This window comes from Streptomyces sp. NPDC034037, from assembly GCF_055575715.1.
In genome coordinates this window covers 1-57,671 of the sequence record NZ_JBVISC010000002.1, presented here as the reverse complement: position 1 = coordinate 57,671, position 57,671 = coordinate 1, and the positions used below count along the sequence as shown (strand labels likewise).

General features: G+C 71.8%; 36 protein-coding genes (1 of these 36 running past the window's edge). 19 read left to right on the top strand and 17 right to left on the bottom strand.

The genetic code is table 11. From position 1 onward, the window contains the following. The 6 genes from ACZ516_RS06180 to ACZ516_RS06155 form a co-directional block, all read left to right on the top strand. Positions 1 to 360: the 3' portion of an amino acid adenylation domain-containing protein gene (locus ACZ516_RS06180; RefSeq protein ID WP_469008780.1), read on the top strand. It extends 5,640 nt beyond the left edge of the window; only the last 360 of its 6,000 coding nucleotides appear in the window; its start codon lies beyond the left edge, outside the window; its stop codon occupies positions 358 to 360. Next, entirely contained in the window at positions 357 to 3,671 is a 3,315-nt protein-coding gene (gene fabD, locus ACZ516_RS06175; RefSeq protein WP_469008779.1) for an ACP S-malonyltransferase, read from the top strand. Before ACZ516_RS06180 ends, fabD begins: the two co-directional genes overlap by 4 nt. A 125-nt stretch (positions 3,672 to 3,796) precedes the next feature. Next, on the top strand, positions 3,797 to 18,679 hold the full coding sequence (locus tag ACZ516_RS06170) for an SDR family NAD(P)-dependent oxidoreductase (protein ID WP_469008777.1): 14,883 nt from the start codon (positions 3,797 to 3,799) through the stop codon (positions 18,677 to 18,679). After that, positions 18,676 to 22,209: an amino acid adenylation domain-containing protein gene (locus ACZ516_RS06165; RefSeq protein WP_469008776.1), complete on the top strand. Its 3,534-nt coding sequence runs from the start codon at positions 18,676 to 18,678 to the stop codon at positions 22,207 to 22,209. The genes ACZ516_RS06170 and ACZ516_RS06165 overlap by 4 nt, the downstream gene beginning before the upstream one ends. 45 nt (positions 22,210 to 22,254) lie before the next feature. Next, entirely contained in the window at positions 22,255 to 23,403 is a 1,149-nt protein-coding gene (locus ACZ516_RS06160) for an adenine nucleotide alpha hydrolase family protein (RefSeq protein WP_230904478.1), read from the top strand. A gap of 9 nt (positions 23,404 to 23,412) precedes the next feature. Then, positions 23,413 to 25,941, top strand: coding sequence for a type I polyketide synthase (locus ACZ516_RS06155; protein ID WP_469008774.1), 2,529 nt, complete (start codon positions 23,413 to 23,415; stop codon positions 25,939 to 25,941). Positions 25,942 to 26,032: 91 nt separating this feature from the next. Here the strand turns inward: ACZ516_RS06155 and ptlI are convergent, their stop codons facing one another. The 10 genes from ptlI to gap form a co-directional block, all read right to left on the bottom strand. Next, a complete protein-coding gene (gene ptlI, locus ACZ516_RS06150) occupies positions 26,033 to 27,406 on the bottom strand; it encodes a pentalenene oxygenase (protein WP_361087907.1) in 1,374 nt (457 codons plus the stop codon). Positions 27,407 to 27,446: 40 nt separating this feature from the next. After that, positions 27,447 to 28,457 (bottom strand): pentalenene synthase, encoded by a 1,011-nt coding sequence (ptlA, locus tag ACZ516_RS06145; protein WP_469008773.1) that lies wholly within the window; start codon positions 28,455 to 28,457, stop codon positions 27,447 to 27,449. 145 nt (positions 28,458 to 28,602) lie between these two features. Beyond that, positions 28,603 to 29,616 (bottom strand): polyprenyl synthetase family protein, encoded by a 1,014-nt coding sequence (locus ACZ516_RS06140; RefSeq protein ID WP_469008772.1) that lies wholly within the window; start codon positions 29,614 to 29,616, stop codon positions 28,603 to 28,605. After that, the gene (ptlD, locus tag ACZ516_RS06135) at positions 29,613 to 30,512 is read right to left on the bottom strand and encodes a neopentalenolactone/pentalenolactone F synthase (protein ID WP_469008770.1); all 900 of its coding nucleotides are present in this window, start codon (positions 30,510 to 30,512) and stop codon (positions 29,613 to 29,615) included. The genes ACZ516_RS06140 and ptlD overlap by 4 nt, the downstream gene beginning before the upstream one ends. 34 nt (positions 30,513 to 30,546) lie before the next feature. Continuing rightward, complete coding sequence (gene ptlE / locus ACZ516_RS06130; RefSeq protein ID WP_469009602.1) at positions 30,547 to 32,301, bottom strand: neopentalenolactone/pentalenolactone D synthase; 1,755 nt, start codon at positions 32,299 to 32,301, stop codon at positions 30,547 to 30,549. Between the two features lie 17 nt (positions 32,302 to 32,318). Further along, complete coding sequence (gene ptlF / locus ACZ516_RS06125; RefSeq protein ID WP_469008769.1) at positions 32,319 to 33,146, bottom strand: 1-deoxy-11-beta-hydroxypentalenate dehydrogenase; 828 nt, start codon at positions 33,144 to 33,146, stop codon at positions 32,319 to 32,321. A gap of 99 nt (positions 33,147 to 33,245) precedes the next feature. Further along, on the bottom strand, positions 33,246 to 34,700 hold the full coding sequence (locus ACZ516_RS06120; protein WP_358588883.1) for an MFS transporter: 1,455 nt from the start codon (positions 34,698 to 34,700) through the stop codon (positions 33,246 to 33,248). Between the two features lie 58 nt (positions 34,701 to 34,758). Next, positions 34,759 to 35,610, bottom strand: a complete 852-nt coding sequence (gene ptlH, locus ACZ516_RS06115; protein WP_358697216.1) for a 1-deoxypentalenic acid 11-beta-hydroxylase — start codon at positions 35,608 to 35,610, stop codon at positions 34,759 to 34,761. A gap of 219 nt (positions 35,611 to 35,829) precedes the next feature. Then, positions 35,830 to 37,026, bottom strand: coding sequence for a pentalenolactone synthase (penM, locus tag ACZ516_RS06110; RefSeq protein ID WP_361087890.1), 1,197 nt, complete (start codon positions 37,024 to 37,026; stop codon positions 35,830 to 35,832). A gap of 360 nt (positions 37,027 to 37,386) precedes the next feature. Next, entirely contained in the window at positions 37,387 to 38,391 is a 1,005-nt protein-coding gene (gap, locus tag ACZ516_RS06105) for a type I glyceraldehyde-3-phosphate dehydrogenase (RefSeq protein ID WP_358588889.1), read from the bottom strand. A 152-nt stretch (positions 38,392 to 38,543) separates the two neighbouring features. Between gap and ACZ516_RS06100 the strand changes: the two genes are divergently transcribed. Then, positions 38,544 to 39,044 carry a MarR family winged helix-turn-helix transcriptional regulator gene (locus ACZ516_RS06100; protein ID WP_469008768.1) on the top strand — a complete coding sequence of 167 codons (501 nt, stop codon included), beginning with the start codon at positions 38,544 to 38,546 and terminating at the stop codon, positions 39,042 to 39,044. Between the two features lie 63 nt (positions 39,045 to 39,107). On the opposite strand, the gene ACZ516_RS06095 is transcribed toward ACZ516_RS06100, so the two are convergent. Beyond that, positions 39,108 to 39,611, bottom strand: coding sequence for a flavin reductase family protein (locus ACZ516_RS06095; protein ID WP_469009601.1), 504 nt, complete (start codon positions 39,609 to 39,611; stop codon positions 39,108 to 39,110). 55 nt (positions 39,612 to 39,666) lie between these two features. On the opposite strand from ACZ516_RS06095, the gene ACZ516_RS06090 reads away from it, so the two are divergent. The 4 genes from ACZ516_RS06090 (at position 39,667) to ACZ516_RS06075 (ending at position 42,834) form a co-directional block, all read left to right on the top strand. Continuing rightward, positions 39,667 to 40,719 carry a hypothetical protein gene (locus tag ACZ516_RS06090; protein ID WP_469008767.1) on the top strand — a complete coding sequence of 351 codons (1,053 nt, stop codon included), beginning with the start codon at positions 39,667 to 39,669 and terminating at the stop codon, positions 40,717 to 40,719. 135 nt (positions 40,720 to 40,854) lie between these two features. Beyond that, positions 40,855 to 41,358 carry a DinB family protein gene (locus ACZ516_RS06085; RefSeq protein ID WP_358586460.1) on the top strand — a complete coding sequence of 168 codons (504 nt, stop codon included), beginning with the start codon at positions 40,855 to 40,857 and terminating at the stop codon, positions 41,356 to 41,358. 92 nt (positions 41,359 to 41,450) lie between these two features. Then, entirely contained in the window at positions 41,451 to 41,747 is a 297-nt protein-coding gene (locus ACZ516_RS06080) for a hypothetical protein (protein WP_358586458.1), read from the top strand. 265 nt (positions 41,748 to 42,012) lie between these two features. Then, positions 42,013 to 42,834 carry a TIGR04222 domain-containing membrane protein gene (locus ACZ516_RS06075; RefSeq protein WP_469008765.1) on the top strand — a complete coding sequence of 274 codons (822 nt, stop codon included), beginning with the start codon at positions 42,013 to 42,015 and terminating at the stop codon, positions 42,832 to 42,834. Positions 42,835 to 42,939: 105 nt separating this feature from the next. Here ACZ516_RS06075 and ACZ516_RS06070 read toward each other — a convergent pair whose 3' ends face one another. Together ACZ516_RS06070 and ACZ516_RS06065 are read right to left on the bottom strand one after the other, a co-directional pair. Then, positions 42,940 to 44,730, bottom strand: a complete 1,791-nt coding sequence (locus tag ACZ516_RS06070) for an acyl-CoA dehydrogenase family protein (RefSeq protein WP_469008764.1) — start codon at positions 44,728 to 44,730, stop codon at positions 42,940 to 42,942. 152 nt (positions 44,731 to 44,882) lie between these two features. After that, entirely contained in the window at positions 44,883 to 47,786 is a 2,904-nt protein-coding gene (locus ACZ516_RS06065; protein ID WP_469008762.1) for a glycoside hydrolase family 48 protein, read from the bottom strand. A gap of 276 nt (positions 47,787 to 48,062) precedes the next feature. On the opposite strand from ACZ516_RS06065, the gene ACZ516_RS06060 reads away from it, so the two are divergent. From ACZ516_RS06060 to ACZ516_RS06035, 6 genes are all read left to right on the top strand, one after another. Beyond that, on the top strand, positions 48,063 to 49,526 hold the full coding sequence (locus ACZ516_RS06060) for a cellulose binding domain-containing protein (protein ID WP_469008761.1): 1,464 nt from the start codon (positions 48,063 to 48,065) through the stop codon (positions 49,524 to 49,526). A gap of 68 nt (positions 49,527 to 49,594) precedes the next feature. Beyond that, positions 49,595 to 51,310 (top strand): glycoside hydrolase family 6 protein, encoded by a 1,716-nt coding sequence (locus tag ACZ516_RS06055; protein WP_469008760.1) that lies wholly within the window; start codon positions 49,595 to 49,597, stop codon positions 51,308 to 51,310. Positions 51,311 to 51,480: 170 nt separating this feature from the next. Continuing rightward, positions 51,481 to 52,362 (top strand): LysR family transcriptional regulator, encoded by an 882-nt coding sequence (locus ACZ516_RS06050; RefSeq protein ID WP_469008759.1) that lies wholly within the window; start codon positions 51,481 to 51,483, stop codon positions 52,360 to 52,362. 95 nt (positions 52,363 to 52,457) lie between these two features. Continuing rightward, the gene (locus tag ACZ516_RS06045) at positions 52,458 to 54,017 is read left to right on the top strand and encodes an AMP-binding protein (RefSeq protein WP_469008757.1); all 1,560 of its coding nucleotides are present in this window, start codon (positions 52,458 to 52,460) and stop codon (positions 54,015 to 54,017) included. Positions 54,018 to 54,039: 22 nt separating this feature from the next. Then, the gene (locus ACZ516_RS06040) at positions 54,040 to 54,285 is read left to right on the top strand and encodes a hypothetical protein (RefSeq protein WP_469008756.1); all 246 of its coding nucleotides are present in this window, start codon (positions 54,040 to 54,042) and stop codon (positions 54,283 to 54,285) included. Between the two features lie 123 nt (positions 54,286 to 54,408). Further along, positions 54,409 to 54,567 carry a hypothetical protein gene (locus ACZ516_RS06035; RefSeq protein ID WP_361087862.1) on the top strand — a complete coding sequence of 53 codons (159 nt, stop codon included), beginning with the start codon at positions 54,409 to 54,411 and terminating at the stop codon, positions 54,565 to 54,567. A 433-nt stretch (positions 54,568 to 55,000) separates the two neighbouring features. Here the strand turns inward: ACZ516_RS06035 and ACZ516_RS06030 are convergent, their stop codons facing one another. Further along, on the bottom strand, positions 55,001 to 55,570 hold the full coding sequence (locus ACZ516_RS06030; protein WP_469008754.1) for a DUF4232 domain-containing protein: 570 nt from the start codon (positions 55,568 to 55,570) through the stop codon (positions 55,001 to 55,003). Between the two features lie 153 nt (positions 55,571 to 55,723). Here ACZ516_RS06030 and ACZ516_RS06025 point away from each other — a divergent pair, with 153 nt between their 5' ends. Continuing rightward, on the top strand, positions 55,724 to 55,849 hold the full coding sequence (locus ACZ516_RS06025) for a hypothetical protein (RefSeq protein ID WP_469008753.1): 126 nt from the start codon (positions 55,724 to 55,726) through the stop codon (positions 55,847 to 55,849). Positions 55,850 to 55,967: 118 nt separating this feature from the next. Here ACZ516_RS06025 and ACZ516_RS06020 read toward each other — a convergent pair whose 3' ends face one another. The 3 genes from ACZ516_RS06020 to ACZ516_RS06010 are packed head-to-tail and all read right to left on the bottom strand — an operon-like array spanning position 55,968 to position 57,439. After that, positions 55,968 to 56,588 carry a dihydrofolate reductase family protein gene (locus ACZ516_RS06020; RefSeq protein ID WP_469008752.1) on the bottom strand — a complete coding sequence of 207 codons (621 nt, stop codon included), beginning with the start codon at positions 56,586 to 56,588 and terminating at the stop codon, positions 55,968 to 55,970. Then, positions 56,588 to 57,094 carry an SRPBCC family protein gene (locus ACZ516_RS06015; RefSeq protein WP_469008749.1) on the bottom strand — a complete coding sequence of 169 codons (507 nt, stop codon included), beginning with the start codon at positions 57,092 to 57,094 and terminating at the stop codon, positions 56,588 to 56,590. Before ACZ516_RS06015 ends, ACZ516_RS06020 begins: the two co-directional genes overlap by 1 nt. 3 nt (positions 57,095 to 57,097) lie before the next feature. After that, a complete protein-coding gene (locus ACZ516_RS06010) occupies positions 57,098 to 57,439 on the bottom strand; it encodes an ArsR/SmtB family transcription factor (protein ID WP_358586430.1) in 342 nt (113 codons plus the stop codon). Between the two features lie 26 nt (positions 57,440 to 57,465). Here ACZ516_RS06010 and ACZ516_RS06005 point away from each other — a divergent pair, with 26 nt between their 5' ends. Then, on the top strand, positions 57,466 to 57,666 hold the full coding sequence (locus ACZ516_RS06005; protein WP_469008748.1) for a hypothetical protein: 201 nt from the start codon (positions 57,466 to 57,468) through the stop codon (positions 57,664 to 57,666). The last annotated feature ends 5 nt before the right edge of the window (positions 57,667 to 57,671 follow it).

The following is a 57,671-nucleotide window of genomic DNA, read 5'->3' as shown; positions in this document are numbered from 1 at the left end:
CCCTGCGAGAGCTACATCGTGTTCCAGAACGTCGGCGTGGACACCATGGAGCGCTCGGGCACCGCCTTCTTCGTCTCCAAGATGGGCTTCCCGCTGCGCCTCGACGTCTTCCCCACCAACGTCGTCACCGTGCACCTGTCCTACCACCGCGACCAGGTCACCGACGCCGCCGCCACCCGGCTCCTGCTCGGCCTGCAGAACGTGCTCGAAGCCATGCTCGACGGCCTCGCTGGGCCCGTGGGGGAACTCGCCGACGCCGCCCTTCGCGAGCGCGCCGCGCCGCCCGGCCTCGGCGTCTTCCACGAGGGCGAGTTCCGCGTCGCCGACATACGCGAACAGCAGGGCGGTGAACGCGTTTGAACCGCCCCGTCGTCTTCCAGTTCTCCGGACAGGGCTCGCAGTACAGCGGAATGGGAGCGGCCCTGTACGAGAGGGAACCGGTGTTCCGCCGCGTCATGGACCGCCTCGACGCGGCGGCGGCCGACGAGCTCGGCGAGTCCGTGCTCGCGGCCCTGTACGCGCCCGGCCGGGGCCGCGCCGAACCGTTCGACGACATCGCCTTCACCCACCCGGCGATCGTCATGGTCGAACTCGCCGCCGCCGAGACCCTCATCGCGGACGGCATCGAGCCCGACCTGCTGCTCGGCGCGAGCCTCGGCGAGTTCACCGCGTCCGTCCTCGCGGGCGTCCTGGACGCCGAGGAGTGCCTGCGGCTCCTCGTCCGCCAGGCCGCCGCGCTGCGCGCCGCGCCGGGCGGCGGCATGCTCGCCGTACTGGACGACGTGGCACTGCACGCACGCGTGCCGCTGCTGCGGGAGCGCACCGAGGTCGCCGCCCGCAACTACCCGGGGCACTTCGTCCTCTCCGGCGCGCACGAGGACCTGGTGGCCGCCGAGGAGGAGCTGCGGGCCCGCAAGGTGGTGTGCCACCGCGTCCCCGTCCCGTACGCCTTCCACTCGCGCCGGATGGACCCCGGTGAGCCGCTGTTCCGCTCCGTCATGGCGGGGGCCGAGCTGAAGGCGCCGCGGCTGCCCGTCGTCTCCTGCGCCACCGGCGGCGAGGTGGACCGCGTCACGGTGGACCACCTGTGGCGGGCGACCCGGCTGCCCATCGAGTACGCGGGAACGCTGGCCGCGCTGGAGCGGCGCGGCCCCTTCCAGTACGTGGACCTCGGCCCCTCGGGCACCCTGCACAACTTCACCCGCAACGGCCTGCCCGCGACCTCGCGCTCCCGGTCGCTGCCGCTGCTCAGCCCGCTGGGCGACGACATCCGCTCCCTCGCCGCCGTGCGCGCCGCCGTACCGGCCACCCGGCGCCGGGCGCTCCCCGCACCCCCCGCACTCCCCGTATCCAAGGACGGCGTCATGAAGGTGTACGGATTCCCGGGCCAGGGCAGCCAGGCCAAGGGCATGGGCAAGGACCTCTTCGACGAGTTCCCCGAGCAGACCGCGCTCGCCGACTCGGTGCTCGGCTACTCGATCCGCGAACTGTGCGTCGAGGACCCCCGCCGCGAGCTGAAGCTGACCCGGTTCACCCAGCCCGCCCTCTACGTCGTCAGCGCCCTCGCCTGGCTGCGCGAGCAGCGCGAGAACCCGGCGCCGCCCGACTACTTCGTCGGGCACAGCCTCGGCGAGTACGTGGCGCTGTTCGCCGCCGGAGCCTTCGACTTCGAGACCGGACTGCGCCTGGTCGCCCGCCGCGGCGAACTGATGAGCCGCGCCGACGGGGGACGGATGGCGGCCGTCCTCAAGTGCGACCTCGAAACCGTCGAGCGGGCCCTGGCCGAGCACGGCCTGACCGCGCTGGACATCGCCAATCACAACGCCCCCGGCCAGTTCGTGCTGGCCGGGCCCACCGAGCAGATCACCGCGGCCAAACCGGTGTTCGAGGGGCTCGGCGCGCACTACGTCCAGCTCAACGTCAGCGCCCCCTTCCACTCCCGCTACCTGCGGGAGACCGCCGGGGAGTTCGGCCGCTTCCTCGCGGGCTTCACCCTGCGCGATCCCGCCGTGCCCGTCGTCGCCAACGTGGACGCCCGGCCCTACCGCCCCGGCGAGGTGGCGCGGCAGCTCGCCCGCCAGATCGCCTCGCCCGTGCTCTGGACCGACACGATCCGCTACCTCATGGGCAAGGGCGACTTCACGTTCGTGGAACTGGGGCCGGGGCGGGTCCTCGACAAGCTCGTCACGAAGATCAGGGCGGAGGCGGAGCCCCTGGTGCTGGAGGCGGAGCCCGCGGTGGCGGAGGCGGAGCCTGTGCCTGTGGCGGCGGGGCATGCGGCTGTGGAGGCCGAGCCCGCCGTGGCGGAGGCGCAGCCCGCGGTGGCGGAGGCGGAGCCCCCGGTCGTGGCGGCCGAGCCCGGGAGGGTGGAGCCCCGGGTCGTGGCGGCCGAGCCCGTCGGGACCCGGGCCGGCGGCGGCCCCGCCGCCCTCGGCGCCGCCGCGTTCCGGGAGCGCTACGGCCTGCGCTACGCCTACCTCGCGGGAGCCATGTACGGCGGCGTGTCCGGCGCCGACCTCCTGGTGCGGCTCGGCAAGGCGGGCGGCATGGGCTTCTTCGGCACCGCCGGGCTCCCCCTCGACGAGGTCGGGACGGGCCTGGACGCGGTGCGCGCCGGGCTCGGCGCCGACGGGCCCTACGGCGCCAACCTGCTGCACCAGCACACCGACCCCGACCGGGAGTCGGTCCTGGTCGACCTCTTCCTGCGCAAAGGCGTGCGCACCGTCGAGGCCTCCGGCTTCCTGCGGATCACCCCGGCCCTGGTCAGGTACCGGCTCAGCGGCGGGCGGGTGCTCGCCAAGGTGTCGAGCACCGACATGGCCGCCGCCTTCCTCGCGCCCGCCCCACCCGCGCTCGTCCGCGAACTGGTCGACGCGGGCCAGGTCCGTGAGGACGACGCCGCGCGGTACGCGAACCTGCCGCTGGCCGATGACCTGTGCGTGGAGACCGGCTCCGGCTGGTACGACGCCGTCGGCAGCCTGACCACGCTGCTGCCCGCCGTGCTCCGGCTGCGCGACGCCGCCGCCGGACCGGGGCCGCGGGTGCACGTCGGCGCCGCCGGCGGCATCGGCAGCCCGGAGGCGGCCGCCGCCGCGTTCCTCCTCGGCGCGGACTTCGTGCTCACCGGGTCCATCAACCAGTGCACGCCCGAGGCGGACACCAGCACGGCGGTCAAGGACCTGCTCCAGTCCCTGGACGTCCACGACGTGGCCCTCGCGCCCGCCGCCGAGATGTTCGAACTCGGCGTACGCGCGCAGGTCGTCAAGCGCGGGGTGTTCCTGCCGGCGCGCGCCACGAAACTCCACGACCTGTGGCGCCGCCACGACTCGCTCGACGCCCTCGACGCGCCGACCCGCCGGCAGATCGAGGAGAAGTTCCTGCGCGCCCCGCTCACGTCCGCCTCCCGGGCCGGCGACCCCAAGCGGCGGATGGCCGACGCCTTCAGGAGCTACCTCGACCGCGGCTTCGAGCTGGCGCGCCGCGGCGAACCCGGCAGGACCGTCGACTACCTGATCTACTGCGGGCCCGCGATGGGCGCGTTCAACTCCTGGGCGCGCGGCACCGTCCTGGAGTCCTGGCAGTCGCGGCACGTGGATGCGATCGCCGAGCAGCTGATGACCGAGACGGCGGCACTGCTGCGCCGGCGCGCGGCCGCGTTCGCCGCGCTCTGAGCCGAACGGACCACCCGCCGAACGGACCGCACGCCGAACCGGCCACCCGCCGAACCGCCGCACACCGGGCCGCAGCCGCACTCCGAGCCGAACAGGGCCGAGCAGCAAGGGAAGAGGGAACGACCGTGAGTTCGCACGACGCCACCGAGGTGTCCGGGAACGACATCGCCATCGTCGGCATGGCCGGGCGCTTCCCCGGCGCCGACAGCGTGGGGGAATTCTGGGAGCTGCTGCGCGCGGGCCGCGAGGGCATCACCCGGTTCAGCGACGAGGAACTGGCCGACGCCGGCGTACCCGCCGCGCTGCGCGCCGACCCGGCGTACGTACGGGCCCACGGCGTCCTGCCCGACGTCGACCTCTTCGACACCGGCTTCTTCGAGTTCACCCCGGCGGAGGCCGAGGTCATCGACCCCCAGCAGCGCCTCTTCCTGCAGAGCTGCCACACCGCGCTGGAGGACGCCGGCTACGACCCGCGCCGCTACGACGGGCTGATCAGCGTCTACGGCGGCGCCGCCATCAACACCTACCTCCAGCAGCACGTCCTGCCGAGCATCGACCAGACCGCCACTTCCGACCACTTCAAGGTCATGGTCGGCAACGACAAGGACTTCCTCGCCACCCGCGTCAGCTACAAGCTCGACCTGCGCGGACCGAGCTACAGCGTCCAGACGGCCTGCTCGACCTCGCTCGTGGCCATCCACCTCGCCTGCCAGGGGCTCATCAACGGCGAGTGCGACATGGCGCTGGCGGGTGGCGTGACGGTCAAGCTGCCCCAGACGCGCGGCTACCTGTACGAGGAGGGCGCGATCCTCTCCCCGGACGGCCGGGTCCGCACCTTCGACGCCCAGGCCGGCGGCACCGTCCTCGGCAACGGCGTGGGCATCGTCGTCCTCAAGCTCCTGGAGGACGCGCTCGACGCGGGCGACACGATCCACGCCGTGATCAAGGGCACCGCCACCAACAACGACGGCTCCCTCAAGGTCAGTTACGCCGCCCCCGGCAAGGAGGGCCAGGCGGCCGTCATCGCCGAGGCGCACGCGGTCTCCGGCACGGAACCGGAGAGCATCTCCTACGTCGAGGCGCATGGCACCGCGACGCGGCTCGGCGACCCCGTGGAGGTGTCCGCGCTCACCGACGCGTTCCGCCGCGGCACATCCGACACGGGCTTTTGCGCCATCGGCTCCCTCAAGTCCAACGTCGGCCACCTGGACGCCGCCGCGGGCGTCGCCGGAGTGATCAAGACGGCGCTCATGCTGCGCCACCGCTCCCTGGTGCCCACCCTCAACTATGAACAGCCCAACCCGGCCATCGACTTCGCCGCCACCCCGTTCTACGTCAGCACCGAGACGAAACCCTGGACGGCCGAGGGACCGCTGCGGGCCGGGGTCAGCTCGTTCGGCATCGGCGGGACCAACGCGCACGCGATCCTCCAGGAAGCCCCCCAGCAGGACCCGGGCGACCCCTCCGCGCGCGAGGAGCAGCTCCTGCTGCTCTCCGCCAGGACCCCCACCGCCCTCGACGCCCTCACCGACGCCCTCGCCGACCACTTCGAGGCCGCCCCCGGCACCGACCTCGCCGACGCCGCGTACACCCTCGCGATGGGCCGCCGGGCCCACCGTCACCGCCGCGCCGTGATCTGCGCCGATTCCGCCGAGGCGGTGCGCGCCCTGCGTGCACGCGAGGAGCCCGGCTGCGCGACCGGTCAGGCCGAAGACGCCGCCGAGCAGCGACTGTTCACACCGGACCCGGAGCTTTCGGGCCGCACCCTGCTGGACGCCGTGCGCACCGCCTGGCTCGACGGCGCCGAGGTGGACTGGGAGGAGTTCTACGCGGGTGAGCGGCGCCGCCGTGTCCCGCTGCCCACCTACCCCTTCGAGGGCCGCAGGGTGTGGCTCGAACCGCCGTCGGACAGCGCGGGCGCGGACGCCGTCAAGGGCCCGCATCCGCTCATCGGCGCCAACGTCTCGACCCTGGCCGAGCACCGCTACGCCACCACCCTGACCGGCGACGAGTTCTTCGTCGCCGACCACCGCGTCGACGGCCGGGCCATCATGCCCGCCGTCGGCTACCTGGAGATGGCGCGCGCCGCGGGGGCGCTGTCCCTGCCCACCGGGGCGCGCTCCCTCGCCAGGGTCTCCTTCGAACGGCCGCTGTCCTTCCCGCGCGGACCGCGCACCGTGCACGTCGAGCTGACCCCGCACGGGGACGGAGCACGGTTCGCGATCACCGACCCGGCCGGGACGGCGGCGGGCGAGCCCGAGATCTACGCCCGCGGCGAGCTGTCCGCCACGGCCCCCGCCGACGCCCCGCCCCCGGTGGACCCGGCCGCCCTCACGGCGCGCTGCCCCGACCTGCTCGCCGCGGCCGACCTCTACGGCCTGCTGCGGGCCCGCGGCCTCGACTACGGCCCGGCCATGCGCTCCCTGCGCGAGCTGCGCCGCGGCGACGCCGAGGCACTGGGCGTCCTCGAACTGCCCGCCGACGCCTTCCCGGCGGGGGAGCGGGACACGGACGACTTCGTCCTGCACCCGTCGCTGCTGGACGCCGCGCTGCACGCGGTGGTCGGCCTGCTCGCCGCCCGGGAGGACGAGGGCACCACTTACCTGCCGCTGGCGCTCGGCGGCCTCGACGTGTTCGCGCCGCTGCCCCGGCACTGCCTCGCCCACGTCACGCTGCCCGCCCACGGCGGCGGGGAGAAGCAGACCAAGGCGGACATCGACCTCCTCGACACCGAGGGACGCCTGCTCGCCCGCCTGCGCGACCTGTCCGTACGCACCCTCAGGAACGGCCACGACGAGCCCGGGACCGCCCTCTTCGCCGGCGTCTGGCAGCCGGCGGCATCCGATGCCCCGGCGGCCCCGCCCGCCGGCCCGCGGCTCCTCCTCGCCCACGAGCCCGCCCAGCGCGCCGCGTTGCTCGAAGCGCTCAGGGACGCCGGTGACCCGGACCCCGCGGTGGTCCTCGCCACTCCCGGCGAGGAGTTCACGCGGGTCGACGACGACCACTACACCGTGCACCCGCACAGCGAGGCGGACTTCGCCGCGCTCCTCGACCGGCTCGCCGGAACGGGCCGCACCCCCGCCACGGTGCTGCACACCTGGTGCGCGGCCGAGGTCGGCCACGACCTCGACGGCCCGCGCTCGGTCTTCGCCCTGACCAAGGCGCTCCTCGCCCGCCGTGGCGGCGACCGCACCGCGCTGCTGGTCGCCCATCGCACCGACGCCCACGGCGCGGACCCCGCCGAAGCCGCCCTCGCGGCCTTCGGGCGCACCGTCACGCTGGAGAACCCGCGCCTCACCCACCGCCTGGTCGGCCTGGACGCCGACACGGCGCCGCTTCCCGCGCTCGTCGACGAACTGGCCCGCCTGGACGACGGCGAGAGCGAGACCCGGCACAGCGGCGGTGTCCGGCACGTGCGGCGCCACCGCCGCCTGGCCCGCACCGAACCCCCGGCCGGGACCGCCACCCCGCCGCTCCAGGACGGTGCCTGCCTGATCACCGGCGGCACGGGCAGCCTCGGCCTGGCCCTCGCCGAGCACCTCGCCGCGCGCACCGGGGCCCCGCTCGCCCTGCTCGGCAGGTCCGCGCCCGCCCCGGCGGCCGCCGAGCGCGTCGAGGCCCTGCGCGCGGCCGGACACGACGTCACCTTCCACCGGGTCGACGTCACCGACGAGGCGGCCCTGTGCGCGGCCGTCGAGTCCGTCCGCGCCGAGCACGGGGCGATCCGCGGGGTCGTGCACGCGGCGGGCACGCTGGACGACGCCTATCTGCTGCACAAGAGCTGGGAGGAGTTCACCGAGGTCGTCCGCCCCAAGGCCCTCGGCGCACGGCTCCTGGACCGGCTCACTGCCGAGGACCCGCTGGACTTCTTCGTCTGCTTCTCCTCCATCGCCGCGGCGTTCGGCAACGCGGGCCAGAGCGACTACGCGTACGCCAACGCCCACCTCGACGCCTTCGCCGAGCGCCGCCGGGCCCAGGTGGCCGACGGCAGCCGCTTCGGCCGCACGCTCTCCCTCGGCTGGCCGCTCTGGCTCGCGGGCGGCATGCGCCAGGACGAGGACGCCGTCCGGGCGCTGCGGCACCGTACGGGGCTGTCCCCGATGGCCACGGACGCCGCTCTCGCCGCCTTCGACCAGGCGCTGCGGCACGACGGCGGAGCGCTGCTCGTCGGCCACGGCGACCTGGCCCGCGTCGCGGCGGCGCTCGAACCCGCCCCCGTACGCCGCTCCCGCGCGGCCGGGGGAGCGGGGGAGGCCGAACCGTCCGGCACCGATCTGGCCGCGTGGGCCGCCACCTTCCTCAAGCAACTGCTCGCCGAGCGCACGAAGCTCGACGCGGGGGAGATCGACCCGCGCGTGCCGTTCGACCGCTACGGCATCGACTCGCTGGTCATCACCCAGCTCAACGCCGAACTGGAAAAGCACTTCGACGAGCTGCCGAAGACGCTGTTCTTCGAGTACGCCACGCTGGAGGAGCTGGCGGAGTACTTCGTCGCGGAGTACGCCGGGCGGCTCGGGGAACTGGCGGCAGCGCCCACCGGCCCGGCGGGCACGTCCGCACCGCCCGCGAGCACCTCGGCCGACCGCGCGGAGACCGGGTCGGCGCTCCCCGCCCGGACCACGGAACCGCACCGGCCCGGCCCCGCCGAGGCCGACGACGCCGTGGCCATCATCGGCCTCGCCGGCCGCTACCCCAAGGCCGACGACCTCGACGAGTTCTGGGACAACCTCGCCGAGGGCCGGGACTGCGTCACCGAGATCCCCGCCGACCGCTGGGACCACGGCCGCTACTTCGACCCCGACCCGTCGGCCGCCGGCCGCGCCTTCTCCAAATGGGGCGGCTTCCTGCGCGACGTGGACCGCTTCGACCCGCTGTTCTTCGGCATCTCGCCGCGCGAGGCGGAGCTGATGGACCCCCAGGAACGCCTGTTCCTGCAGAACGCCTGGCACGTGTTCGAGGACGCCGGATACCGCGGGGACGAGCTGACCGGCCGCCCGGTCGGCGTCTTCGTCGGCGTCATGTACGGCGAGTACCAGCTCTACGGCGCGGCCGACGCCGAGCGCGGCGGGATCAGGGTCACCGGTTCGTCGTTCGCCTCCATCGCCAACCGCGTCTCGTACACCCTCGGTCTGAACGGGCCGAGCATCGCGCTCGACACCATGTGCTCGTCCTCGCTGACCGCGATCCACCTGGCCTGCGAGAGCCTGCGCGGCGGGGAGAGCGAGATGGCCGTCGCGGGCGGGGTGAACCTCTCGCTGCACCCCTACAAATACGTCTTCCTCAGCCAGGGCCGCTTCGTCTCCGCCGACGGCAGGTGCCGTGCCTTCGGCGCCGGGGGCACGGGGTACGTGCCGGGCGAGGGCGTCGGCGCGGTGCTCCTGAAGCCGCTGGCCGCGGCCGAGCGCGACGGCGACCACGTCTACGGGGTGATCAGGGGCCACGCCGTCAACCACGGCGGCAAGACCAACGGGTACACCGTGCCGAGCCCGCACGCCCAGGCCGACTCCGTGCGCCGCGCGCTGCGCGGGGCGGGCCTCGAACCCGCCGACATCGGCTACGTCGAGGCCCACGGCACCGGCACGTCCCTGGGCGACCCGATCGAGATCGCCGGGCTCGCCAAGGCCTTCGGGGCGACGAAGGCGGACGGCCGGCGGTGGCCCATCGGCTCGGTGAAGTCCAACATCGGCCACCTCGAATCGGCGGCCGGGATCGCCGGACTCACCAAGGTGCTGCTCCAGTTCAAGCACCGGCGCCTCGCGCCCTCGCTGCACGCCGACGAGCTGAACCCGAACATCGACTTCGGGCGCTCCCCCTTCCTGGTGCAGCGCGAGGCCGCCGACTGGCCCGCGCCGGCCGGTGAGCACGGCCCGGCACCGCGCCGCGCCGGACTCAGCTCGTTCGGCGCGGGCGGCTCCAACGCCCACCTGGTCATCGAGGAGTACCAGCGGGGCCCGGAGCGCCCCGAGCGGCCCGTCGCCGCCCAGCGCTTCCCGCGCACGCTGGTCTTCCCGCTCTCCGCACGGGACCCGGAACGGCTCGCCGTCTACGCGGGCCGCGTCGCCGACTTCGCCGAACGCGAGCACGTACGCGCCGAAGACCTCGCCCACACCCTGCAACACGGCCGGACGACCATGGCCGAACGCCTCGCCGTGGTCGCCGACGACGGCGCGGCCCTCGTCAGGGCGCTTCGCGCCTTCCAGCAGGGCGCACCGTGCCCCGGCCTCGTGACCGGCGCGTCCCCCGGTCCCGAGCAGCCGACCGAACACGACCCTGCCTACAGCGTCGCCGCGCGCTGGACACGCGAGGGGTCGGCCGACTGGAGCGGGATCGCCCCCGCGGGGCCGAAACCCCGCCGCGTCCCCGCGCCGGCCTACCCCTTCGCCCGCGAGCGCCACTGGGTGCCCGCCGCCGACCGGAGCACCGCCGACGCGCCCGCCCGCCTCCACCCGCTGCTCGACGCCAACGAGTCCACCCTCGACGAGATCCGCTTCCGCCGTACCTTCCGGGCCGGCGAACCGCTCGTACGCGACCACGTCATCGAGGGGCGGGCCCTGCTCGCCGGTGCGGTCTGCCTGGAGATGGCCCGCGCGGCGGCCCGTCTCGCCGGTCTCGACGACGCGCTCGGCCTGCGGGACGTGCTCTGGGGCCGGCCAGTGGTGATCGAGGACGGGCAGAGCGTCGACGTGCACGTCGGCCTGACCCGCACGGGCGGCGGACCGGAGCGCACGGACGGCGAACTGGCCTTCACCGTCTGGACGGCACAGGGACAGACAACCGGGCGCACCGTCCACGTGCGCGGCACGGTGTACGCGAACCCCACCGGTCCCGCCGCGGCCCCCACCGACCTCGCCGCCCTTCGCGCGAGCTGCCCCGAGGTCAGGGACCGTGCGGCGGTCCAGGCCGCCTACCGGGGCGCCCGCTTCGCCTACGGGCCGGCCTTCGACGTCATCGAGGAGGCCAGGTTCGGCGACGGCGGCGCCCTCCTCACCCTCACGCTGCCCGAGCAGGACGGCGCCTCACTGCTGCCGCCCGCCCTGCTCGACGGCGCGCTGCGGGCCTGCCACTGGGCGGCTTCGCCGTCGCCGCAGGAGAGCGGGAGCCTCGCGGTCCCCTTCCACCTCGGCGCGCTGGAGATCCGGACACCGCGGCCGCTGCCGCGCAGGTGCCACGCGCACGCCGTGCCCGCCCGGCAGCCCGGAGCCGCCGACCAGGGGCAGTTCGACCTGCGCATTCTCGACGACTCGGGCGCCGAACTGGTCCGCATCGACAACTTCACCGGCCGTCACCTCGCCCAGCAGGAAGCCCCGTTCTTCTACGAGCAGGTCTGGCAGGACCAGGCCCTCGTGGCGGGCGCCGCTCTCCGCGCCGACGCCGTCCTCGTCCTCGGGGACGACGACGAGGTGGCCCGCGGCCTCGCGGGGACAAGCGGCGGGCGGCGCGTCATCGACGTACGCGTGGCGCCGCGGTTCGCGAGGACCGGGCCCGACCGGTACGCCGTCGACCCCGCGCGGCCCGGCGACTTCGAGCGGCTCCTCGCGGACCTGGCACACGACGGCGTCCGCTCGCTCGACGTCGTGCACCTGTGGGGCCTGGGCGCCGAGCCCGTCGCCTACGGGCGCGAGGGGGACTCCGCCGAGGCACAGGCCGCGCTCGACGGGGCCTTCGCGCGCGGACTGCACTCCCTGCGCTCCCTCGCCCTCGCCCTGGACGCCGTCCGCCTCCCCGGCCGGGTGCGCTGCGCCTACGTACTCGCCGACACGGGACAGGGGCAACGCCCCGACCAGGAGGCCGTGGCGGGCTTCGCGCTCTCCCTCGCCGGGGTGCTGCCGCGCTTCGAACTGTTCACCGTGGCCGGCGCCGGCGGGCCGGAGCTGCCGGCCCTGCTGGACGCCGAGCTGGCGCAGGGCGGCCGTCCCACCGGGGCGGAGGTCCGCCACTCGGCGGCGGGCCGCCAGGTCCGCGTCCTGCGCAGGGCCGACACACCGGACCCCGGAGCCGCCGTCCCGCTGAAGCGGGGCGGGACCTACCTCGTCACCGGCGGCACCGGCGGCATCGGACGCGAACTGGCCCGCCACCTCGCGTCCACCTACCGGGCGCGGCTCGTGCTGGTCAGCCGCTCCGCAGACCGGCCCGCGGCCCGCGAAGCCGCGGACGAACTCGTCGCGCTCGGCGCCGAGGTGCTGCTCGCGGCGGCCGACACCGCGGACGCGGCGGGCATGCGGGCCGCGGTGGCGCGGGCCAAGGAGCGCTTCGGGCATCTCGACGGCGTCTTCCACCTCGCGGGCGCCGCCGACCAGTGCTCGCTCCTGGAGGCGGACGCCGCACGCTTCACCGAGCTGCTGTCGGTGAAGGCGCACGGCGTCCGGCTGCTCGACGCGCTCACCGCCGACGAACCGCTCGACCTGTTCGTGGTCTTCTCCTCCATCGCCTCGGTCGTCGGCGACTTCGGCGCCTGCGCCTACGCGGCGGCGAACCGCTTCCTCGACTCCTACGCGGACCTGCGCGACCGCCGGGTCCGCGAGGGCCGCGCGGCGGGCCGCACCCTCTCCCTGGCCTGGCCGCTGTGGCGCATCGGCGGCGTGGACGCCCTGATGGGGGAGGAGGAGCGGGCCGGCTACCGCCACCGCACCGGCATGCGGGAGTTCACCGGTGAGGAAGGGCTGCGCGCCCTCGAACTGGCCTGGCGCACGGGGCGGGCCCGGCTCGTCCCCGCCATCGGTGACCCGGAGGCCGTGGACGCGGCGCTGGCACCACGCGCGGCGGGCCCGACCGCGCCCGCACGCCCGCCGCACACCCCGGCGCCGCTCGCGACGACGCACGGGAACAGCACCGCCGACACCACGCGGCCCGCCGCCCCCGCCGCACCGGCCACCACCCCCACTCCCGCCCTGCTGGACCGCATGCGGGACCACGTGCGCGCCCTGCTCGGCAACGTGCTCGGCCTCTCGGCGGAGCGCATCGACGACCACACCACCCTGGACGCCTACGGTCTCGACTCCGTCCTGGTCATGGAGACCAACCAGCACCTGGACCGGGACTTCCCCGGCGCCCGCGGCACCCTGCTCTTCGAGTACCGCACCGTGCACGACCTCGCCGCCCACCTCCTGGACGAACACCCCGACGCCGCCCGCCGGCTGTTCCCCGAGGAAGCCGCGCTCCCGGTGCCGCCGACCGCCGCAGAGGCACATCCCGTGGCCGCCGCCGAGGCGCGCCCCGCAGCCCCCGCAGCCCCCGCAGCCCCCGCAGCCCCCGCCGCGCCCCCGCGGCAGCCCGCGGGCGACGACGACATCGCCATCATCGGCATCGGCGGCCGCTACCCGGACGCCCGGAACCTCACCGAGTTCTGGGAGAACCTGCGCCGCGGCCACGACGCGGTCACCGAGATACCCCGCGACCGCTGGGACGCCGACGCGCACTTCGCCGCCGACCACGCGGCCCCCGGCACCAGCTACGGCAAGTGGGGCGGCTTCCTGGCGGACGTCGACGCCTTCGACTCGCTGTTCTTCCGCATCCCGCCCTCCCAGGCCAAGCTGATGGACCCCCAGGAGCGCCTGTTCCTGGAGGCCGCCTGGTCGGCGCTGGAGAACGCCGGCTACCCGCCCTCGCGCCTGCCGCGCCCCCGCTTCGGGGGACAGGGCCGCGACGTGGGCGTCTTCGCGGGCGTGATGTGGGGCGACTACGCCCAGCTCGCCGCCGAGGAGGCCGCGCGGGGCCACCACCACACGGTCCTCGCCAACCGCTCGGCCATCGCCAACCAGGTCTCCTACTTCGGTGACTTCCGCGGCCCGAGCGTCGTCGTGGACACCGCCTGCTCGGCCTCGCTCGTCGCCCTCCACCAGGCCTGCGAGAGCGTCCGCAGGGGAGAGTGCCGCTACGCCGTCGCGGGCGGCGTCAACGTCTCCGCGCACCCCTCGAAGTACGCGCACCTGAGCCGGATGCGGATGCTCTCCACCGACGGCCGCTGCCGCTCCTTCGGCGCCGGCGGCGACGGCTACGTGCCGGGCGAGGGCGTCGGCGCGGTGCTGCTCAAGCGGCTCTCGGAGGCCGTCGCCGACGGCGACCACATCCACGCGGTGATCAAGGCGACCGCGGTCAACCACGGCGGCCGCACCGGCGGCTACACCGTGCCCAACCCCCAGGCGCAGCAGGCCCTCATCGAAGAGGCACTGGACCGCGCGGGCATCGACCCGCGCACCATCGGCTACGTCGAGGCGCACGGCACCGGCACCGCGCTCGGCGACCCCATCGAGCACACGGCCCTGCGACAGGCCTTCGCCGACGCCACCCGCCGACCGGGCACCATCGCCCTGGGCTCGGTGAAGTCCAACATCGGGCATCTGGAGGGCGCCGCGGGCATCGCGGGCGTCACCAAGGCCGTGCTCCAGCTCTCCCACGGCCAGCTGGTGCCCTCGCTGCACTCCGAGGAGACCAACCCGATCATCGACTTCGACCGCTCACCGTTCCGTGTGCAGCGCGCCCTCACCGACTGGGCGCGACCCGTCATCGAGACGGACGGGGTCAGGATCGAGCAGCCGCGCAGGGCGAGCGTCAGCTCGTTCGGCGCGGGCGGCACCAACGCGCACGTGATCCTGGAGGAGTACCGCGCCCCCGAGGAGCGGCCCGCCGCCCCGCCGTCCGGTCCCCAACTGCTCGTGCTCTCCGCGCGCAACCCGGAGCGGCTGCGCGCCTACGCCGCCGAGATGGCGGCCCATCTGCGCCGGGAGCGCCCGGCCCTCGCCGACACCGGCCACACCCTGCGCGTCGGCCGCGAGGCGCTGCCCGAACGCCTCGCCTTCCCGGCCTCCGACATCGACGACGCCGCCGACAAGTTCGCCGCCTTCGCCGTCGGGGAGAGCGTCGCCTCCGCGATCACCGGTAACGCCGACCAGCACACGGCGCTGGCCGAGGTGTTCACCGACGGCGCGGGCCCGGACTTCCTGCGCACGCTCGCCGCTGCCGGCGACCACACCCGGCTCGCCCGGCTCTGGGTCTCCGGCGCCTTCGCCGACTGGACGGCACTGGACGAGTTCGCGGCGGGCGGCGGCCGCACGCTCCCGCTGCCAAGCTACCCGTTCGAGCGCCCGCGCCACTGGCTGCCCGTCACCCGCAGGGAACCGACCGAGACCCCCGCGCCGCCCCAGCAGGCGGATCGGCCGACACCGCCCCGAGCAGCGGACACCACCCTGACCCTCGCGCCCACCGACCCGGTCGTACGCGACCACGTGGTCGGCGGCCGTGCGGTGCTGCCCGGCGTCGGCCACCTGGACCTGGTGGCCCACACCCTGGGCGCGGACGCGGCCCGGGTCTTCAGCGACGTGCGCTGGCTCGCCCCGCTCGTGGTGGCCGACACCGGCACCGACGTCACCCTCGCCACGACGGAGTCCGACACCGCCCAGGCACTCGACTACCGCCTGACCGCACCCTCCACCGGCGACGCCCCCGTGTACTCGCTGGGCCAAGTTCTCGCCACCGCCCCCGAACGCCCCGACCCCCTGCCCCTCGACCTGCTCAAGGCGGACTGCCCGCACCCGGTGAGCCACGAGGAGCTGTACGAGGGCCTGCGCCGCCAAGGCCTGCCCTACGGCCCCCACTTCCGCCGCGTCACCCAGGCCTGGACCGGTGAGCGCACCGCCCTCGCCCGACTGCGCCGGCCGCGGGAGCACTCCGGCGCGGCCGGCCGGCCGCTGGACCCCGGCACCCTCGACGCGGCGCTGCACCCCCTGGCCCTGCTGCTCGCCGACGGCGGTGCGCCGGGCCGGCCGCTGCTGCCGTACGCCGCGGACCGGGTGGAGCTGCACGCGGCCCTGCCCGACGAAGGCTGGTCCCACGTCCGCGACCTGGGCGCGCGGCGGTTCGACGTCACCGTCACCGACACGGACGGCCGGGTGTGCGTACGCGTCCTCGGCCTGGCCCTGCGGGAACCGAAGCCGGAGCCGTCCATCGACTACCGGCCCCGCTGGGCGGTCGCGCCGCCCGCCGTCACGGACACGGCCGCGCCCCGGGCGGTGCTGACCGTGGCGGGGGAGGGCTGCGCGGCGTTGGCGGACACCCTGCGCGCCGCCCACCCGGACGCCGAGCACCTGCGGCTGACCGTCGGCGACGGCGGCCTGGACGAGCGCGCCACGGACGCACTCCTGGCCCGCGCCCCGCACCTGGACCTGGTGTACTTCCTGGGCGTCGGCGGACCGCGCGAACCGGTGGACGACAGGGCCGGGCTGCACGCGGAGCAGGAGCGCGGCACCGTCTCGCTGCACCGGCTGGTCCGCGGCCTCGACCGGGCCGGCCTGCTCGACCGGCCCCTGGCCCTGAAGGTCCTCACCGCCGACGGCCTGCCGCTCGGGGACGACGACGCGCTGCGCCCGGCGGCCGCCGGGCTCATCGGCTACTGCGAGGTCGCGGCCAAGGAGTTCCCGCAGCTCACCGCGGCCTGCCTGGACGTGCGCGGCGGTGAACTCGACACGGCGGCGGCCGCGCTGGTCCACGAGCCGGCGCGGGCCAAGGTCCGTGCCGTGTCGCTGCGCGGCGGCGTACGGCGCGTCCGCGCGCTCGAAGCGGTCGAACCGGCCGCCGCCCCGACCCGCTTCCGCGAGCGAGGGGTGTACCTCGTCATCGGCGGCCTCGGAGTGCTCGGGCGCGACACCGCCCGGTATCTGGCCCGCGCACACCGCGCCCGCCTGGTCCTCGTCGGCCGCGCCGCGCCGGACGAGCGGCGCCGCGCCGACCTCGCGGCACTGGAAGAGCTGGGCGCCGAGGTCTCCTACGTACCGTGCGACGCCGGTGACCCGGCGGCCCTGCGCCAGGTGATCGACGAGACCAAGGAGCGCTTCGGCGCGCTCCACGGCGTCATCCACTCCGCGATGGTGCTCGTCGACAAGCCCATCAGGGAGCTGTCCGAAACCGAGCTGCGCACCGCCCTCGACACCAAGGCGGACACCGTGTGGAGCATGTTCCGCGCCCTGCGCGGCGAGCGGCCCGACTTCGTGCTGCTGTACTCCTCCGCGGTCACCCTGGAGGGCAACCACGGCCAGGCCGGATACGCGGCGGGCTGCCACGTCGCCGACGCGTGGGCGCTCGCCGCGGCCCGCACCGCGCCCTACCCCGTGCGCACCGTCAACTGGGGCTACTGGCACGCCGCCGGCGACGCCCACCGGGAGCGCGTCCTCGACCGCTTCGCCGCCGCGGGCATCCGGCCCATCAGCGCGGCGGAGGGCATGGCGGCCGTCGAACGGGCACTGTCGGGCCCGCTGCCGCAGACGCTCGTCGTCAAGGCCGACCCGAAGATCCTCACCGGTCTCGGCGTCGACCCGGACACGGTGCTGAGGGCGCAGCCGCACCGGCCCGCCCCATCCGCCCCCATGACCCCCGGCCGCGCGGTGACCGGCGCGGCCGGCCACGGCGGCGCCGCGGCCACGGACATCGAGACCTTCGCCCGACGGCTCCTCGTCGGCGCCCTGCGGACCATGGGCGTCCTGCGCGATCCCGGCGAGCGGCACACCCGCGACGGGCTCCGCGTCCGCCTCGGCGTCGCCGCCGGGCAGGAACGGCTCCTCGGCCTCCTGATCGACGTCCTGCTGCGCGGCGGCCACCTCCGCGCCGAGGGCGCCGACTTGGTCACCACCGCCGCGCTCGACGATCCGGAGCTGCGCCGCTGCCTCGCCCATCCGAAGGAGGTTGCAGCCGAGCTGACGGCACGTCATCCCGAGACGGAGGCCGTGGCGACCCTGCTGCTGCGGTGCGTCGACGCGCTGCCCGACGTACTGACCGGACGGCGCGGACACATGGAGGTGCTCTTCCCCGGCGGCTCACTCGACCTGGTCGAGGCCGTCTACGCGGGCGACCCCGTCACCGACCGGTGCAACGAGCAGGTCGCCGACACGGTGCTGCGCTACGTACAAGAGCGCCTGCGCGAGCGGCCCGGTGACCGCGTCCGTGTACTCGAAGTCGGCGCGGGCACCGGCGGCACCAGCGCCCGCGTCCTGCGCGCCCTCGGGGAGGCCGGACTCGGCGACCACGTCGCCTACCTCTACACCGACGTGTCCGACGGATTCGTGCGGCACGGCCGCAAACGCTTCGCCGCCGACCACCCCTTCGCCGACTTCAGGGCCCTGGACATCGAACGCGACCCCGGGGAACAGGGAGTCGAGACCGGCGCCCACGACCTGGTGCTCGCCACCAACGTCTTCCACGCCACCGCCGGCATCGACCGCACCCTGGCCCACACCAAGCGGCTCCTGGCCACCAACGGCGTACTGGTGCTCAACGAAGGCGTGGAGCTGCGCGACCAGATGTCCCTGATCTTCGGCCTGGCCACCGGCTGGTGGCTGTTCGAGGACGCGGAGTACCGGCTGCCCGGCTCCCCGCTCCTTTCCACCACGGCCTGGCGCGATGTCCTCGCCCACAACGGCTTCCGCCGCGTCACCGAGGGACCGCGCCCGGACGGCGGCACCCATCAGTGCGTCCTGGTCGCCGAGAGCGACGGCTTCGTGCCCGCGTCCGTACCGGCCGCGCCCGCACCGGCGGCGCCGGCACCCCGGGCCACGGGCGAGGACCCCGCCGCGCGGCCCGCCGACGCCGACGCGGTCGGTGGAGCGGAACGCCGGGTCAAGGAGGTCTTCGCCCGCGTACTCGAAATGCCCGAGAACCTTCTCGACCCCCGGGCCACCTTCGAGAACTACGGCGTCGACTCCCTCGTGGTCCTCAGCCTCACCAAGGAACTGGAGCGCGAGTACGGGCCGCTGCCGTCCACCCTGCTCTTCGAGCACATCACCATCGAACGCCTCGCCCGCCACCTGGCCACCCTCGGAGCCGCGAAGACACCTGCACCGCAACAACCCGCTCCCGAGCCGCGGCCCGAGACCGGTGCGGGGCCACTGCCCGGCGGTACCGAAACCGCGGCCGGGCCCGAACCCGGTATCGAGCAGATCGTCGACAGCCTCTCGGACGCGGAGGTGGACCGCCTGCTGCGCCAGCTGAGCAGCGTCCTCGAGGACCAGGAGGAACAGCGATGACCACACCCTTCAGCGCCGTCCTGATCGGCGAGGAGCCCCTGCTCGCCGAATGCGGCGAGCACCTGCTGACGCGGGGCCACCACGTGGCCGCCGTGGTCGCCGAGGACCCGGGGCTGCGCCGCTGGGCCGCCGGGCACGGGCTGAGCGTCGTCGATCCGGGCCGGGGCCTCGCGCAGCGGCTGCGTCCGCTGCGGTTCGCCTACCTGTTCAGCATCACCAACCTGCGGATGCTGTCCGACGAGGTCCTCGCGCTGCCCGAGCGGATGCCCGTCAACTTCCACGACGCGCCGCTGCCCCGGCACGCCGGCCTGCACGCCACCAGCTGGGCGATCCTGGAAGGCGCCACCGAGCACGGCGTCACCTGGCACGTCATGGAGCGCGAGGCCGACACGGGCGACGTGCTCAAGCAGCGGGCGGTGCCGGTCGGCCCCGAGGACACCGCGTACACCCTCAACCTCGCCTGCTACGAGGCCGCGGCGGCCAGCTTCGGCGAACTCGTGGAGGAACTGGCCGCGGGCACCGAGACCCGCACCCCGCAGGACCTCACCCTGCGCACCTACCACGGACTGCACGACGGCCCGCCCGACGGCGGCCTGTTCTCCTGGCACCGGCCCGCCGCCGACCTCGGCGCCCTGGTGCGCGCCACCGACCTCGGACCGCACCGCAACGCGTTCGGCCTCGCGCTCCTCGCCCTCGGCGAGCGCCTGTTCGCCGTACGGAAGGCGGAGGTCACCGAGCGCCCCTCCACGAGCCCACCCGGCACCGTGGTCGCCGTCGACGGCCCGGCCGTGACCGTCGCCACCACCGACTTCGACGTACGGCTGAGGGACCTGGCCGACCTGGACGGCGACCCGTCGGCCGTGGCGGGACTGCGTCCGGGCGACCGGTTCACGCAAGGGGACGACGCGGCCCGCCGGCAGTGGGCGACCACGGCCCGCGCCGCGCGGCGCCACGAGAGGCACTGGCTGCCCCTCCTCGCCGACCGGGCCCCCCTCGAAGTCCCCTGGCCGGCCGCCCCGGAGCCCGCCGCGCCGTCCGGCGCCCGCGACCTCGCCCGCGCCGCCGTCCCGCCGGACATCCCGGCCGGGGACCCCGACGAGGCCAGGGCCTGGCTGCTCGCCGTACTCCTGCGGTTCCTCGGCCGGATGGCGGGGGAGGACGAGGGCGGCTTCGACGTGGCGCTGCGCCTCACCGCGGACACCACCGGGCCCCTCATGTCCGACGTGCCCTTCCGTGCCCCCGAGGCCGGACAGGGCCGTTCCCTGGCGGCTTTCGCGGAAGAGGTCTCCCGACGGCTCACCGAGCAGGCCGGGCGGAGCGCCCCGCTGCGGGGAACGCACCTGCGCCTGCCCGGCCCCGGCGGACGAGCGGCGCTCGCGGCGAGCGCGCTGCCGGTCACCGTGGACCTGAGCGACGGCCACGGCACCGCGCACCGCCCCGCCGGGCCCGCCCTGACCGTACGGATCGGCGGGCCCGGTGCCGTGCCCCGCGCCGTCGCCTTCCTCCCGGCGGACGAGAGCAGGGCGGCCGCCGCCCACCAACTGGCGGCACGCTTCGAGCGGTTCCTGCGCTCGGCCGCCGAGCGGCCCGACGAGGACGCCGGACTGCTTCCCCTGCTGTCCGGCGACGAGAGCCGCCTGGTGCTCGACACCTGGAACGACACGGCCGCCGACTACCCCGCCGACCGCTGCGTGCACCAGCTGTTCGCCGAGTGGGCGGCCCGGCGGCCGGACCAGCCCGCCGTCCGGTTCGGCGACACGGTCCTCACGTACGGCGACCTCGACCGCCGGGTCAACCGGCTCGCCCGCCGTCTCACCCGCCTCGGCGCGGGACCCGGCACCCTCGTCGGGGTCTTCCTCGACCGCTCGGCCGACCTGATCACCGGGCTGCTCGCGGTGTTGCGGACAGGCTCCGCGTACGTGCCGCTCGACCCGGTCTACCCGCCCGAGCGCATCCGGCACATGCTCGACGACTCCGGCGCCGCCCTGGTGCTCACCGAACCCGCGCTCTCCTCCGCGCTGCCCGCCGACTGCCCGGCACAGCCGGTGGAGATCCACCCCGGCGAGGAGGCGCACGAGGCGCACGAGTCGGACGTCGAGGAGGACTTCCCCGACCGCGCCTGTGCCAAGGACCTCGCCTACGTCATCTACACCTCCGGCTCCACCGGCCTGCCCAAGGGCGTCAGGGTCGGCCACCGCGCGCTGACCAACTTCCTGTGCTCCATGGCCAAGGAGCCGGGGTTCGGCCCGCGGGACTCCCTGCTCGCGGTGACCACCGCCTGCTTCGACATAGCGGGACTCGAGCTGTACCTGCCGCTGGTCACGGGCGGCGAGGTGCGGGTGGCGCCCGCCGAGACGGCCGCCGACGGATTCGCGCTGCGCGCGCTGGTCGAGGCGTACCGGCCGACCGTCATGCAGGCGACGCCCGTCACCTGGCGCATGCTGATCGGCGCGGGCTGGCAGGGCGAGGCCGGGCTGACCGTCCTGTGCGGGGGCGAGGCGCTGCCCGGCGACCTGGCCGCCGAACTGGTGCGGCGGGCGGACCGGGTGTGGAACATGTACGGACCGACCGAGACCACCATCTGGTCCTCCCTCGACCGCGTCGAGGCGGGCTGGCCGGTGACGATCGGCCGGCCGCTGGCCAACACGCGGATGTACGTGCTCGACGAGCGGCTGCGGCCCGTGCCGCCCGGCAGCCCGGGGGAGCTGTACATCGGCGGTGACGGGGTGGCCGACGGCTACCACGGCCGGCCGGACCTCACCGCGGCCAGGTTCCTCGACGACCCCTTCGCACCCGGCCGCGTCTACCGCACGGGCGACCTGGTGCGGCACCTGCCCGACGGCCGCCTGGAGTATCTGCGCCGGGTGGACGGCCAGGTCAAACTGCACGGCTACCGCATCGAGCCCGGCGAGATCGAGACCGTCCTGCGCGACCACCCCGCCATCGCCCAGGCCGCGGTGGTGGTACGCGACGACGAGCCGGGCGGCGACAGGCTCGTCGCCTACACCGTGACCGAGGGGGACGCGCGGGTCCCGGACGCCGCCGAGCTGCGCGCCCACGTACGGGCGCGGCTGCCCGCGTACATGGTCCCGTCGGCCGTCGTCCCGCTGCCCGCGCTGCCGCTGACGCCCAACGGAAAGCTCGACCGCAGGGCCCTGCCCGCCCCGCACGGCGCGGCCGTCCTCGACAGGCCGTCGGCCGAAACCGCGCCGCGTGGCGCGCTGGAGCAGCAGATCTCCGCGATCTGGCAGAGTGCGCTCGGCCTCGCGGAGGTCGGCGCCGACGTCAACTTCTTCGACGCGGGAGGCGACTCGCTGCGGCTGACCCACGTGGTGGCGCGGCTTCGGGCGGAACTGCGCCCCTCGCTCAGCCGGCTCGACATGTTCCGTCACCCGACGATCCGGGCGATGGCCCGCCACCTCGCCGAGGACGGCGCCCCGCCCCGGCCGCCGGAGGGCGGACGGCACAAGGGCGGCCGGGACAGATCGCTGCTCGGAGCGCGCCGTCGCAGGTCCGGCGCCGAACGCTGAGCCCGCCGCAGGCCGCAGGGCCGACACAACCCACCAGGAGGCACCGTGGAACCCACCATCGTCCGCTGCAAGATCTGCTCGCTCAAGGACGGGCACCCGGGGGTCGTCCTCGACGACCAGCAGGTGTGCAATCTCTGCAACCTCGATTTCGCGGGTGACCTGATCGTCAACTACAAGTACACCAACGAGGTGTTCGCCGAGTTCCAGGCGGCGCCGCCCAATCCGCGCGGCGAGTTCGACTGCCTCTTCATGTACAGCGGCGGCAAGGACAGCACGTACATGCTGGACAAGTTCGTCAACGAATACGGCAAGCGCACGCTCGCCTACACCTTCGACGTGCCCTTCGAGAGCACGCACGCCGCGCAGAACATCAAGCTGGCGCAGGAGAAGCTGCCCGCGACGTTCGTGGTGGACGCGGACGACGACAACATCAAGAAGATGATGCGGGACGTCTTCAACCGGCCGCGCCCGAAGAAGCCGGGCCAGTACCTCGACGAGAAACTGCCCTGCGTCTCCTGCCGCACGTTCTTCGTGATCCGCGCCATCCTGTACGCCTTCCGCGAGCGCATCCCCTACATCGCCCTGTGCGCCGATCCGCAGCAGATCCTCACGATGGAGTCGAACGTCAGGGAAGTGGTGCGCGGCTTCTACAAGTCCTTCGGGCCCGAGCTGGCGAGCGAACTCTTCGACGGCGAGATCGAGGAGATCCTCTTCGCCGAGGACGACGAACTCCCCAAGATCGTGTTTCCGTTCATCGCCATGCGGCACGACTACGACCCCGACCGCATGGTGGCGGAACTGAAGGAGAAGGGCCTGTACGCCTCGTCGCCCATGGAGACGCACTGCACGCTGTTCCCCCTCCTGAACTACTACTCGTTCAAGAACTGGGACTGCATGTTCTACAAGCTCAACGCGTCCAGCTACACGCGCGCGGTGAGCCGCAACAAGGACTACGACCGTTCCACCTTCAGCATCAAGTTCCCGCGCTCCCTGAACCTGCCCGAGGTCGAGGAGAAGCTGAAGAAGGTGGTCCTGGAGATAGCCGCGGGCGAGGGGGACCGCGAGGAGCATCGCGCCGCGCTGGTGGAGCTGTTCAAGCAGATGGACACCACCGACGACGGCGCGCGGTTCATCGCGGAGACGTTCTTGGACATGCGCGCGGTCGCGGCGGACCTCGGTATCAAGGTGGGTTGAGGAGAAGACATGAACGACCAGCGGACAGAGCAGCAGGAATTCGAGGCCCGGGACTCCGACATCGCCGTCATCGGGTTGGCGTGCCGGTTCCCCGGCGCCGACACCCCCGACGCGTTCTGGCAGGTGCTGAGCGAGGGCAGGGAGACCCTCACCTACTTCACCGACGAGGAGCTGCGCGCGGCGGGCGTCGGCGAACACCTGCTGAACGACGACCGGTACGTCAAGGCCGGGCAGGTGCTCGCGGACGCCGACACGTTCGACGCCGGTTTCTTCGGCATCACCCGGGACGAGGCGGAGCTGATCGACCCGCAGCAGCGCCAGTTCCTGCAGTGTGCGCACGAGGCCCTGGAGACAGCGGGCTACGACCCGCGCCGCGGCGAGCAGCAGATCGGCGTCTACGCCGGAGTGGGCCTCAACACCTACCTGCTGCACAACCTCGGCGAGCGCTACCGCACCGCGTCCTCCGTGGACCGCTACCGCATGATGATCACCAACGACAAGGACTTCGTCGCCACCCGCACCTCCTACAAGCTGAACCTGCGCGGCCCGAGCGTCAGCACCAACACGGCGTGCTCGACCTCGCTGGTGGCCGTCCACCTGGCCTGCCTCAGCCTCCTCTCGGGGGACTGCGCGATCGCCGTCGCGGGCGCCGCCCACATCCAGGCCGACCAGGGCGAGGGCTACCTCCACCACGAGGGCATGATCTTCTCGCCGGACGGCCACTGCAGGGCCTTCGACGCCAAGGCGCAGGGCACCGTCATCGGCAACGGCGTGGGCGCCGTGGTCCTCAAGCGGCTGAGTGACGCGCTGGCCGACGGAGACACCGTGCACGCCGTCATCAAGGGCACCGCGATCAACAACGACGGCTCGGACAAGACCGGTTACACCGCGCCGAGCGTCCAGGGGCAGGCCGCCGTCATCGCCGAGGCCCAGCAGATCGCCGAGGCTGCCCCCGAGTCCATCTCGTACGTGGAGGCCCACGGCACGGCGACCCCGCTCGGCGACCCCGTCGAGATCGCGGCGCTCAACCAGGCCTTCGGCCGCGAGGGCGGCACCCTCGCCCCGCGCTCCTGCGCGATCGGCTCCGTCAAGACCAACGTCGGCCACCTCGACACGGCCGCGGGCATGGCGGGCCTGATCAAGACGGTCCTGATGCTGCGGCACCGCACGCTGGTCCCCAGCCTCCACTTCGAGTCCCCCAACCCGGAGATCGACTTCGCGGCGGGACCCTTCCACGTCGTCACCGAGACCCGGCAGTGGCCCGAGGGCACCACACCGCGCCGAGCGGGCGTGAGTTCCTTCGGCATCGGCGGCACCAACGCCCACGTCATCGTGGAGGAGCCACCCGCCCTCCCCTCCGCTCCCGACGCCGAGGACGCCGGGCCCCGCCTCCTGGTGCTCTCCGCCAACACCCCGGCCGCCCTCGACACCGTTGCCGCCGAGCTTGCCCGCCGGCTCCGCAAGGACCGCGGCCTCGCCCTGTCCGCCGTGTCCCAGACCCTGGCGCTCGGCCGCCGCGCGCACCCCTACCGGCGCGCACTGGTCGCCACCGACGTACGGGACGCCGCGCTCGCCCTGGCCCTGGGCGACGCCGACCGGATCCTGACCGCCGACCCCACCGACGAGCGGCCCGTCCTGGACCTGGCCCCCGGCGGCGCCGAGCCGGGACACGCCTCGGCCCTCTACGAGGGGACCGCCGCCTTCCGCGAGCACTACGACCGCTGCGCCGCCGAGCTGGGGACATCCGCCGACGAACTGCTGGGCGCGCGGAGCCCGGAGGCGGACTTCGCCGTCCAGTACGCCACGGCGCGGACCCTGGCCGGCTGGGAGATCACCGCCCCCGTGGTCGCCGCCGACCGCACCGCGCTGCCCGACGCGGCGCTGCGCCTCCTCGAAGGGATCGGCGCGCAGCACGCCGCCGGCGCCGGGCGGCCCGGCATCGCCCTGCTGCCGCAGGGGCCGGCGCCCGTCGGCGCCGAGTTCCTGCTCGCTCTCGTCGGGCGGCTGTGGACGGCGGGCGAGGACGTCGACTGGGCGGCGTTCCACGAGGGCGAGCGGATACGCCGGGTGCCGCTGCCCACCTACCCCTTCGAGCGCGTACGGCACTGGATCGAGCCGCACGGCGGCACGGCACCGGCCGCAGAGCCGACCGCGCGGACGCTGCGGGACCGCTTCGCGGGGGCCACGGACGCGCAGAAGAGCGCGCTGCTCACCGAGTTCATCCGCCAGGAGATCGCCGCCGTCCTGGGCGCGCCCGACCCGCGGACCGTGGACCTCGACACCAATCTGTTCGACATGGGCCTGGACTCGCTGATCCTGATCGAGGTCATCGCCAAGCTCAGCGAGGAACTGGCCCACCCCGTGCGCTCGTCGGCCTTCGTCGAGTACCCGACGGTGCGCTCCTTCGTCGCCGACCTCAGCGGCGAACTGGGCATCGCCCCGGACACGGCGGCCGCCGCCCCCGCCGCCGCCTCCGAGGGCCGTGTCTCCCGCAGGGCCCAGCGGGCCGCCGCGCGCCGCCAGGGCGGCGCGCGGTAGCCGGTACGGCGACGCGCGGAAGGCGGTGCGGGGCGGCTGGGCCGGCGGGCTCAGCCGCCCCGCACGTCCGCGACCCGCACCGCCGTGCCCGTCACGACGCTCCCGGGGTGCGGGCGGTCAGCCGCAGGCGCAGGCGGCGCGGCTGGTACACGGTGGCGAGCGGGACGGGGCGCACGTCGACCCCCGGTTCGCAGGTGACCCGCCACTTGCTCAGGATGGTGGCGAGCGCCAGCGTCGCCTCGGTACGGGCGTAGAGGTCGCCGATGCACTTGCGGGCGCCGGTGCCGAACGCCATGAACGACTGTCGGGCCTGCGGCGTCACCCGCTCGGGCAGCCAGCGGTCGGGGTCGAACTGGCGCTCCTTGGGGAAGGAGGGCGCGTCGAGCGCGACCGCCGCCGGGCTGAAGACCACGGTGCTCTGGGCGGGCAGCCGCAGCCCCGCGACGTCGAGTTCGGTGGTGGTCAGCCGGGTGAAGAGCCAGGCGGGCGGGTACAGCCGCAGGGTCTCGGTGATGATGCGGTCGGTCAGCTGGAGCCGGGCGACGTCGTCGAACTCCGGTGCCCTGCCCGCGAGGACCTCGTCGATCTCCGCGTACAGCTCCCGCTCGATCCGGGGGTACTTCGAGAGCAGGTAGAAGATCCAGGTGAGGGTGGCCGCCACCGTCTCGGTGCCGGCCGCCATCACGGTGATGACCTGGTCGTGGATCTCCCGGTCGCCGAGCCTGCCGCCGTCCTCGTCGCGGGAGTCGAGGAGCGCGGAGAGCAGGTCGTCGTGGTCGACGCCGTCGCGGCGGTAGTCGTCGATGAGCGTCTGGGTGGTGCGGTGCAGGTAGTCCAGGTTGGCGCGGTAGCGTCGGTTGCCCGGGCCGGGCAGCTTGCGGACGGCCGCGGGCAGGAACATCTGCCGGAACAGCCCCTTGAGCACGGCGTCGAAGGCGCGCTCCACGCTGTCGGCGAGTTCCTTGCTGACCGGCGTCGAGTACAGGGTGCGGCCCACGGTGCGCAGGGCCATGCCGTACATCTCGGGGAAGGCGTCGACCACCAGGCCGTCGCTCCAGCGCTCCGCGCTCGCCTCGATCTCGGCGTGCATCGCCGACGCGTACCGCTTGAGCTGGGGGCGGGTGAACGCCGACTGCATGAGCCTTCTCTGCCGCCGGTGGTCGGCGTAGGGGCAGGTCACCAGGCCGTTGCCCGCGATGTCACGGGCGCGGTCGTAGAAGATGCCGCCCTTGTCGTACTCGTTGTCGCTGGTCAGGACGTGGCGCAGGAGGGCGGGATGGGTCGGTACGTGGGCCTCGGTGGGGCCCAGGCGTATCTTCACCAGGTCGCCGTGCCTGGCCAGCGAGGACATGAACTGCAGCGGACGGCGCATCATCTGCCAGGCGTGCCCGACCAGGGGCACGGCTCCCGGTGCGGTGCCCGCGACGAAGGTCTGCTGCTCGGTCCGGGTGGTCTGCTGGGCCATGGGGTTCTCCTCGGGAGGGTCGGGCTCGGATGGTGGTCTGTCAGCGGACGCTGCCGAGTTCTTCGAGGAACCCCTGGCGGCTCGCGGCCAGCGCGAACTCGGCGTCGTAGCGTCCCGATGAGCGGTGCCAGTCGTAGGAGCCGCGGATGACGGGCCGCACCGCGTCCAGGCGGTAGCGTTCGACGGCCTCGCGCTCGTCCGCGGAGAGGGAGAAGGCGTCGCAGACCTTGGGCAGGATGCTCTCCAGGAGCAGGAACTCCTCCAGACGTACGCGCACCTCCTCCTGCATATGGGCGATGCTGCGGCTCTTGGGCCAGCCGTGCTCGCGCATCAGGATGAGGACCATGTTGTTCAGCTCGCCGCGTGCCTCCTCCTTCTCCAGGGAGGCGATGTCGTTGAGCAGCAGGTTGACGTCGACGGCGATCCGCAGCATCGCGGACATCACGGCACTGTCGAAGACCCGGTGCGGCACCTCGAAGTGCCCGGTGGCCTCGGCGAGGTCGACGGTGGGCTGCACGCCGATCGTGTGGCGGCGCATGGCGAGGTAGCTGCTCGCGGAGTCGCAGGGGGTGGCGTCCCGGCGGCCGTGCGCCTCGTCGACGTAGCCCTGGAAGTAGTTGCGCCAGTGCCGGGCGCTGCGGGCACACCACTCCTTCGACATCCCCTGGCAGGTGCGCCGCCAGACGTCGGCGAAGCCGTGCGCGATCAAAGGCGCGGAAGCGGGCAGCGGTCCGTCCAGGGCGGCGGCCACGACGTCGGTCAGCTGCTTGGTCTGCACCGGGTCCTCGCCGCGCGGCCCGTCGAAGAGGTCGTCGAAGAGGAAGAACCAGGACATCAGGTCGACGCCCAGGTCGAGGTCAGCGCCGCTGGTCGAGGGGTAGAAGCGGGAGGCGAGATCGGCGTAGCCGCCCTTGCGGTGGCGCTCCGCGGCGGCCTCGCTGGTGATCAGGCCGAAGGAGCGGGGCCATGCGATGTGTTCGGCCTCGGCGCGGGCGTAGTCGGGGCTGCGGCGGCCGGGCAGCGGTATGGAGAAGTCGACGTCCTGGGGCATGGGGACTCCCTGGGCTGTGGAACAGGGCACGCGGAGGTGCTCGGGGGATGAGGGGGCACCGGGGCGGCGCTGCCCCTGGTGTCGGGTGTGCGTACGGAAGTGCGGCGGGGGGCGGGGACGGAGCGGGGGAGGGGGCGGCCGGGGTTCAGACCTTCCGGTCGACGACGAACCGGCCGAGCGCGACGAGTTCACCCCGTGCTCCGGCGTCGAGGTCGACGCCGCCCAGCGCGTCCTCGGCCAGCGCCATGCGCCGGGCGGCCTCGGCCAGCGCCCAGTCCCGGCCGCCCGCGCCCTCGATCAGGCCGGCCACCCGCCGCAGCTCCTCCTCGTCGGGGTCGCCGGAGGTGGCGAGCCAGGTCGCCAGTTCGTCGCTGAGCGGCCCGTCCTGGTTCAGGGCGTGGCTCACCGGCAGGGACTTCTTGCGGGAACGCAGATCGGAGTGGACCGGCTTGCCGGTGACCGCCGGATCGCCCCAGATGCCGAGCACGTCGTCGACGAGCTGGAAGGCGATGCCGAGATGGTCGCCGTAGAGCGCGAGGGCGTCCACCGCCGCCTCCGGCGCCCCGGCCAGTACGGCGCCGATCGCGGCGCTCGCCGACAGCAGCGAGCCGGTCTTCCCGGCGGCCATGTCGAGGCACTCCTCGACCGTCACGTGCCTGCGCTGCTCGAAGCCGAGGTCCTGGACCTGACCGCGGATCAGGTGCCGGGTGGTGCGCGCGAGGAGCCGGGCGGCGGGCGCCGCAGCCGGCGAGCCGCTGTCGAGGAGCACCTCCTGGGCGAGCGCGAGCATGGCGTCACCGGTCAGTATGGCGCTGGAGGGGCCCCACAGCTTCCACACCGTGCGCCGGTGGCGACGCTCCTCGTCGCCGTCCATCAGATCGTCGTGCACGAGGGAGAAGTTGTGCACCAGCTCCACGGCGACGGCGCCGGGCAGGGCGACCTCCGGCGGTGCGCCGACCGCCTCGGCCGACAGGAGCGCGAGCGCCGGCCGTACGGCCTTTCCCGGGTCGGCGCTGGTGGGCGCGCCCCCGGCGGTGATCCACCCGAAGTGGTAGGCGGCCTGGTGGCGTGAGCGGCGGTCGAGCCGGTCGACGGCGGCCCGCAGGGCCGGGGTGAGCGTGACCCGGCTGTGGCTGAGAAAGTCGGGAGGGGCGCTCATGCGGCGACCTGCGCGCGCCAGGGGGCCGTCGGGTCGTCGAAGATGCTGACGACCTGGCGCATGACGCGCCGTTCGGCCGGGTCGAACGCCTCCTTGGCGTGGATGGTGCCGAGCTGGTCCCACATGACGATGTCCCCCGGCTGCCAGGTGTGGGCGTAGGTGAACTCGGGTCTGCCCGCGTGCGCGAGGAGCCCGTCGAGCAGCTCGCGGCTGTCGTCGGGCGCGAGATCCACGATCCGCTTGGTGTTCAGGGTGCTGACGTAGACCGACTGGCGGCCGGTGCGCGGATTGCGGGCGATCAGCGGGTGGATGGTCGAGGTGCCGTCCTCGGGCTGGATCTCCTCGGTTCGCTCACCGAGGGACACCTCGCCCTGGAGCTGCTCCTCGATGGTCTCCTCGTACCCGGTGCGCAGGGCGTGGCGTACGCGGTAGGAGTGCAGGCGCCTGCGCTCTTCGAGCGACAGCGACTCGTACAGGGCGTACATGTCGGTGAAGAGGGTCCGTCCACCACCGGAGGCCGGCACTTCCAGCGCTTCGAGGAAGCCGACCTGGGAGACGCGGGGACGGAAGGAGTAGTCGGTGTGCCAGTCCATCCACGCGGCGTCGCCGACGCCGATCTTGCGGCCGTCCTCCACCAGGTTGGAGACGATCAGAATCTCGTTGTGGTCGGGGTGGGCACCGCTGGTCAGGCCGGTCTTCGGGATGTGCCCGAAGTGGCGGCCGAAGGCCAGGAACTCCTCGTCGGAGGGCCTTGGGTGGCCACGGAGGACGAGGACGAGGTGCGCGTCGAGCGCCGCCCGGATCTCCTCGGTCCGGGTCTTGTCCATGTCGCCGGTGACACGGACGCCGTCCACGACGGCGCCGAGTGCGGCGCCGGGTATCGGCGTGACGTCCATGGGCGTTGCCGCCTTTCGCAGAAGGGTCGGGTGGTCAGCGCAGTTCGAGGCCGGCGAGGTCGCCCGCCGCGCGCCAGCGCCTGAGGATGTTGACGAACTCCACCGAGCCGCCGCCGTAGCTGGAGTTGAGCCGGGGCATCGCGCTCGGGTCGCCCTCGTTGTTGTAGAGGCCGGGGGTGCAGTTCTCCAGGAAGTCGAGGTCGTTGCTGGCGAGCCGGAGGATCTCCTCGACCCACTCCTTCTCGGCGGCCTCCGACGCCTCCACGACCCGGTGTCCGCGCTCCTCGACGCTCTTGACGATGTACGCGAGGTGCCGGGTCTGTTCGCCCAGCATGTAGGCGATGTTGACGTGCCGGCCCGCCTGGATCTTGGAGAGGATGAAGCAGTTGGGGAAGCCGTTCACCTGGAGTCCGTGCAGGGTGCGTGCCCCGTCCGCCCATTTCTGCGACAGCTTCACGCCGTCGCGGCCGACGATGTCGTACCCGGCGCGCTCGGTGTAGGGGACGGCGAACTCGTGCTCATAGCCGGTGGCGAAGATCAGGCAGTCGACCGGGTACTCCCGGCCGTTCGCGACCACCCCGGCCTCGGTGAGCCGTTCCACGCCCCGCCCCTGGGTGTCGACGAGGGTGACGTTGGGCCGGTTGAAGGTGTGGAGGTAGCCGTCGTGGAAGCAGGGCCGCTTGCAGTACACGCGGTAGTACGGCTTGAGGGCGGCGGCGGTCGCGGGGTCGGTGACGACGCTGTCGATGCGGGCGCGCAACTCCTCCATCTTGAGGAAGTCCGCCCGCTCGGCCGCCAGCGCCCGCTCCTTCGGGTCGCCCCCCGTGTCGCCGGTCGGCAGGATCGCGGCGGCCAGTTTGGCCGTGGTCTGGGTCCAGCGGTCCTGGACCAGGTCCTCGTCCTGCGGGATGCCGGAGGTCAGGGCGTGGAAGTTCTCCATCCGGTGCTGCTGCCAGCCCGGTTGCAGGCTGTCCGCCCAGTCGGGCGGGGTGGGCCGGTTGCCGCGCACGTCGACGGTGGCGGGGGTGCGCTGGAAGAGGACGAGCCGCTCGGCCCACTCGGCGAGGTGCGGGGCGAGCTGGATGGTCGTCGAGCCGGTGCCGATGACGCCGACCGTCTTGTCCTTCAGCCCGGTCAGGCCGCCGGTGCTGTCCCCGCCGGTGTAGTCGAAGTCCCAGCGGCTGGTGTGGAAGGAGTGCCCGGCGAACGTCTCGAGGCCCGGCACGGCGGGGAGCTTGGGGCGGTGCATCAGGCCGATCGACATGGCCACGTACCGCGCCCGGAACAGATCCCCGCGGTCGGTGCTCACCAGCCACCTCTCGGCGGCCTCGTCCCAGCGCAGTTCGGTGACGGCGGTCTGGAAGAGGGCGTCGCGGTAGAGGTCGTACTGGTGGGCGATCCGCTGGAGGTGGGCGAAGATCTCGGGCCCGGTGGAGTACTTCTCCGTGGGTATCGTGCCGGTCTCTTCGAGCAGCGGCATGTATATGTAGCTCTCGACGTCGCAGCGCACGCCGGGGAAGCGGTTCCAGTACCAGGTGCCGCCGACGTCGCCCGCCTCGTCGATCAGCCGGATGCGGTCGAGGCCGGTCTCCTGACGCAGGCGGGCGCCGGTCAGCAGGCCGCCGATGCCGGCGCCGACGACGGCGACGTCCACCTCGTCGATGACGGGCGGGCGCTCCCGCCGCTCGGTGTACGGGTCGCGCGCGTAGCCGCTGAAGTCGCCGCGCGCGAACTGGTAGCTGCGGCCGGCGCTGCGCTTGTCGCGTTCCTGGCGGTACTTCTCGCGCACCGCCTCCAGGTCGATGGTCAGTGTTTCATCGCTTCGGTCGTCGCTCTCGGCGTGTGCCACAGCTCCTCCTCGGGGGAAGGGGGCGGAAGGGAGACATGACGCCATACGTCGTCGAACTGATCACGCAGCCGCAGCGGGGCGTCGGAGTTGCTGAAGAGGTAGAAGCGGTCGGAGCCGAGGGCCTCCCACACGAGTGAGGCGACGTCCTCGGCGCTCACGGAGGTGTCACCGCCCGCGCCGCGCGGCGCGGTCAGGCCCTGGACCATGGGGGTGTCGACCCGTCCCGGGCACAGCACCGACACCCGGATCGGGGTGTCCCGCAGATCGGCGCGCAGGCTGCGGGCGACCGCGAGGTCGGCGTGCTTGGAGGCGGCGTAGGCGGCGCTGCCCGCGCCGACGGCGAAGGCGGACATCGAGGCGGTGTGGATCAGGTGGGCGGACCTGCCGCGCTCGAGGAGCGGCGGGATGAAGGCGCGGGACACCAGGACGTGCGCCCAGTGGTTCGCCTCGAAGACCTGCCGCATCCGCTCCAGCGGCACCTCCCACAGGGGCTGTCCCACGGGGCCGAGGACCCCGGCGTTGTTGCAGACCACGTCGATGTCGCCGAGCACGTCGAACGCGGTGTCCGCAAGGCGTGCGACGGCGTCCGGGTCGGTCAGGTCGGCGCTCACCGCGGTGACCTTCGCGCCGCGCGCCGTGAGTTCGCCGGCCCGCGCGCGCAGCGCGTCACCCGCGACGTCCGCCATGACCACGGCCATGCCGGCCCGGGCGAAACGGGCGCTGAGGGCGAGTCCGATGCCGCTGGCGGCGCCGGTCACCACGGCTGTGTCCGTCCGTAACTGCACTTGGCTGCCTCCACTCCTGTGCGCGGATACGCCGAAGGACGGCGCGCCGCTGCCTGCGAGAGGGTCTGGGTCAGTACGCGTCGTGCACGGGGTGCGGCGTCACCTGGGGTCGGGGAGTTTCAGGCTGATCACGAGGACGATCACCGAACAGCACGCGAGGAGGGCGAGGACGGCCACGGCCGCCGGCATCGTCGACTGCCAGTCGGCCATGGACAGATAGAGGGTTCCGCCCACGGTCGCGCCCAGCGCGGTCGCCATCTGCTGGCTGGTCACCAGCACACCGCTGCCCATCCCGGCCTGGGCCGTGGGTACGTCGGCGAGGATCATCCGGAACAGTGTCGGCCCGGTCAGCGCGGCGCCCACGCCGTAGAGGCCGATCCCGACGAGTACGAGCGCCAGGGAGGGGTGCGGCCAGCCGAACCGGATGACCAGCGCGAGGAGCAGCAGGCCCGCACTCTGGACGCAGGCGCCCAGGGTGACGATGCGGGCGCCCAGGGCCGCCGCGATCTTCGGGGTGAACAGGGTCACCGCGAAGAACGCCACGGCGAACGGCGCCAGGCCGCCGCCGGATTCGAGGCCGTCGAAGCCGAAGTGGCCTTGCGCGACCAGTGCGTAGACGAACAGGAAGGCGCCGAAGCCGGCCGAGAACGGCACCATGGCCGCCAGGCCCCTGCGCATCCCCGGGTGGGACAGGACCGTCGGGGACAGCAGCGGTGAGCCGCCTCGCGCCTCCAGGCCGCGTTCGGCCCGGGTCAGCGCCAGCGCACTCGCCGCGGCGACCAGGAGCAGTGACCACAGCCACAGCGGCCAGCCCAGGTCGGGGCCCGCCACGACCAGGGTCAGGACGCAGACCATGGTGAGGCCGAACAGGGCGGTGCCCTTGGGGTCGAAGCCGGGCTTGGCGTCCGCCTTGGTCGCGGGGACGCGCCGGACGGCGAGCAGCGCGGCCACCCCGATCGGCACGTTGATCGCGAAGACCGCTCGCCAGCCGATGCCCGCGACGTCCAGCGAGACGAGGAGTCCGCCCAGGATCTGTCCGACGACCATGCCGAGGGCGGCGGTCGCGCCGTACATGCCGATGGCGCGGGCGCGCGCCTGACCCTGGGTGGCCGCCTGGATCGTCGCGAGCACCTGCGGTACGAGCATGGCGGCGGCGGCGCCCTGGAGCAGCCGGGCGGCGACGAGGAACTCGATCGTCGGGGCGAGTCCGCAGAGCGCCGAGGTCAGGGTGAACGCGGCGAGTCCGTAGGCGTACAGGCGGCGCCTGCCGAAAGCGTCGCCGAGCCGGCCGCCGAGCACGAGGCCGAGGGCGTAGGTGAGGCCGTAGCCGGACACCACCAGTTCCAGTGCGGCGGGGCCGCCATGGAGGTCGTCGCTGATGGGGTTCAGCGCCACGTTGACGATGGAAGCGTCCACGATGGACAGGGCGTAGCCGGTGAGCACCACCACGAGGGCGATGCCGGTGAGCCCCGCGGCGTCCGGCTCCGTACGGGCAGAGGGCTCCGGGGCCGCGTCGGACCCCTTGACGGAGGGCAGGCCCTCGCGGTTCGTCATGCGTTGTCTACCCGGGCTTTCGTGGGGGACGGTTGAGGCGCGTGCGGGGGTGAGTCGGTCATTCGGCGGTGGCGGGAGTGCCGGTGATCTTCGACAGGATGCCCTTGGAGGCGTCCTTGGCGGACTCCGGCCAGGGCGTCATGGAGTTGAACCCGCGGTGCGAGGTGGCGGGTTGGATGCGGGTGTCCATCGACATCCGCATGCCGGCCGGGGCCACGGAGACGTTCGGGATGGACTTGTGGCACATGAAGGCGTGGAAGAGGAGCACGTCACCCGGTTCCATGGGCGAGAACAGCAGCTGTTCGTCCGCGTCGAACTCCTCGGCGGGGATGCCGCGCACGGGGTGGCCGAAGCGGCGGAAGTTCTCGGTGACGACGTGCTCGCGGGGGCCCCTCTTGTGACTGCCGTCGGCGAGGGCGACGCCGCCTATGGCGGGGCTCGTCGGGAGCAGCGGTATCCAGGCGGTGCGGAAGTCCTTGTTGGGGCCTATGTAGAAGCCGTCCTGGTGCAGCGGGGTCAGGAAGCTCGGCTCCGCGGAGCCCGCGGCGGAGGGGTAGTAGCGGATCGTCGTCGACTTGAAGACGAAGACGGGCTCCCCGAAGACCTGCTCCCACAGCTTGACGGTCGTGGGGTGGTTCCACAGCTCGTCGTACTTGACGTACTCGTGCATCGCCACCTCGTCGACCGCCTCGAAGGAGTCGATGGCAAGGGTGTCGAGCGTGGTGCCGGGGGCGGCATGGCCGAGTGCGATCAGGCCCTGGAGCATCTGCTCGGCGGCGGTCCGCACCAGTTCGCGGTCCAGGGCGCCACGGAGATAGAGATAGCCGTGCTCTTCATAGAAGCGGTCGAGGGCCTCACGGTCGTCGAGAAGAGGCGCGCAGTCGACGTAGTCGCTGAAAGTGTCCGTCATGGTTCCTTGTCCTCGTGATAACTGGCGCGGGGGGAAAGGAGCGTCACACCTCCGGGCGGACCGACGGCTCGAATCGATGGACCAAGAGCCTATATAGCCCGGCGATGCATTTCCAGCCCTCAAATTGCCTGAGGGATCGTCAACTCACTTGCGGGATGCCGTGTTCGTTTCGTTCGACGGTTTCCGCTGGCGGGTGTGCGACGGTTCTGCCGATACCGCTCAGAAGGTCACCGGGATTTCGTCGAACCCGCCGGTGATCCGGTGCTCCTGCCACCGCAGGGAATCCTCGGGGACCGCGAGCCGCAGGTCCGGCAGCCGTTGGAACAGCCTCGCGAACACGGCGGTCAGCTCGATCCGGGCCAGCGTGCGGCCTATGCAGTGGCGGGCGCCGTGCCCGAACGCCAGGTGCGACTTGGGCCTGTCCCGGTGCAGATCCAGCACGTCGCCCGCGGGGTAGGCCCGCTCGTCTATGTTGGCCGCGCCGATGGCGAGCTTCACCGCGTCCCCGGCCCGGATCACCGTGTCGCCGACGGTGATGTCGCTGTGCGCGTAGCGGGGTATCAGCGCGTTGGACCCCTTGCCGCCGACGCTCAGGCGCAGAATCTCCTCGACCGCGGCCGGTGCGAGGCCGGGGTCCTCGATGAGCTGCGCGCGCTGGACGGGGTTGCGCAGCAACAGCAGTGTGCCCAGGTCGATGCGTACGATGGTTGTCTCGTAGCCGAACAGCAGCACGGCGCTGCCCAAGTCGACGATCTCCGTGTCGGACAGGGTGCCGCCCTTGGCGGTGATCAGCTCGGAGAGGATGTCGTCGCCCGGTTCGGCCCGCTTGCGCGCCACCAGCTCCATCATGTAGTCGACGACCTTCTTGAAGGTGTTCGCCGAGTGCTGGTCGTCGCTGTGGTCGAAGGTGCCTCTCGCCCACTGGCCGAACCGCTCCCGGTCGGCCAGCGGCACGCCGAGCAGATCGCAGACCACCATGGTCGGCAGCGGGAACGACAGCGCGCGGTGCAGGTCGATCGGCGGGGAAGAGGCGGCCAACTCGTCGAGCAGCTCGTCCACATGGTGCTCGATGCGGGTCTGCATGCGGCGCATCCGCTGCGTGGTGAACAGCGGGACGAGCAGCTCGCGCATCTGCCCGTGCCTGGCGAGTTCGGTGTCGCAGTCGTCCCCCGCCATCAGCGCGACCATGAAGCCTCTGGCCGCGCTCTGGGCCGACTGCTCGCGGTCGGGATTGCTGAGACGGAGCCTGCGGTCGGCGAGCAGGGTGCGCACCTCGTCGTAGCGGGTGACCAGCCAGGCGTCCTCACCGGCCGCCCGCACCTTGGTGATCGGCCCCTCCTGCTGCAGTGCGCGCATTTGGGGCGCGATGCCCATGACGGACGGATTGTCGAACGGTAGCGTCGGGAGTTCCTTCATGCGGGCATGCTCATTTCCCCGAGGGCCTCCCGCATTCTTCTGGAAGCACCCCGGATCGACAGCAAAGGCAATTTCCTGGACAGGCCGACGGCGCCGGCGACGCCGAGTCGCGGAAATGTCGGAGCAAGACGCGCCATTGCGCCATGGAAAGCTGGTGCGGACCGCGTACCCCTCGCGAGGCGCCGACCATCAATGCGTCAACGAGATTATATAAGTGTGCGCTATTTTTCTAGGGTGACCACGTGGCCGCCCGACAGCCCACAGGGCCACCTGGACGTGCGCACGCCCGGCTCAAGACCCCGCCGCGGCGGCGGCTCAAGCCGGGCGCACCGCCGACGGCCCCCCGGCCGCCGGCACGCACTAGAGCGAGGTGCCGACCTTGAGCGCCAGGTCGATGAGGCGGTTGGAGTAGCCCCACTCGTTGTCGTACCAGCCGACGACCTTGACCTGCGGCCCCATGACCCGGGTGAGACCGGCGTCGTAGATGCAGGAGGCCGGGTCGGTGACGATGTCGGAGCTGACGATGGGCGCCTCGGTGTAGGAGAGCAGCCCCTTGTACGCGCCGGCGGCGGCCTTCGCGTACGCCTCGTTGATCTCCTCGACGGTGGTGCGGCGGCTCGTGGTGACCGTCAGGTCGGTGACGGACCCGGTGGGCACGGGGACGCGCAGCGCGAACGCGTCGAGCCGGCCCTGGAGTTCGGGCAGGACCAGACCGATGGCCTTGGCCGCGCCGCTGGACGTCGGCACCACGTTGATCGCCGCCGAGCGGGCGCGGCGCAGGTCCTTGTGCGGGGCGTCCTGGAGGTTCTGGTCCTGGGTGTAGGCGTGGACGGTCGTCATCATCCCGTACTCGATGCCGACGCTCTCGTGCAGCACCTTGGCGAGGACGCCGAGGCAGTTGGTGGTGCAGGAGGCGTTGGAGATGATCGCGTGCCGCTCCGGGTCGTACGCGTCGTCGTTGACGCCGAGGACGAGGGTGACGTCCTCCCCGTCGGCCGGCGCGGCGATGATCACCTTCTTGGCGCCGCCGTCGAGGTGCGCGCGGGCCTTCTCGGCCTTGGTGAAGATGCCGGTGGACTCGATGACGACGTCCACCCCCAGGTCGCCCCAGGGCAGTTGGGCCGGGTCGCGCTCGGCGAGGACCTTGACCGTCTTGTCGCCGGCCCGGATCGCGCCGGGCTCGGCGGTGATCTCCTCCGGGAAGCGGCCGAGGACCGAGTCGTAGGCCAACAGGTGGGCCATGGTCGGCACGTCGCCCAGGTCGTTGACCGCGACGATCTCCACATCCGCGCCCCGGGCGGCGACCGCCCGGAAGACGTTCCTCCCGATGCGGCCGAAGCCGTTGATACCTACACGAACAGTCATGCGTTCCTCTCACGACGGTTGGGGGGTTCCACGGTGAAGAGAGGGCAGCCGGGCATGTCGCGGCGCGCCGCGGCGGCGGCCACCCAGAACACCATAAGCAACTTCTGTAAGTTATCAATACATCGCCACTCCGCAAGCTATAGGCTCCCCGCGTGCGTGCCTCCGGGAACGACCTGAATGTGGCTCAGTTCATCGACGTCGTCGAGGAGTTCAACCGTTTCTACATCCGCCTGCCACGTCGGCGAAACCACGCGTTCAGCACGCTGTCGGTGCTTGACGCCCTGGCCTGCGCCGACCGCCCGAAACGGCTGACCGAGCTGATCGCGAGCGAACAGCTCAGCCAGCCGGGGCTCACCCAGCTGGTCAAGCGCCTGGAACGCGACGGCCTGGTGGAACGCGGACGTGACCCGCGCGACGGCCGCGCCGTTCTGGTGCGCATCACCCAGAAGGGTCGGGAGGTCGGCGAGTCGCGGCGCGGGGAACGGACCGAGCAGCTGACGCCGCTGATCGCGCTGCTCACTCCGGAGGAGCGCCGCGCGATCGCCGGGGCACTGCCCGCGCTGCGGCGCCTGACGCGGCTCGGGCGGGACGGCGCCGGCGATGCGGTCGGCTCTGCCGGGGCGGAGGGGCGCTGGCGCCGCCCGGCGGGGTGAGCGCCGCTCCGGGCCCGCGAGGGCGGACGCTGTGGGTATCCGAGCCGTGACTCCCGCGCTGTGTCAGGCCGGGTGCCCTGCGCTGATGTCGCCCGCGTCGTACAGCGTGAGCACGGCCCGGCCGTCCCGCTCGTCCACGCTGGCCTTGGTGTGGGCGGCGATCGGATCGAGCACGAAGGCCACGTGGTCGCCCCCGTCGTACCGGTCGTGGACGCGCCCGGTGAACCAGGCGAGAGCGTCGGTCAGGACGATCGCGCCCTCCGCCCCTTCGGACCACGCCAAGCCGTCGAACTTGTCGGTCTCGGCGCTGCATGCGGAGCCGAAGCGTTCGGCGAGGTCGAGCCGGTTCTTCGGCAGTTGGTGGACGGTGAGCGTGTCCGCCGCCAGGGCCAGACGGTAGGTGTGGTTGGCCTTGGAGAGCCACACGGAGAAGCGGACGGGGCTCAGTGAGCACTGGCTCGCGAAGCCGACCAGACAACCGGCTCGCTGTCCGTCAGCGGCCACCGTGACCACGTACACGGCGGGATCCGCGAGGGCGGTGAAGGCCGCGAGGTCCTTGTCGTTCATGTCCACCTGTCAAAGATAAGCTCGGTCGCCGTACTGCACGGACACGGGGGATGGCATGAGCCAGGCGCTCTACAAGGAACAGTCGTGGAATCCACTGGCGCGGACCGTCGAGCTGACGGAGGAATCCCTGCGTCGAGGCGGCAAGGTCACGCCGCTGAGCGAGCTGAACCTGCCGGCCATGGCGGACGCGTTCCAGCGCGGCCAGTGGCTCGGAGGCGGCGGCTCGGAACGTCCCCTGGACCAGCTGGCCGCCGACAGCGGCCCCGTCCCGGTCACCCGCGTCACCGGTACGGCCGTCCCCGTGAAAGTACGCCAGGCGGCCGAGTTCGCCCGGCAACTCGGATCGTTGGCGGTACAGCACTGCGGCGGGCCCGAGCGCGTGCGTGCCCTGGCGGAGCAGGCGCGGGCGGAGGACGTACCGCTGTGGATGGCCCGACGGTACGCGCATGGGCCCGCCGGCCAGGTGAGCGTGGCGGTGGACCGCCGACTGGTCCGCGTGGACGTGTGGGGGCCGGGCGTTCCTCGCGTACGGATACGGGCGCCGCGCGGTTTGCTGAGCAGCACCGCCGACCAGGCGCAAGGGCTGCGGATGAACGTCGGGGACGTATCGGCCGTTCTCGTCCTGCGCAAGAAGCTGCGCAAGGCCAAGAGCCATGTACGGGCGCGGCTGCCCCACGGGGTCTATGAGCTGCGACGGGCGGACTCCAAGAGTTCCTGGCTGCTGCGCGACGAGCGGCGGGTCGCATCGATACAGCGACCACCGCGCCGCCCCGACCTCGAACCCGGCACGGTGCTGCTGCCCCTGGCCGCCGTGCACTACGAGAGCACGGACCCCCTCGACACCGTCATGGCCCAGGCCTTCGCGGTGACCTTCGGCCTCGGCGACAACACGGGCACGGCCCGCTTCCGGCTCCGACGCCCGCACACCGGCCCCGGCGAGCCGGTCGCCACCGACGACGCATGGGACCGTCCCTGGTTCAGCAACCTGGGCAGTGGTGGTGATGACAACGAACCGGGCGGCGGCGACGGCTGGGGTTCCGACGGCGGCGACGGGGGAGACGGCGGGGATGGCGGGGACGGGGGCGGTGACGGAGGCGGGGGAGACTAGGGCCGGTCCGGCGGCTCGGCCCGGACAGCCCGTCGTCGCTGAAGCTCTCTCCCGGAGAAGGCGCTGGGCGGCGCAGGCGAGGCCCACCGATAAACGCCTCGACAGCGGGCACGGTGATCGGGGACGCTCTGCGCGATGACCACAATCAACGACACGCCGCCCGCATGGGACGAGCGTACCCAGCTCACCACGTTCCTCGACTACGCACGGGACACCGCCCGCGCCAAGTGCGCCGGGGTCTCCGCGGAGAACGCCCGTAAGGCGCTCCTGCCGGGCTCACCGCTGATGACCATGAGCGGAGTGATCAACCATCTCCGCTGGGTCGAGTACTACTGGTTCCAGGTGATCTTCCTCGGCGAGGAGGACCGAGCTCCCATGACGGACGAGGATCCCGACCGCGAGATGCGTATCGCCGTCGACTTCCCGCTCACGCAGTTGCTCGACGAGTACGCGGAACAGAGCGCCCGCTACCGCGAACTGGTCGCCGCGAACGACCTGGACAAGCGGGCCGAGGGAACCATCCGCAACGGCCTCCACGTCGACCTGCGCTGGATCCTTCTCCACCTCACCGAGGAGACGGCCCGCCACAACGGCCACCTGGACATTCTGCGCGAGATGCTCGACGGCACGACCGGCTAGCAGGGGGCGGAGCCACAGTCGGGCCCGGCCCCGGCCCAGGCGGGGCCCGCCGGCGCCGGCCGGTTGTCGGTGGCGGCTGGGAAGCTGATCGGATGAACGGAGACGAGCAGCTGCTGAACGGCCGCGTCTACGGCGCGGAGCACGACGACCCCTGTCCCGGCCCGCTCCCGCACCGGACCTACGCCGTACTGGTCGGCGGTCCGCTGGACGGCCTCTTGCTGGACATCCACGGCTGGCGGACCGAGGACGTCGACGCCGGCGTCGCCCTGACCACCGAGCTCTCCCGCTGGCCCGGCGGCCGCGCCCTGTACGACCCGCGCCCCGGCGAGCCCCGCCGACCCGGGCCAGGCGTCAGTTGCCGCCTCCACTACTCCGGCGACACACCATGACGCCCGTCGACACGGATGTTCGCGCCGAACGCGCGCAGGTCCTTCCGCGACCCCTCATGCCAGGCGCTCGCCGCCACACTGCCCTGGTGGCACGGCCGTTGGAAGGTGCCCGCGACGGTGTGCAAGGGGCCGTCAACCACGTGGCGGCCAGGAGGGCGGTCCCCCTGTTCCGCTCCTCTTGGCGGAGGGTGGTCGGGCGGCGGAGAATGTGGGACCGGGGGTGGATGGCATGTGGGTGGGCTGTGCGCTTTTTGTCTGGTGCCTGGTGGGGTGGGCGGCCCTGGGCGTCGTATTCGCTCGCAGGCGGCTGCGGCTGCGGCTGCTGCCGGTGGCGGCGTCTCCGGGGCCGGTGGAGCTGCCTCTCTACGAGCTCGCGTTCCTGTGCGGAGGGCGTCGACGGGTGGCACAGGCCGCGCTCGCGGTTCTGTGGCGGGCTGGTCTGATCGGCGTCGAGAACGACCGGATCGTCCTGACCGGGACCGCCGCCACTGCCACGGAGACGTACGACCCTGTCGAGCAGGCCGCCCTCGCGGCTTGCCGACCGGGCCGGTCCGTGCGGCCGAGGAGGGTGGAGAAGCGGACGAAGAGGAGTGTGGCCGTCCGCAGGATCGGTGACGCCCTCGCCCGGAAAGGACTGATCGTTCATCCGGCACGGCGTGCCCGAGTCGAGACCTGGCTCAGCACCCTCATCCTCCTGGCCGAGGGGGCTGCCTTCTTCGCCATGGCCGCACTGGTGGTCTGGGAGTCGGGCCACAACGACCAGGCGGGCATGGCCTCTGCCGTTGCGGCCGGCGCCGTGCTCCCGGCCGTGCTCACCCTGGCCCGGTCCGGCGCACAACCGCTGCCCACCGGACCGACGGACGAGGGGCGGCGGGTCATCTCCGAGCAAGCAACTCCGGCCGGAGGGACTTCTGATCACCAAGGCCCGCAGACTTTGTCCGCCCTCCGCCGTGCGGCAGCTCTGCGCGCAGTGGCCATCCACGGTCCGTCCAGCCCCGGCATGCCGCTCGACCTCGCTCGGGTCCTTCGCCGAGCCGAACCCTCGACCTGGCGACCGGACGACCCGGCCGGACTGGGCGGCCTCTAGACCGCTGAGCCGGCCACAGCTGTAGGTCTGGGGCCAGGGCAGCTGGTCCCACCGGTTCCGGCCGGCTCCTGCCGGGCCGGACCGGTGGTGGCTCAGGGGCTGTGGTCAGGGGCTTGTCAGCATGGGCAGGGTGGCGAGGTGTTCCTCGGGGACGGAGAAGGCTTCGGTGAGGGCCGGCAGGCAGGGAGCGAGCCGGGCGGTGAGGGCGTGCCGGGTCCGGGGCAGTGCGCGGACCTGTTCGGCGCTGAGGGCGCCTTCGGCCAGGAGGAGTCCACTATGGGTTTGCACCTGGTTGAGCAAAAACAGGACGTACAGGTCGTTCAGCGCCGCCCGGGCGTGGGCGTCGGTCGTGCGGGTGAGGGCTGCGGCGAAGGCGTCGGCAGCCTGGCCGACGGTGTAGGCGTCGGCCAGGCTCAGAGCGGCGGCGGAGGCGTTGTTCCAGCGCGCGAGCGCGTCGCCGGGCTCACCGCGTCGCAGATCGTGCCGGGCGCTCGTGTGCCAGTGGCGCTCGGCGGTGGTGAGGCCCCGGCGCAGGAAGTCGGGGTCCTCCAGGCTCTCATGGCCGGTTGCCTTCGGGGGCCGGGGAGCGAGAGTGTGCCCAAAGATCATCTCGGCTGCGGCCTTGCACCAGATCGCGAGGTTGTCTCCCTCCGCGGTGATCGCTCCGTCCGCGTTGGCGGAGTACTCCGCCAGCCCGTTCACCGGGAACAGGGCGCGGGCGCCGCAACGCTCCCGGCTCTCGATCATGATCTCCCGGGCCTGCCAGGTGATCCACCCTTTGGCCAGGGCCACGAGCCGCTCGCTGTCGGCCTGTTCCCCGGGTTCGTGGGTGATCCAGCGTGCGGTGACCGTGCGGTGGAGGAAGGTCATCGCGTAGGCGGTGGCCACCCGTTCCAACAGGCGGGAGTGGTGACTGCGGTGCGCGGCCAGCGGAACACGCCGGCCCGCCACCGGGCCGGAGATGTGGCGGGTGTGGGCGTAGCGGACGGCGATCGCCAGTGCCGCCCGGCTACCGCCGACCGCGCTGGCGCTCATGCACAGCTTCCCGACCGTCACCCGGGCGATCGCGTGCAGGAACCGTTTGCGCGCGCTGCCCACGGTGCTGGTGAAGCTGCCGTCCGCCAACAGCCGTCCGTGCTCGCCCTGGAGAAGCGCGGAACGCGGCAGGCGTACCTGGTCGAAGCTGGTGGTGCAGTGGTCCACCGGACTGCCGACGCGTTCGGGCAGTGCGGTCACGGTGATACCCGGCAGTGTTCCATGATCGTCGCTCAGCGGGACGAGGAACAGGAAGACGCCTCGATCCTTGCCGTCGGCCAACAGCCGGGCCGCCACCACCGCGCTCTTGGGCCCCCCGGCCCCGCTGGTGTTGGGCATGTACTTCTGCGCCCCCTCGTTCGGGGTGTGCAGCACGAACTCCTCGCGCTGACGGTCGTAGCGGGCCCAGGTCTCCAGCGCGGCCGCGTCGTTGCCATGGGCGCGTTCGGTGCACAGGAAAGTGCCGGTGCGGGCCAGGCCGGTGAAGGCGCTGAGGTCACGCGGCGGTGAAAGGCGGTCGTCGAGCAGGCTTCCGAGGAAGAGGTTGTAGTGGATGCCGGCCACCGTCGCCGTCGCACCGTCCACCACCGCGGTCCACTCGTGCAGAGCGGCCAGTGCCCGCGGATCCTGCACCAGGGCCTCGGGGCGGAGCAGTTCGTCGTTGAGCGCCCGCAGCCGCTCGTAGGAGAGCTGCCACCGCTCTTCGGTGCCGGCATCGGCGCGGTGACGGAACAGGTCGGCCGAGATGGCCTTGCGCCATATCTCGTGGACGTCGACACCCTCGGCAAAGAGAACGTCGCTGAGTCGTGCACTGTCGAGGTCCGGGTGGGAGTCGGCCGCAGAATGAGTGTGAGTCGTCATGTCCGGACCAACGACCCGGGCCGGTGAACGGACACCGCTTCGGACACAAGAAATGATCAAAAGCGAGGGCGGCAAGGGGCCGGGCGCCGGGCAGGCCCCGGAAGAGGGCCTGCCCGGCGCCCGGTGTGCACGGAGCCGCCGTCAGCGGGGCGTTACTCGAGCAGCTCCGCGTACGAACCCATGGCGAGCGCGATGTCCGCCTGGGCCCAGAACCGGTGGTACGTGAACGTCGGCGCCGCCCCGCCGGCCAAGTACGCCTCGACCTTGGACCAGTTGGGGTCGTCCTTGTAGAAGGAGCGCAGCGAGGAGAAGGTCGACGACGAGTCGATCTTGTCACCGTTGGGCATCGTGCCCGTCCAGCCGCTCGGCACGTAGACCGGGTCGTCGAACCGGCTGTAGTCGGCCCGGGTCTCGGGCACGGCGATGCCAAGGGCGTCCTGGTTGTGCTCCCACATGCCGTCGAGCAGCGCCTTCGCGGTCGTCTTCGCCCGTGTGTCACCGGACTTGGCGGCGTAGTACGTCAGGGTTTTCGCGTACGCCGCGGCGACACCGACGTCGTCGGTGTAGTCGGCGACAGTGACGTGCAGGTCCCTGTTGGCGCCGGGACTCGAGGCGTTCCAGGTGTCGGGCTTGCCCGACCACTGGAGCGTGGAGGGGATCCGGAACGTGCCGTCGGGGTTGATGGTCGTCTTGGACAGGGCCCAGTCGACCCACTTGTCCAGGACCGCCTTGGCGTCGGCGTCACCCGACTCCTTGTAGTACTCGGCGACCCGCTCCATCGACCACGCCTGGAAGCCGAACCACTGGTTCGACGGTGGGTCGTGGTAGACCGGCGCCTCGTCGTAGTACATGCCGTAGAACGTGGGCGTGCCCGACGGCGGGGTGCTGTAGCTGCCGCCCCAGCTGTTCGTCGCGCCACCCGCGATGGCGCCCTCGTTCGACTGCAGCCAGCGGTAGAACTCGAGCTGTCGGTCCAGCGACTTGGCCCAGTCCGCCTGCCCCGTCGCCGACTTGGGCTTCAGATCGGCGGTGGAGGACAGCGCGTACGCGGCGAGCGGGTTCTGGTAGCCGCCGTGCGTGTGGCTCGACCCGATGCGCCAGGACCAGCCCGCCGAGGTGTCCGTCGCACCGCCCCAGGCGTAGTACCAGGACATCAGGTAGTGCGAGGCGTCCTTGCCGGTGCCGGCCGGGCAGGTGGTGGGCCCGACACAGTTTCCGATCTTCTTGAAGTACTTGTCGTACATCGAGTACCGCAGGTAGTCGCCCATCTTGGCGGCCTTGCCGACGGTCGCCGAGACGTCGGAGGCCTTGCCCTGCTGTTTGGCCCACACGTTGGCCCAGTAGGCGGCCTGCACCGCACGGGCGTCGGCATCCGGGGCGTTGGTGAACTTCCACTGCCTGGCGTAGGAGGCGTCCCCGGTGAACAGGTCCAAGTACCCGTTCTTGCCACCGTACTTGAAGGCGTCACAGGTCGGCTGCGGCACCGTCTCCCACACCGACTCCTGCGCGCCGCGCTGGAAGGTGTTGATGTAGGAGGGGCCGGTGGCAGTCGGGCCCGCCTCGCACTTACCGGGTTCGTTGCCGTAGCCGTAGACGTTGTCGACGTCCTGCAGCCAGTGCATGCCGTAGATGTCGTCCGTACCGTAGGCGCTCTTGAGCTCTGCCGCGATCGGGTCGCTGCCGGCGGAGACCGACGGGTCGAGCTTCGCCGGGTACTGGGACGGCAGGTCGTGTTCCGGCGCGTACGTCGCGGGCTTCGAGGCGTTGTACGAGGAGTTCGTCGGCTGGTCGGCGTGGGTGGGGATCATGTACTTCTCCATGAGGCCCCACGCCCCGTTGAACTTCGACCAGTCGCCGCTGACCTTGCCGTACATCGCCTGGAGCCACAGGAGGTAGCTGTAGGCCTCCGACGTCGTCTCGTGGCCGTGGTCCGGGGCCTCGACGATCAGCGTCTCGACCGAGTGGTAGGGGATGCCCTCCGGTGAGAAGTAGCCGTTCGCCGGGTTGGTGATCTTCCCGTAGAGATCGAGGAAGCGGGCATCGTACGTCTTGGACGCGGCGAGCTGCGTGACGGTGACCGTGGCCTTGGTGTGGCCCGGGGCCGTCACGCCGAAGGTGGCCGCGCCCGTGCCGGAGGCGTCGGCCGTGACGGTCACTTTCTGCGCCGTGTTCCAGTTCGACGGCGTGAAGGTCAGGCTCGCGCCCGAGGCCACGGACAGTCCGGAGTTGCCTCCCGTGCGGGCCGTCGTGACCGTGACGTCGGCTGTCGGCTGCGTCGACAGCTTGACGTTGAAGGTGCCGGACTTGCCCTGCTGGACTCCGAGTTGTGAAGGAGTGGCGACCAGGGCGGGGCCGGCCGCGACGGTGATGCCGACCGGTGTCGACTCGCCGGAGGCGCCCTGGCTGTCGTACGCCTTCGCGTACAGGGAGTGCGTCCCGGCCTTCAGGTTGTCCGTTCTGAGTTCGTACGGTGCCGTGGTGTCCGTGCCGAGCAGGGTCGTGTCGTCGTAGAACTCGACCTTGTCGACGCTTGCTCCGTCGGCCGCCGCGGCAGTGGCGGCGAGCGGGACGGCGTCGCCGGCCGAGTAGACGGCGCCGGCCTTCGGGCTGGTGAGCACCGTGATCGGCGGTTGATGGGCGCCCGCACACGTGACGCCGTTGACCGCGAAATCGGTGGGCACCGCATTCGTGCCGCTGTAGGTGAATTGCGCGCCTGCCGTGGCAGCGGCACCGGGCGCGATCTTCGCGTTGTACGAAAGGCTTTTCGCGGTGATCGCTTTACCGGACTGCGACCAGGTCGCATTCCAGCCGCTGGTCAGTTTCTGGTTGCCGCTGTGGGTGTAGGTGAGGGTCCAGCCGTCGATCGCCGTGGTGCCGCGATTGGTGATCGTCAGATCGGCGGTGAAGCCGGAACCCCAGTCGTTGGTCTTGTAGTCGACGCTGCATCCGACCGCCGCCGCGTCGGCGGTGGCGGGAAGAGCGGCGAGGGTGGCGAACGGTAGTGCCAGGGTGGCCGCGACGGCGGTCCACAACCGCCGGGCCCGTCTTTGTGGCATGCCCTGGTTCCTCCTTGGGTTCCGGAGAGTGAGGGGGGCGTGGTGCTGGGGGGATACAACATGTGAACCAGTGGGAGCGCTCCCAAGGATGGGGATGCGGGAATTAAGGGTCAAGAGGCTTGAAGAGTCGAATTGATTCGACAGCGGGAATTCCCGATCCCCCTATTGCTCAACAACAGTTGGTTCTCTACAGTCCACCAGCAACCAGTGGGAGCGGTTCCATCAGTCGACGCGCCGGCCATGTGCCGGTCGCGCCCGAGCTGCGAGGAGTCGCTCATGCGCCACCCCCCGCGTCACGCGTTACACGCAACTTTGCTCGCGTGCGTCGTCTCGACGGCCACGCTCGTCCCCATGACCGACGCCGCGTCCGCGGCCGCCCCCGCGTGCTCGGTGGAGTACTCGATCACCAGCCAGTGGGACAGCGGCTTCCAGGCCGCCGTGAAGGTCACCAACAACGCTGCGGCCAAGGACGGGTGGAGCCTTTCCTTCGCCTTCGCCGACGGGCAGAAGGTCACCCAGGGCTGGTCCGCGAAGTGGTCCCAGTCCCAGGCGACCGTGACCGCCACCAACGAGTCCTGGAACGGTGCGCTTCCCTCCGGTGCAAGCGTCTCGGTCGGGTTCATAGGGTCGCGGTCGGGTGCCAACACCGCCCCGACAGTCTTCAAGCTGAACGGCACGACCTGCGACATCGACGGCACGGACCCCACCGACCCGGGCGGCGAGGGGAAGGCCCCCGCCCTGAAGGTCTCCGGGAACAAACTCGTCGACACCTCCGGTGCCACCCGGCGGATCCTCGGTGTGAACCGCTCCGGCGCCGAGTTCATGTGCGTACAGGGCTACGGAATCTTCGACGGCCCGGTCGACGACGCATCCGTCGCGGCCATCGCCGACTGGAAGGCCAACGCCGTCCGGATCCCGCTCAACGAGGAGTGCTGGCTCGGCCTCGACAACATCAAACCCGAATACGGCGGCGACAACTACCGCGCCGCCATCAAGGAGTTGGTCACCAAGGTCAAGGCCCACGGCATGACGCCCATCCTGGAGATGCACTGGTCCTACGGCCGGTACACCGGGAACTCGGCCGGCTGCGCCGACGTCCACGCCACCTGCCAGAAGCCGATGCCGGACGCCCGATACGCTCCCGACTTCTGGGCGTCGGTCGCGAGCACCTACAAGGACGATCCGACGGTCGTCTTCGATCTCTTCAACGAACCCTATCCGGACCGTGCCACCTCGAACACAGCCCAGGCGTGGGCCTGTTGGAAGGACGGCGGCACCTGCCCCGGCATCGACTACGAAGTCGCCGGCATGCAAGACCTCGTCGACTCCGTCCGTGCCACGGGCGCCAAGAACGTGATCCTCGCGGGCGGCCTCGCCTACTCCAACGACCTCGGCCAATGGCTCGCCCACCGGCCATCCGACCCGGCCGGCAATCTCGCCGCGGCCTGGCACGTCTACAACTTCAACACCTGCTCCACCGAGAGCTGCTGGGACTCCACGCTGGGACCGGTCGCCGCCCAAGTACCGCTGGTGGCGGGGGAGATCGGCGAGAACACCTGCTCGCACGGGTTCATCGACCGCGTCATGAAGTGGTTCGACGACCGCGAGCAGTCCTACCTCGGCTGGACGTGGAACACCTGGGACTGTTCCTCCGGCCCGTCCCTGATCAGCTCCTACGACGGCACACCGACAGCCTTCGGGACCGGCCTGCGCGATCACCTGCGCACCGTGAACGGATGACCGCCTCACACCGCCCAACCACCTCACACCGCACGACTCTCCTCATCTCGGAAGGGACACCGCACACCATGAGCCGCATCACATCGAGAGCCGGCACCGCCGCGCTCACCGTACTCGCCCTCACCGGCGCCGCCAGCGCGGGCACCGCCGTCGCGCAGCCCGACGCCGTGTCGGCGGCGCCGGCCTGCAGCGTCGACTACAAGGTGCAGAACCAGTGGGACAGCGGCTTCACCACCGCCGTCACCGTCACCAACAACGGCGCCGCGGTCAACGGCTGGAACCTCACCTGGTCCTACGCGGGCAACCAGAAGGTCACCAACGGCTGGAACGCCGACATCAGCCAGGCCGGGGCCGCCGTCACCGCCAAGAACGCCTCCTACAACGGCTCCCTGTCCACCGGCGCCTCCGCCTCCTTCGGCTTCAACGCCTCCTACAGCGGCAGCAACGCCCTGCCCACCACCTTCAAGCTGAACGGCGTCACCTGCAACACGGACACCGATCCCACGGATCCCACCGATCCCCCCGGACCTGGTGGCCGCGTCGACAACCCGTACGCCGGAGCGAAGGTGTACGTGAACCCGGAGTGGGCCGCGCACGCCAAGGCCGAACCCGGCGGCGCCCGCATCGCGAACCAGCCCACCGGTGTCTGGCTCGACCGCATCGCGGCCATCAACGGTGTCGGCGGCGGCATGGGCCTGCGCGACCACCTCGACGCGGCGCTCGCCCAGAAGGGCAGCGGCGAAGAAGTCGTCCAGCTCGTCGTCTACAACCTGCCGGGCCGCGACTGCTCCGCCCTGTCCTCCAACGGCGAACTGGGCCCCACAGAGATCGACAAGTACAAGAGGGACTTCATCGACCCCATCGTCGCGATCCTCGCCGACCCCAAGTACAAGGATCTGCGCATCGTCACCTCGATCGAGATCGACTCGCTGCCCAACCTGGTCACCAACGTCTCCGGCCGGCCCACGGCCACGCCCAACTGCGACGTGATGAAGACCAACGGCAACTACCAGAAGGGCGTCGGCTACGCCCTCGACAAGCTCGGTGACATCGGCAACGTCTACAACTACATCGACGCGGGCCACCACGGCTGGCTCGGCTGGGACGACAACTTCGGCCCCTCCGCCGAGTTGTTCAAGGCGACCGCCTCCGCCAACGGCGCGAAGCTGTCCGACGTCCACGGCTTCATCGTGAACACGGCCAACTACAGCGCACTCAAGGAGGACCACTTCGCCATCGGCGACACGGTCGCGGGCAAGTCGGTGCGCGAGTCCAAGTGGGTCGACTGGAACCGCTACACCGATGAGCTGTCGTACGCCCAGGCCATGCGCACCAAGCTGGTGTCGCTCGGCTTCGACCAGAACCTCGGCATGCTGATCGACACGTCCCGCAACGGCTGGGGCGGCACGGCCCGGCCCACTGGCCCCGGGGCCACCACGAGCGTCGACACGTACGTGGACGGCGGGCGCTACGACCGCCGCATCCACCTCGGCAACTGGTGCAACCAGTCCGGCGCAGGACTCGGCGAACGGCCGCAGGCCAACCCGGCCACGGGCATCGACGCCTACGTGTGGATGAAGCCCCCGGGCGAGTCCGACGGCTCGAGCAAGGCCATCGACAACGACGAGGGCAAGGGTTTCGACCGCATGTGCGACCCCACGTACACCGGTAACCCGCGCAACAACTACCACATGTCCGGAGCGCTGCCCAACGCACCAGTGGCCGGCCACTGGTTCTCCGCCCAGTTCCAGGAGCTCATGAAGAACGCCTACCCCGCGCTGTAGGCACCCTGGAATCCGCCGGGGCCTGGGAGGGAACGCTCCCCAGGCCCCGGCGGCCCGCCGCGGGCCCACGAAGCGGGTACCAGGTAGACAAAGAACAAGCTCAGCGGACACCCCCGCCAACATGTCCCCTGTCCGGAGGATCTGCAGAGAGACGGGGCGAAACTGTCCCCATGGATCTTCTCTCACTGCGCTGCTTCCAAGCCGTGGCCCGCCATCAGCACATCAGCCGCGCCGCACAGGAACTGCGCGTCGCCCAGCCGTCGGTGAGCCGCACGATCAGTCGGCTGGAGTCGGAACTCGGGGTCCTGCTGTTCGATCGACAGGGCCGTCGGATACGGCTCAACGAGCACGGCGCGGCGTTCCTGCGGCGAGTCGACCGGGCCATGGCCGAACTGGACGACGCGCGGCGCGAGATGGCGGATGCCGCCGGCCCGGGACGGGTCGCCATCGCCGCGGAGACGTTGATGCAACTGGCTGAGGTGCTGGCCGCCTTCCGGGCGCACAGCCCCGGCGTGAAGGTGCGCCTGCTCCAGGCCTCGGCCCAGTCGATGCGGCGCCATCTGGCCGCCGCCGAGGTGGACTTCGCCCTCGCGTCGCAGCCGCTGGCCGGTCCGGGCCTGGACTCTGTGACGCTGCTGCGGGAGGAGGTGTTCCTCGCCGTGCCGTACGGTCACCGCCTGGCGGATCGGGAGCACGTCACGGTGTCCGAGCTGGCCGAGGAGGAGTTCGTCAGTACACGCGCCGGCCATTGGCAACGCGTGCTCCTGGAGGCGCTGTTCGCCCGTGAGGGCCTGCAACCACGGGTGATATGTGAGGGCGACGAAGCCGCGGCCACGCCGCGGCTCATCGGGACCGGCCTCGGCATCGGCCTGATGCCCGCCGTCGCACGACGTGCGATGGGCGAACACGAGCTTGTGGCCTGGGCGCGCCTCGACACCCCGGACGCCCACCGCACCCTCAGCCTCGTGTGGCGTCGGGACGCCTACCTCTCGCCGGTGGCCAAGACGTTCCGTCGACTGGCCGTCGACCACTTCATGCCTCACTCGTCATGAACACATGACACAACTGGTCGTGGAAGGCATGAACGGAAGTCTCTAGCGTCGGGTTCACCCACCGGACCCTGATCCCCTCGAACGGGAGCGCTGAAATGTCACGGCAGCACGGAGCACCGACCCCCTTCACCAGTTACGTCGAGGCCGTCCTCGACACCTTGTCCACCGCCCCGCAGCGCACCGTCCTCACGGACGCGGAGGGGCGCACGACCAGTGGCGGCGACTTCCGCGACCAGGTGTACAGGCTGGCGGCGGAACTGCGACAGCGCGGAGCGGTCGTCGGCATCACGGTCGCCCTGCTCACCGGCAACACCGTGGAAGCCCTGATCGCCCGCTACGCGGCCAACCTCGCCGGCGCGCGAGTGGTCTGCCTGTACGACGGCATGAGCGCACCGACCATGGCGAGCATCCTGACCAGCGCCGACTGCCACATGCTCCTGGCGGACACGCGACAGCGGCATCTCGCGGAGGAACTGCGGCAGGAGCCGCTGCCATCGGCGCAAGGACTCCCCGTGCTGTTCCTGGGGCCGAGCACGGACGGCGAGGACATCCTGGCCCAGGCCCTCCGGCACCCGGCGAGACCACTGCCGTCGCCGGTGGGTCCGGACGACGACTGGCGCATCGGCTACACCGGAGGCACCACCGGAGTGCCCAAGGGCATCCGCATGACGCACGGCCCCCACCGCAGCGGGATCGAGGCCCGGCTCACGGACGCCGGTGACCCGCCGCGATTCCTGGCCTGCACCCCGCTGGCCCACCTGGCGGGGCTCCTGGTCGACGGCACCCTCCGCCAGGGCGGATCGGTGGTACTGCGCCACGGTTTCGAGCCCGCCGACGTACTGGCCACCATCGAGCGCGAACGCATCACCCACACCTGGCTGTTGCCGCCGCTGCTGTACCAACTCCTCGACCACCCGGCGCTGACCGCCACCGACCTGTCGAGCCTGGGGCGCGTCACCTACGGTGGCACCGCTGCCTCTCCGGCCAGGCTGCGCCAGGCGGCAGCGGCTCTGGGCCCCGTGCTGTACGGCTGGTACGGGCAGGCCGAGGCCCAACTCATCACCGAAACGGGCCCCGACGAACAGGAGATGACCGGACCTGACGGACATCTGACCGTCGGCAGAGCCCTGCCGGGCGTACACATCGATGTCCGCGACGCCGACGGCGTCTCACTCCCCACCGGGAGCCGCGGTGAGGTACTCGTCCGCTCCCCCTACGCGATGCAGGGCTACTGGAAACAGCCCGAACTCACCGCCCAGGTGCTGCGCGACGGCTGGGTGCACACCGGTGACGTCGGCTATCTGGACGACAAGGGCTATCTCTACATCGTGGACCGGCTCAAGGAGATGATCGTGGTCATCGGCGGCCACGTCTACCCCGCCGAGTTGGAGGAGTTGCTGCTGAGTCACCCCGCCGTCGCCCAGTGCACCGTCTTCGGCGACCGGGACGACGAAGCAGTCGAGCACGTCCACGCCGCCGTGGTGCCCACTGCCGGACACGAGCCCGACCTGGCGGAAATCCGCGAGTTCGTCACCGCCCGCAAAGGCCGGCTCTACGCCCCCGAAGCACTCCACGTGCTGCCCGTCCTCCCTCTGACCGCGGTGGGCAAACCCGACCGCCAGCGTCTGCGCGCGCAACTGAAAACCCGTCCTTGAACCCCGGCGGAGGGAACAGGCGATGCAACAGAAAGCCGCACTGGAGGAGCCTGTCGTGGTTGTGCTCGGAAAGCTCCCGGTGACGGGGGGAACCGACCGCGGCGAGTACCGTTTCGCGAAACGCAATGCCACCCACCTGCGGCTCGACACGACCAAGCAGTCCCTGCCCCCGATGGTGCATCCCGAGATCACCATCGTCTGGACCGACTCGGCCGACGCGGGCAAGCTTGCGGGTGGCCGGATCAGATCCGAAGCTGTGGCGGCATGACGACGGGATGAAGACGTCACCGTCATTGAGATCCGTCATCCTGGCCACGTACGGAATGATCGGAAGGGGAAAGACATGAAGTGGACTCCTCGCCGGGTCGCAGGCCTGCTGACCGTGGGAAGCGTGGCTATGGCACTCCTCGTCGGCCCGACCGCCGCCGCCCAGGCGACCGAACTCACCCCCCAGTGCACCGGCGGCTGCGCCCAGTCCACACCGGACGGCTTCCAGGTGTCCTCCACCCCAGAAATCCTGAGCACCGACGGCAACTGGGAACCCCACTAGGCTCACCCGTCACATCACCACCCGAGGCGCCCTACCGAACTCTCTCTGGTAGGGCGCCTCTGCCCTTAAGTGGGAAGGTCCCCGCTCCGGTCACTGGCTGCGAGTCGACGCCTGCCCCGATACCCCGGTACCCCAGGGCTCGGTGACTCGCTGCTCCCGTTCGCGACTGAAAACATCGACGCGGTTACGTACAGCGGGCAGACCTGGTGGTGCGGGCGTCGGCCAAGGTGGCGGTGATACTGCCGGAGATCGAGCGCCGCCCCGAAGCCGCGCACGACCTGGTCCCGGTGGCGTTCGTGTTCGCGGACACCACCGAGGTGAAGGAGGGCGACCGCCGCTACTGGGCACCGCACCGGTACGACCCCCTCCACCTGAGCGGCAAGTCAGAGCCTTGCGCTCATCATGCAGGCTGTTCGACTGATGGGGACGGGGGTCAGGAAGGCTTGACCGCCGAGACCGGGGTGACGGTTACCTTGTCGTCGCACTCGGCCCACACCCCGTCGTTCAGGGCGACCTGGTGCTTCCCGGAGCGCGGCAGCCCGATGACCATCGTCGGATACGCCTTCGGGGTCTTGCCCGACTTGCAGTAGCCGTCGCCCTCGCCCTGGACCTGGACGAAGGTCAGCTTCACCCATGCCTTGCCGTGCGGCCGGACCTTCACGGTGGTCGCCCTGCCGGTGGGGGTGACCTTGAGCGGGGTGTTGTGGGAGGGGGAGCCGTTGCCGGCGCCCGCGACCGTCGGGTGGCCCTTCAGGACGCACGTCTTCCCGGAGAGGTTGGTGAACCGCACGACCGCCGCGCCGGTCCCGGTCCCGACGGGCGGGTGGGCGGCCTGCCAGGCGCTGACCTGGAGAGCGGAGGCCCGGCAGGCGGGCGGCGGGGTGGAGGTGGTGGTGCTCGCTGCCATGGCGGTGCCGGGCAGGATGCCGGTGACCGCCGCCGCGACGGCGGTGACCGCCGTCGTCGCCAGAGCCGCCCTGCGAATGCCGTTGCTGTGACGCATGCTGTCGTCCCCCTGAGTCGTCTCGTCCGCGGGTTTCGGTCGTTGATTGTTGACCCGCGGTACGAGTGGTACGTGAGAGCAGATAGGGCAGGAGAGCGGCAGGGTTCCGAGCGGCGATCACCTGTGACAGAACGGTGACGACAGGCTGCACCCATGCAGATGGCCCCCAGGGGCAGACAGAAGCACCTCCAGCGCGCCACGAGTTTTACGCTCGTTGAGCTCTGCCTGGTCGTGGAGGTCGGCGTCGACGTCGCCCGCGACGCCTCCGGCCGCCGCTGACGCCCTCTGGCCCGCTGACACCACGCTCGACCCGATCTTCTCCCACCGACGTTCCCCACCTCCCGTCACCGCCACGGTGAATTGGGCTGTCCGCGGGGGAGCGCCGAGGCCGGGACCGTTACCGCGTCCGGACGTTGTAGGTCAGGTGCGTCACCTTTGGGGAGGACTCCGTACGGACCGCGTCCAGGGCCACGCGGCCTGCGTCCACGCCCTCGAACAGGCGGATTCCGGAGCCGAACAGCACCGGTGACAGCGCGATCGAGAACTCGTCGACCAAGCCCGCGTTCACGTACTCCAGGATCGTCGCGCCGCCGCCCGCGATGCGGACGTCGCGGTCGCCGGCGGCCTCGCGGGCCTGGTCGAGCGCGGCCTCGATGCCATCGTTGACGAAGTGGAAGGTGGTCCCGCCCGGCCGCTTCCAGGGGTCACGCTTCTCATGTGTCACGACGAAGACCGAGGTGTGGAACGGCGCCTCTTCCGGCCACATCTGCTCGCCGGCGTCGAACATGCGCTTGCCCATCACGCTCGCGCCGGTGCGCTCGAATGTCTCCCGCACGATGTCGTTGTCGCGCCCCTCCTCGCCGCCCTCGCCGAGCTTCAGGTTTTCTCGGAAGAACCGTTGCGGGAACACCCACTGCTGCAGTTCCATCCACTGCCGCCCCATCAGCTCCTCGGGAGAATCGGGCGCTATGAAACCGTCCAGCGACATCGACACGCTGAAGAACACCTTCCCGGCCATCAGTCCTCAGCTCCCTTCCAAAGGGTCTCGGTGACGTAAGCAGCCAGGTTGCTCAGGGTCTGCTGGCCGGCCTCGATCGCGTGGTACTTCTCGACCGCCTCGTCCCGCTGCTTCTTGGTGGGGAACACGGTGTGCATCTCGATCCGGGTCGCCGTGCCGGCGGGCTCGAACGTCAGGACCGACTCGAAGGCGTTCGGGTCGTTGCGGGTCTCACCGTGGAGCATCGAGATCCGTTCCGACGGGGTGATCTCGGTCCAGGTGATCCACTCCTGGTAGTCCGTCCCGTCCGGACCGTGCATCACGAAATCCCACTCTCCGCCGACGCGAAACTCGAATGCCTGCGTGGTGGTGGTGAACCCTTCCGGACCCCACCACCGCGACAGGTGTCGGACGTCGGTGAACGCCTCGAACACCAGCTCCCGTGGGGCATCGATGATCCGGGAGATGACAGTCTCCCGGTCGGCTGTCGCCGACCGCGTTGGCGTTCCTCGTTCTGTCGTGCTCATGAGCTACTCCGCTTTTCGTGTCTGCTTGAGGTCCTGTACGTAGGCGTCCAGTCGGTCGAAGCTCTCGTTCCAGAACTGCTCGAAACCGCCCGTCCACTCATGGACGGGCCGCAGCCCGCCGGCGTGCAGGCCGTACAGGCGCTGCTTGCCCGCCTTGCGGTCGCGCACCAGCCCGACCTCCCGGAGCACCCGCAGGTGTTTGGACGCCCCCGGCTGGGTCATCCCCAGCTCCTGAGCCACCTCGGTCACCGATCGCTCACCCGCCCGCAGCAACACCAATATCTCCCGGCGCTGAGGCTCGGCGATCGCGTTGAAGACGTCCGACGTCGTCGCTGCTCGTGCCATGAACAAAATCATATTCCGATATCGGCATGCGTCAAGCTGTCGGGAGTGAGGTGCTGGCGGGCCAGGTGAGCGTGCCGCATGCCTGTGTGCCCATGGAGCTGGCGGAGCCTGGCTACCGTGCGGCGCTGCAGCTGCTCAGCTTGTCGTTTATGGTCCGGCGTCGAACGCGGCTCGAACTTGGTCGGTGTTTTCGCAGTTCAGCAGACATGAAGGTGGCCTTCGTCTGATCCTG

Coding starts and splice junctions, on each gene's coding strand:
- ACZ516_RS06165 (WP_469008776.1), top strand. CDS start 18,676: ATGACCACACCCTTCAGCGCCGTCCTGATCGGCGAGGAGCCCCTGCTC.
- ACZ516_RS06155 (WP_469008774.1), top strand. CDS start 23,413: ATGAACGACCAGCGGACAGAGCAGCAGGAATTCGAGGCCCGGGACTCC.
- ptlI (WP_361087907.1), bottom strand. CDS start 27,406: ATGGCCCAGCAGACCACCCGGACCGAGCAGCAGACCTTCGTCGCGGGC.
- ptlA (WP_469008773.1), bottom strand. CDS start 28,457: ATGCCCCAGGACGTCGACTTCTCCATACCGCTGCCCGGCCGCCGCAGC.
- ACZ516_RS06140 (WP_469008772.1), bottom strand. CDS start 29,616: ATGAGCGCCCCTCCCGACTTTCTCAGCCACAGCCGGGTCACGCTCACC.
- ptlD (WP_469008770.1), bottom strand. CDS start 30,512: ATGGACGTCACGCCGATACCCGGCGCCGCACTCGGCGCCGTCGTGGAC.
- ACZ516_RS06120 (WP_358588883.1), bottom strand. CDS start 34,700: ATGACGAACCGCGAGGGCCTGCCCTCCGTCAAGGGGTCCGACGCGGCC.
- ptlH (WP_358697216.1), bottom strand. CDS start 35,610: ATGACGGACACTTTCAGCGACTACGTCGACTGCGCGCCTCTTCTCGAC.
- penM (WP_361087890.1), bottom strand. CDS start 37,026: ATGAAGGAACTCCCGACGCTACCGTTCGACAATCCGTCCGTCATGGGC.
- gap (WP_358588889.1), bottom strand. CDS start 38,391: ATGACTGTTCGTGTAGGTATCAACGGCTTCGGCCGCATCGGGAGGAAC.
- ACZ516_RS06095 (WP_469009601.1), bottom strand. CDS start 39,611: ATGAACGACAAGGACCTCGCGGCCTTCACCGCCCTCGCGGATCCCGCC.
- ACZ516_RS06090 (WP_469008767.1), top strand. CDS start 39,667: ATGAGCCAGGCGCTCTACAAGGAACAGTCGTGGAATCCACTGGCGCGG.
- ACZ516_RS06085 (WP_358586460.1), top strand. CDS start 40,855: ATGACCACAATCAACGACACGCCGCCCGCATGGGACGAGCGTACCCAG.
- ACZ516_RS06080 (WP_358586458.1), top strand. CDS start 41,451: ATGAACGGAGACGAGCAGCTGCTGAACGGCCGCGTCTACGGCGCGGAG.
- ACZ516_RS06070 (WP_469008764.1), bottom strand. CDS start 44,730: ATGACGACTCACACTCATTCTGCGGCCGACTCCCACCCGGACCTCGAC.
- ACZ516_RS06065 (WP_469008762.1), bottom strand. CDS start 47,786: ATGCCACAAAGACGGGCCCGGCGGTTGTGGACCGCCGTCGCGGCCACC.
- ACZ516_RS06060 (WP_469008761.1), top strand. CDS start 48,063: ATGCGCCACCCCCCGCGTCACGCGTTACACGCAACTTTGCTCGCGTGC.
- ACZ516_RS06055 (WP_469008760.1), top strand. CDS start 49,595: ATGAGCCGCATCACATCGAGAGCCGGCACCGCCGCGCTCACCGTACTC.
- ACZ516_RS06050 (WP_469008759.1), top strand. CDS start 51,481: ATGGATCTTCTCTCACTGCGCTGCTTCCAAGCCGTGGCCCGCCATCAG.
- ACZ516_RS06045 (WP_469008757.1), top strand. CDS start 52,458: ATGTCACGGCAGCACGGAGCACCGACCCCCTTCACCAGTTACGTCGAG.
- ACZ516_RS06040 (WP_469008756.1), top strand. CDS start 54,040: ATGCAACAGAAAGCCGCACTGGAGGAGCCTGTCGTGGTTGTGCTCGGA.
- ACZ516_RS06030 (WP_469008754.1), bottom strand. CDS start 55,570: ATGCGTCACAGCAACGGCATTCGCAGGGCGGCTCTGGCGACGACGGCG.
- ACZ516_RS06025 (WP_469008753.1), top strand. CDS start 55,724: ATGCAGATGGCCCCCAGGGGCAGACAGAAGCACCTCCAGCGCGCCACG.
- ACZ516_RS06020 (WP_469008752.1), bottom strand. CDS start 56,588: ATGGCCGGGAAGGTGTTCTTCAGCGTGTCGATGTCGCTGGACGGTTTC.
- ACZ516_RS06015 (WP_469008749.1), bottom strand. CDS start 57,094: ATGAGCACGACAGAACGAGGAACGCCAACGCGGTCGGCGACAGCCGAC.
- ACZ516_RS06010 (WP_358586430.1), bottom strand. CDS start 57,439: ATGGCACGAGCAGCGACGACGTCGGACGTCTTCAACGCGATCGCCGAG.
- ACZ516_RS06005 (WP_469008748.1), top strand. CDS start 57,466: ATGCGTCAAGCTGTCGGGAGTGAGGTGCTGGCGGGCCAGGTGAGCGTG.